Here is a 55,477-nt window from a genome sequence, read left to right as displayed (position 1 = left end):
CCCGGCGCTTGCCTTCCTCGGCCCTTGATCACGAGCTGGCGTCGGCCCCGGTCCGCAGTGATTTCGCATAGTCCTCGAGCTGCGTGGCGACGGTGCCCCAGCCGTCATGGAAGCCCATCTCCTCGTGCCGCTGCCGGGCCTCGGCCGAGCGGTGCCGCGCGGTCGCGGTGTAGCGCGTGCCGCCGTCGGGGTGATCCTCGAACTCGATGATCGCGGTCATGAAGGGGTCGGGGTTGGGCTTCCAGCCCTCGGTATAGGCATCGGTGAAGACGAGGCGCCGGCCCTCGACCACCTCGAGGCAGACGCCGTCATTGCGCATCTCGTGGCCTTCGACGTTGAAGGTGGTGTTGAAGCGGCCGCCCGGGCGCAGGTCGATCTCGCAATCCGTGACCTGGTGCGGTTTCGGCACGAAGAACTGCTTTATGTGCTCGGGCGTGGTCCAGCATTCCCACAGCAGCTCGCGCGGCGCGTCGATCTTGCGGGTGAAGCTGAGATCGGTCGATGGATCGAGGGTCATCTGTTGCGGTCCTTCATCAGGTTGGCGACGTAATCGTCGAAACGGTCGAGCCTGCCGTTCCAGAGCGCGCGCTGTTCGCCGAGCCAGTCCTGCACCGGCGCGAAGGCGTCCGGCGCGAGCTGGCAGTGGCGCACCCGGCCTTCCTTGACCGTGGTGATCAGCCCCGCATCCTCGAGCTTCTTCAGATGCCCCATGAAGGACGGCAGGGCCATGTCATGGGGCGCGGCCAGTTCGCTGACGCTCGCCGGGCCCCGCGCGAGGCGGGACAGTATGGCGCGCCGGGTCGGATCGCCGAGCGCGGCAAAGTGCAGGTCGAGACGTGCATCAAGCTTAGCCATGTGCCTAACTAAACACCGGCGAGGATTCGGCGCAAGCAAAAGTTAGGCGAGTGCATAAGTTTCGTGATTGCTGGCGGTATTCCGGCTTGGGCCTCTCGAACGCCGGAGGCGCGTCTGCAAAGGCCTACGTCGAAAATCTCTTCGGGAGGGTTGGGGTGAGCAGGCGAGCCGAAGCATTCCGGATGAGGTTCGAAGCAGCATCCGTGGACAGCGTGACGCGGGCTGTCACCGGACCCGCCAGCCCTCGCCCATTATGGAAGAGCCGCCGAACTGCCTCATCGCGCCGCGATCACGATTGCGCTGCCTATGGAAACGGATACCCGCCCTGATTGTTTGTCGCGCGAGCAGCCAGATGCCGGACTGGCGTCACGGGCTGCGATCCGAGATCTACAGGAGCGCGACATGAGCGAGCATGAAGACAAGGCCAAGGGCGCGATGAACAAGGCCGCCGGCGCCGCGAAGGATGCCATCGGCGACGCGACCGGCGACAAGGACCTGCAAAACGAAGGCAAGGCCCAGAAGCTCAAGGGTCACGGCCAGGACATCAAGGGCGAGGCCAAGGGTGCGCTCAAGGACAAGGGCTGATCCGGCCCGGAACGAAGGCCGCCCCTTCGGGCGGCCTTCGCATGTGGCGCCCGGCAAATCCCGGGCCGATTGGACGGGCGGCTCAGGGCCGGACCGCCACCACCTCGATCTCCACCAGCCAGGCCGGGTTCGCCAGCCCCGCCACCTCGACCACCGAGCGGGTCGGAAGATTGGGCTGATCCTCGGTGCCGAAGAACTGCGTGTAGCCCGCCATGAAGCCCGCGAAATCCATCGCGCCGCCATCCTCGGTCGCGGTCAGGAACACGGTCATCTTCACCACGTCCGACATGGCGAGGTCGAGCCGTGCGAGATTGGCTTCGATGGTCTGCAGGACCGAGACGGTTTGCGCCTCGGTGTCGCCATAGGAGGCGCGGCTGCCCTGTTCGGCCTCGGGATCGGTGACGCTCGGCACGGTGCCGCTGAGATAGACCAGCTGCGCATCGGCGGGCAGTTCGACCGCCATCGAGATCGGAAAGTCGCTGTCGGGCAGCGGGTGCCGGGTCAGTTCCTGCGCCGCGACGGGTGCGACGCAGATCAGCGCCAGCCCCGAGGCGGCGGCGATGCGGCGCGCGGTCATGGCCGTACCCCCGCGACATCCTCGGGCGTGGCCGCGATGCCCTCCTCGCCCTCGACGTAATCATTGCCGAAATTCGAACGGATGTAGTTGGTGACCTCGGCGACCTGCTCGTCGTCGAGAATGCCGCCGAGCGGCGGCATCGCCTTTTGCCCGTGGACGATGACGTAGATCGGGTATTCGGGGAATTCGAGCATCTCGTTATCGGCCAAGGCCGGATACATGCCCGCGCCCACCGCGCCTTCGCCCTCGGGCATGTGGCAGCCCGAGCAGACGGCGCGATAGATCGCCTCGCCGCCTTGCTGCGTCAGCTTCGCGGTCTCGGCGAAATAGGCCTGCTCCTCGTCCGAGGGCTCGAATGTGCGGAATGCCTCGCGTTGGCCGGATTCCGCGATCTCGCCGGTCTCGGCCCCGGCATCGGGCTGGTCTTGGGTCTGCGAGAGGACCGGCAGTGACGCGCCGAGCGCGAGACCCGAGAGGATCAGCGTAAGGGGAAGCGGTTTCATTGCGTCTCTCCCGCGTTGGAATTGGTCACGTGGTCATGCAGCCTCTGGATCGCGTCGAGCGAGGACAGGATCGCGCCCTCCTGCCAGCCGGGCAGGTAGGAGATGTGCTCGCCGGCCAGAACGATGCGGTTGTCGCGCGTCGCGGCGATCTCGTAATCGGCCTCGCGGTCCTTCCAGATGCCGTAGCAGCCGAGCACCCATGGCACCTTGTGCCATGTCACCGAGACGCCGTTGTCGAACTCCTCGGTGTATTGGGGATGGATCCGGCTGCCATATTCGACCGCCCATTTGGTCCGCTCCTCCGGCTGCATGGCGTTGAACTGGTAGGCGGTCGCGCCCCATGCATAGCCGCCCAGAAGCACCCCGGGCCCGTCGCTCAGATAGTCGTGCGAGGGGTAGGAGATCAGCGCGATCGGCAGGTCGGTATAGCTGATGCCGCCATAGATATGCTCGTCCTGCTCCCAGAAGCGGCGCTTGAATTCGAGACCGAATTTCACCGATCCCGCGTAATACATGGAATCGATGACCGCGGTCTTGTCGCCCGAGAGATTGTGCTCGATCTGCCCGAGGATCGAGAAGGGGATGGTGCAGACGCAGCAATCGCCGGTTCGGGTCACCATCCCGCCGCCATCCGCGAGATCCTCGTACTCCACCGTCACGCCATTCTCGTCCTGGATCATCGAGACGACCTTGGCGTTGTAGGTGATCAGGTCGCCCACCTCGCGCTCGAAGCCTTGGGCGATCATGTCCATGCCGCCGACCGGCTGGAACATCGTCGATTGGTGATGCGTGGTCTCGGCCTCGACCAGCCAGGTCCAGAGTTCCGATTGCAGGATCTGGTCGAGCGAGATCGCCTCGGAGGGCTCGGGCGCGGCGTTCAAACCGCCGCCGGGCCATGTCTGATAGCCGCGATATTCCGAGGTGTGGTCCGATTTCACGTAGCGGTAATTCTCGTCGAGCATCCCGTATTCGACGAGGCTGTCGAGCAGCTTCTGCTTGTCCTCCTCGGTCACCTCCTCGTCGAGCGCGCCTTGGTTGGTCACCTTGGCGAGAAGCTCGGAGATCTGGCCGCGGTAATCGGTTGCGATCTCGCGGAAGCGCTGCGGCGTGCCGTCGAAGGCCTCCGCGCGATGCAGGTAGGCGTTGTGGTTCTTCTGGATGAAGGGTTCGAGCTTCACGCCGAGCCGCTTGCAGTAGTCGAGCACCGCGTGGTGGTGATGCGGGATGCGCCACGGGCCGGGGTTGAGGTAATTGCCCTCGGCGAAGCCCACCTCCTGCGTGGCGCCGCCCAGCTCGGTATAGCTGTCGCCGCCGCGCAGGGTCCAGCAGCGGCCGCCGGCCTTCTCGCGGTATTCGATGATCTCGACCTCGTAGCCCGCGGCGCGCATCTCGAGCGCGGCGGTCATGCCGGCGAGGCCGGCGCCGAGGATCAGCACCTTGGCCCCCTGCGGATCGCCCTCGAGCCGGATCGGGCCCGCATAGCTCGATTCCTGCGCGAAACCGAGCGTGGTCATCGCCTGGTACATGGCGGTGGTCCCGGCGGCGAGGCCGACCATCTGCAGCAAGCTGCGACGTGACATGCTCATCTCTGTCCCTCCGTATGACGCTGGCGCGCAATAACCGCGCCTCCGGGTCGAGTATTGCGCCGCGACTGAAGGGCGTCACCCTTTGGGAAAAAATAAAAAGAAAATCGGGAATTGAGTTTGATGCGATTTGCAATCGGCCTATTTGGAAATTGATGCGCATATCGCGGCGCAAGTCGAATTCAATTCCGGTCCGTTTATGAACGCCGAGCCTTGGCTGCCCGATCTCGCGAGGCGGGGGGCGGGGTTTCGACGGTTGCTTCGACGAAGCATGAACCGGTGTCATCGGCGTCGAAGCGTGGATGCCGCGGCCGCGATTGGTCGCTTCGTGGATCACCCGGCGATACCAGGATGCGCCGTGCCGATCGCATCGGACGGATCGTAGCTGGCGAAACAGCGGACATGAGTGCCCAGTTTCCGTACCGGCGGTGGAGGTGTTGACGTCGTGAGCGACACTGCCTTGTCTCTAAAATCCTAATCTTAACATAGCTTTGAGCGGTCTCGTCGGCGCCTCGGTTCCGCCGCGGCACATGCCTTTCGAAACTTTTCCGAAAGTGGGTTGCCAGGCCGCGACAGGTCTGCCACCAATCCGGCATTGGTTTTGAAATAGGTTGAAGCCGCGGTGACCCCGAGGTCACCGGAACGCGGGAGGCGCGCCATGAACCAGCCGCTCTTGGAGGTCGAGAACCTGCGCTTCCGCTTTCGCGGGCAGGAGCAGGACGTGGTGCAGGACGTGTCGTTCCGGCTTGGCCGCAACGAAACGCTCTGCATCGTTGGCGAGTCCGGTTGCGGCAAGAGCGTGACCGCGCTGGCGCTGATGGGGCTGCTGCCGCAGGACTCGGTGCAATTCGGCGCCGGGCGGATCCGCTTCGACGGCGAGACCTTCGCGCCGGGCGACCACGACCGCATCGCGAAGATGCGCGGCGACCGCATGGCGATGATCTTCCAGGAGCCGATGACCTCGCTCAACCCGGCCTTCCGGATCGGCGACCAGATCGCCGAAGCGGTCGAGCGGCATCGGAACTGCGGCCACGCGGCGGCCCGGGCACGGGCGCTGGAGATGCTCGGCAAGGTCGGCATCCCGGCGCCGGAGCAGCGGTTCGACGCCTATCCGCACCAGCTTTCGGGCGGCATGCGGCAGCGGGTGATGATCGCCATGGCGCTGGCCAACGATCCCGAACTGCTGATCGCGGACGAGCCGACCACCGCGCTCGACGTCACCGTGCAGGCGCAGATCCTCGAGCTGATCGCGGAGTTGCAGGCCGAGACCGGCATGGGGACGATCATGATCACCCACGACCTCGGCGTCGTGGCCGAGATCGCGACCAACGTCGCCGTCATGTATGCGGGGCAGGTGGTCGAATACGGCTCGGCCCGGTCGATCTTCGAGAACCCGCAGCACCCCTATACCATCGGGCTGATGGCCTCGGTCCCGTCCCTGACCGGTCCGCGCCGCAGGCTCTCGACCGTGCCCGGCGTGGTCCCGGCGATCGGCCAGATGCCGGAGGGTTGCCGCTTTTCCTCGCGTTGTCCCTTCGCGGCACCGGTCTGCGCGGCGCGGCCCGATCTCGCGGAGCAGGATCCCGGCCACCGCGTCGCCTGCCACTTCGCCCCCCTCGAACAGACGCTGGAGCGCAGCGCATGACCGACCTGATCCTCAAGGCGGACGGCCTCAAGAAGCATTTCCAGGTCGGCGGCGGCTTCATGGCCGAGACCAAGACGGTGCGCGCCGTGGACGGCGTCTCGATCGAGGTCCGGCGCGGCGAGACCTTCGCCATCGTCGGCGAGAGCGGCTGCGGCAAATCCACCCTCGCGCGGCTGCTTATGCGGCTGCTGGAGCCGACCGAGGGCGCGATCGAATTCGACGGGCGCGACATCGCGGGCATTCGCGGCCGCGACCTGCGCGAGCTGCGCCGCGACATGCAGTTCGTGTTCCAGGACCCGTTCTCCTCGCTCAACCCGCGCATGAGCGTGGGCAAGCTGGTGGGCGAACCGATCGAGACGCATCGCCCCGAGCTCAGCCGCACGCAGCGCCGGCAGGAGGTGGCCCGGCTGCTGCGGACCGTGGGGCTGCGCCCCGAGCATGCCGACCGCTACCCGCACGAATTCTCGGGCGGCCAGCGCCAGCGCATCGGCATCGCCCGCGCGCTCGCCTCGAACCCGCGCCTGGTGATCGGCGACGAGCCGGTCTCGGCGCTCGACGTTTCGGTACAGGCGCAGGTGGTCAACCTGCTGCACGATCTGAAGTCGAAGCTCGACATGACGCTGGTCATCATCGCCCACGACCTCGCGGTGATCCGCCACATGAGCGACCGCGTCGCCGTCATGTATCTCGGCCAGGTGGTCGAGAGCGGGCCGACCGACGAGATCTTCGCGGCACCCCGGCATCCCTACACGCTGGCGCTCCTGTCGGCGATCCCCGAGCCGGTGCATGGCCGCGAGCGGACCCGCATCGCGCTCAGCGGCGAGACGCCGAGCCCGGCCAGCCCGCCTTCGGGCTGCCGCTTTCACACCCGCTGCCCCTTCGCGCGAGAGGATTGCGCGACCCGCGTGCCCGAGCTGCGCGTGGCGGCGAACGAGACCCGTGTCGCCTGCCATTACTGGGAGGAGATCGCGGCCACGCGGCCAAAGGCGGGCCTAACCCCCGCCGCCGCGCGCAGCGAAGGCGCGCAACGACGCTTCGCCCTCTACGAGGCGGCCACGCTGCGACAGACAGACCGACCCGAAACGGCGAGCAACGCCGGGGCAACCACCTGACCGACAGACAGAGGTAAACGCATGACCTTCCGCAAGACCACGCTGCTCGCGGCGCTGCTGAGCGCCACCGCGCTCTCGGCGCAGGCGGCCGATTTCCGTTTCGCGCTCGAAAGCGATCCGGACATCCTCGACCCCGACCAGTCGCGCACCTTCGTGGGCCGCATCGTCTATACCGCGCTGTGCGACAAGCTCGTCGACATCACGCCCGATCTGGAAATCGTGCCGCAGCTCGCGACCGAGTGGAGCTGGAACGACGAGGGCACCGCGCTCACCATGACGCTGCGCGAGGGCGTGACCTTCCATGATGGCACCCCCTTCGACGCCGAGGCCGTGGCCGCCAATATCGAGCGGTCGCAGACCATGGAGGAGAGCCGCCGCAAGTCCGAGGTCGCCTCGATCACCGGCACCGAGGTGCTGGGCCCGCACCAGATCCGCATCGATCTCGCCCAGCCCGACGCGACGCTGCTGGCGCAGCTGGCCGACCGCGCCGGCATGATGGTCTCGCCCACCGCCGCCGCCGAGGCGGGCGCCGATTTCGGTCTCGCCCCGGTCTGCTCGGGCCCCTACAAGTTCGAGGAGCGGGTGGCGCAGGACAAGATCGTGCTGTCGAAATTCGCCGAGTACTGGAACGCCGGCGAGTTCCACTTCGACACCGTGACCTACCTGCCGATCCCCGACAGCACCGTGCGTCTGGCCAACCTGCAGTCGGGCGACGTGGACGCGATCAACCGGCTTGCCGCCACCGACGTGGCGCAGGTCCGCAACGATCCCTCGCTAAAGGTCGAGGAGGCCGTGTCGCTGGGCTATCAGGGCATCACCTTCAACATCGGCAATGGCGAGCGCGGCGACAACCCGTGGGGCAATGACGCGCGGCTGCGCAAGGCGCTGGAGCTGGCGATCGACCGCAACGCCATCAACCAGGTGGTGTTCGAGGGCACCGCGCCCGCGGGCAACCAGGCCTTCCCGCCGAACTCGCCCTGGTACGACACCAGCCTGCCGGTGCCCGAGCGCGACGTCGAGGCCGCCAAGGCGCTCCTAGCCGAGGCGGGCTACGAGAACGGCATCGATCTCGAGGTGCAGGCGCCCAACACGCCGGTCAACCTGCAGCTCATGCAGGTGATCCAGTCGATGGCCGCCGAGGCGGGGATCAACATTTCGATCACCTCCAAGGAATTCGCCACCATGCTGTCGGACCAGACCGCGGGCGACTTCACCGCGAGCCAGGTCGGCTGGTCGGGCCGGGTCGATCCCGATGGCAACATCCACCAGTTCATGACCACCGATGCGGGGCTCAACGACGCCAAGTATTCGAACGAGGAGGTCGACCGCCTGCTCGACGAGGCGCGGGTGACGACCGACATGGCGGCGCGCAAGGAGAGCTACGATGCCGCGGCCAAGATCCTCAACGAGGACAAGCCGATCATCTATCTCTACCACGAGACCTGGATCTGGGCGCTGGACGATGCCATCGAGGGCTTCGTCCCCTATCCCGACGGCATGTTCCGCCTCGCCGGCGTGACCAAGTCTGAGTGACCTGACCGGCCGCGCCGCCTGATCGGGCGGCGCGGCCCCGAACCCACCGGGTGCCCCTGATGCTCAGCTTCGTCGCGCGCCGGATCGTCATCGCGATCCCGACCGTCATCCTGATCTCGATCTTCGTCTTCGGCCTGCAGAAGCTGCTGCCGGGCGATCCGATCCTCGCCATGGCGGGCGAGGAACGCGACCCCGAGACCATCGCCTTCCTGCGCGAGAAATACCGCATGAACGACCCGGTCTGGGTGCAGTACGCGACCTGGATCAAGGGCGTGGTCACCGGCAATCTCGGCATCTCGCTCAGGACCAACCAGCCGGTGACCGAGCTGATCGCGCAGAAGCTCCCGGTGACGATCCAGCTGGCGCTGATGGCGCTGGTCTTCGCTCTGGTGATCGGCATCCCCGCGGGCATCCTCTCGGCGGTGAAGAAAGGCACGATCACCGACTACGTCGCCAACGTCGTGGCGCTGTCGGGCCTGTCGATCCCGAACTTCTGGCTCGGCATCATGCTGATCCTCTTGGTCGCGGTGAAATGGCAGGCGCTGCCCGCCTCGGGCTACGTGCCGCCCGGCGAGGATCTGTGGCTGTCGCTCAAGACCATGCTGATGCCCGCCTTCGTTCTGGGTACCGCACTCGCCGCGACGCTGATGCGCCATACCCGCTCCGCCATGCTCGGCGTGCTGAAATCCGACTACGTGCGCACCGCGCGGGCCAAGGGGCTGGCCGAGCGCCGGGTGATCCTGCGCCACGCCTTTCGCAACGCGCTCACCCCGATCGTCACCCTCACCGCGCTCTTGTTCGGCGAGCTGATCGCGGGCGCGGTGCTGACCGAGCAGATCTTCACCATTCCGGGCTTCGGCAAGCTGGTGGTCGATGCCGTGTTCAACCGGGACTACGCGGTGGTGCAGGGCATCGTGCTGGTCACGGCGATGGGCTTCATCGTCATGAACATCCTCGCCGACGCCGCCTATTTCGTCCTGAATCCGCGCCTGAGGAAGCAATGATGGCCCAGCCCGCGACCCCCGCCACGCTCAAGCCGCAGCTCATGACCGACCCGGTGCTGCAAAAGCGCCCCGAGAACCGCGTCTGGAAGAAGTTCCGCAGCCACCGGTCGGCGATGCTGGGCGGCCTGCTGGTGGGGCTGTTCGTCCTCATGGCGGTCTTCGCGCCGATCCTGCCGATCCCCGACCCGACCGCCACCGATTGGGGCGCGGTGCGGCAGGCGCCGTCGGCGGCGCATTGGCTCGGCACCGACGAGATCGGCCGCGACGTGCTCTCGCGCCTCGTCTGGGGGGCGCAGGCCTCGCTGCTGGCGGGCGTGATTTCGGTCGGCATCGCGGTCGCCTTCGGGGTGCCGATGGGCATCCTCGCGGGGTATTTCGGCGGCTGGACGGATGGCATCATCTCGCGCTGCACCGAGGCGCTGCTCGCTGTCCCCTTCCTGATCCTCGCCATCGCGCTCGCGGCGTTCCTCGGGCCCTCGCTCACCAACGCGATGATCGCCATCGGCCTCTCGGCCACGCCGGTCTTCGTGCGGCTGACGCGCGGCCAGGTGATCTCGGTCAAGGCCGAGGATTTCGTCGAGGGCGCGCATGCGATCGGCCTGTCGACGCCCAAGATCCTGAGCCGCTACATCTTTCCCAACATCCTGCCCCCGGTGCTGGTGCAGGCGACGCTGACCATCGCCACCGCGATCATCGCCGAGGCGTCGCTGTCGTTCCTCGGCCTCGGCCAGCAGCCGCCGGCGCCGAGCTGGGGGTCGATGCTCAACACCGCCAAGAACTTCCTGAGCCAGGCGCCCTGGATGGCGATGTGGCCGGGCATCGCGATCTTCCTCGTGGTGCTGGGCTTCAACCTGCTGGGCGACGGGCTGCGCGACGCGCTCGACCCGCGCGAACACTGAATACCAAGAAAAGAGTTACCAAATGACCGGTTTCACCACCCGCCCCGAGATCCGCGGCACCTTCGGCGCCGTCGCCTCGACCCACTGGATCGCCTCCGCCGTCGGCATGGGCATCCTCGAGCGCGGCGGCAACGCCTTCGATGCCGCCGTCGCCACCGGCCTCGTGCTGCAGGTGGTCGAGCCGCATCTCAACGGCCCGGCGGGCGACCTGCCGGTGATCTTCCGCCCGGCGGCGACCGGCAAGGTGGAGGTGATCTGCGGGCAGGGCCCGGCGCCGGCGGGCGCGACGATCGAGCATTACAAGGCGCAGGGCCTCGACCTGATCCCGGGCACCGGGCTTCTGGCGACGGTCATTCCCGGCGCCTTCGACGGCTGGATGCTGATGCTGCGCGATCACGGCAGCATGGAGATCGCCGACATCATGGCCCCGGCCATCGGCTATGCCCGCGACGGCCACCCGGTGCTGCCGCGCGTGGCGGCGACGATGCAGGGGCTGGTCGAATATTTCGAGGCCGAGTGGCCGACATCCGCCGCGGTCTGGGCGCTGGGCGGCCGGGCGCCGCAGGCGCATGAGCTGTTCCGCAATCCCGACCTCGCCGCCACCTATGAGCGGCTGAGCCAAGCCGAGGGCGCGACCCGCGAGGCGCGGATCGACGCCGCGCGCGAGATGTGGGCCGAGGGCTTCGTGGCCGAGGCGATCGCCGACTACCTGAAGGACGCCGAGGTGCACGACGTCTCGGAGCGCCGCAATCGCGGCGTGCTGACCAAGGATGACATGGCGGGCTGGCGCGCCAGCTACGAGGCGCCGGTCTCGATCGACTACCACGGCTGGACCGTGCACAAGACCGGCCCATGGGGGCAGGGACCGGTGCTGTTGCAGGCCTTGTCGATCCTGAAGAATTTCGACCTCGCCGCGATGGATCCGAACGGGCCGGACTTCGTGCACACCGTCATCGAGGCGATGAAGCTCGCCTATGCCGATCGCGAGGCCTATTACGGCGACCCCCGGCACAGCGACATCCCGCTCGACACGCTTCTCTCGGACCAATTCGGCGCCGAGCGCGCCAAGCTGATCTCGGGCACCGCCTCGACCGAGCAGCGGCCGGGCCGGGTGCCGGGCTTCGAGCATCTCGCCGATGCCGCGATCGAGCGCGCGGGCCGCGATTTCGACCGCAACCCCGACGCCGCGCCGCAGGAACCGACCATGGCGCATCTGTCGGAAAAGCGCGGCGACACGGTGCACCTCGACGTGATCGACCGCTGGGGCAACATGGTTGCCGCGACCCCGTCGGGCGGCTGGCTACAAAGCTCGCCCGTCATCCCCGGACTTGGCTTTCCGCTCAATTCCCGGGCCCAGATGTTCTGGCTCGACGAGGGGCTGCCCACCTCGCTCGCCCCGGGCCGCCGGCCGCGCACCACGCTGACGCCGACGCTCGCGGAGAAGGACGGGCGCGGCCTCGTCTTCGGCACGCCCGGCGGCGATCAGCAGGACCAGTGGCAGCTGGTGTGGTTCCTGCGCTTCGTGCATCACGGTCTCGACCTGCAGGCGGGCATGGACGCGGCCCTGTTCCACTCGATGCATTTCCAGGGCTCGTTCTACCCGCGCGAATGCAAGCCCGGCGAGATGATGATCGAGCCCTCGGTCGGCGAGGACACCATCGCGGAACTGCGCGCGCGGGGCCACAAGGTGACGGTGGCCGAGCCTTGGAGCGTCGGGCGTCTCACGGCGGCGCTGCGCGAGCCAGACGGGTTGCTGCGCGCCGCCGCCACGCCGCGGCTGATGCAGGCCTATGCGGTGGGGCGCTGAGCATGACCTATTCGATCATCGCGCATGACCCCCGGACCGGCGAAATCGGCGTCGCGGTCGCCTCGCGCTTCTTCGCCTGCGGCGCCGCCGTGCCCTATCTCGGCGCGCGCTGCGCCGTCGCCACGCAGGCCTTCGTCAACCCGATCTGGGGCGTCGAGGGGCGCGCGCGGCTCGCGGCTGGCGAGAGCGCCGAGACGGTGCTGGCCGATCTGGTGGCGCGCGACGAGGGCCGCGCGATCCGCCAGTGCCACATGATGGATGCGCAGGGCCGCTTCGCCGCCCATACGGGGGCGGGTTGCGTCGACTGGGCCGGGCATCTGGTCGGGGCGCGGCATTCGGTGGCGGGCAACATGCTGGTCTCGGGCGAGGTGATCGAGGCCTGCTTCTCGGCCTATCTGCGCGCCGAGGGTACCATGGCCGAGCGGCTCCTGGCCGCGATGGAGGCGGGCGAGGCGGCGGGTGGCGACAAGAGAGGCCGGCAAGCGGCCGGGCTCACGGTGCATCGCGGCCAGGACTACCCCTATCTCTCGCTCAGGGTCGATGACGACGCCGACCCGCTCCTTGAGCTGCGCCGCCTGCTCGACGTGGCGGGGGAACGTTATCTGCACGTGGCCGAGGCGATGCCGACCGCCGAGAACTTCTCGGGCCTCTCGGATCGCGCCCCGATCGACCGCGCCATCACCGAGGCCGAGGCGCGCCGCGCCGCCGAGGGCCGCGCCTCGCGGTCCCGCGCGACCGAAACGGGCGCCTGACATGGATCTCGGGACCATCCTCACCCTTCTGGGCGTCGCGGTCGGCGCGGGCGTCGCGGGCGGCATCCTCGCCGGACTTCTGGGCGTCGGCGGCGGCATCGTCATCGTGCCCGCGCTCTACTTCGCGCTGTCGCTGACCGGCATGGAGCCGGGGCTGACCATGCAGCTGGCCGTCGGCACTTCGCTCGCCACCATCGTCTTCACCTCGGTCTCATCGGCTTGGGGGCATCACAAGAAGGGCGCGATCGACGGCGCGCTGCTGCGGCTCTGGGCCCCGTCGATCCTCGTCGGCGTGGTGCTGGGCAGCTTCACCGGCGGGCTGATCGACGGGCGGATCATGATCGCCGTCTTCGCGCTGGTGGCGGCGGCGGTGGCCGCCGACATGGTGCTGCGCGGCCGCAATGGTGAGATCACCCCCAAGGGGTTCTCGAAGCCGGCATGGGCGGGCTTCGGCGTCTTCGCCGGGACCGTGTCCTCGATGATGGGGATCGGCGGTGGCACGGTCTGCGTGCCGCTCCTGAACTTTCTTGGCTACGACATCCGCCGGGCGGTCGGGACCTCGGCCGCGATCGGTTTCGTGATCGGCCTGCCGGGCGCGATCATCTACATGCTCACCGGGCTTGGCACCGAAGGACTGCCACCCTTCTCGGTGGGCTACGTCAACCTCGTCGCGGTGGCGGTGATCATTCCGCTGACCACCAGCTTCGCGGGAGTGGGCGTCAGGCTCGCCCATGCGATCCCGCAGCGCGCGCTGCGGCTCAGCTTCGGCCTGTTCCTGGCCTTGACCTCGGGGCGCATGCTTTGGGATCTTGCGGGGGCGATGGGGGTGGCGTGATGGACCGTAGCGACGAAGACCTTCTCGGGCGGCTGCGCGCCGGGCTCAGCGACGAGAGCCTGCTCTCGAACGGTCGGGTGCTGCCGGAGCGGCAACTCGCCGAGGCGCTGGGGCTGGGGCGGGCGCGCCTGCGCCGGCTGCTCGACGTGCTGGAAGCCGAGGGCACGATCTTCAGGCGACAGGGGCAAGGCACATTCGCGGCGCCGCCACCGGCGGGGGCAAGCCTCGACATGCTGGTGCGGCAGGTGACGCCGCACAACCTCATGGAGGTCCGGCTCGAGATCGAGCCCGCCCTCGCGGCGCTGGCCGCGCAGCGCGCCACCGCCGATGAGCTGGTGGTGCTGGAGCGGCTGATGCGCGCCACGCTCTCGCCCGACGATGCGCGCGGCTACGAGACCGCCGACGACATTTTCCACTTCAAGATCGCCGAGCTGGCGCACAACCCGCTGATCCTCGCGATCCACCAGACGATCCGCTCGGTGCGCCGGCATGCCCAGTGGACCGAGCGCCGCCGCGAGGCGCTGTCGCCCGACCGCATCCTGTTGCTCGGGCAGCAGCACGAGGCGCTGTTCGAGCACATCGCCGCGCGGCGCCCGGCCGAAGCGGCCGCCGAAATGGAGCGCCACCTCGTCACGGTGTCGAGTGCCATGCTGCGGCAGCGCCGCCACGAGGCCGAGCTGCAGGTCGGTTGAGCTGCCGGGCAGTGTGCGTGGCGGGGCAACTGCCCTGCCATCCCGGCTTGGACGGTTTGTGTATGCTAGGAAAGGGAGGCGGACCGCTGCCCCCCTTCCGCTTCGTACCCCCAGCCTCGAAAGTAAGAGAGCCGAACGGATCGTCGATCTGCGATCCGGCGAGCAGCGCATGGTATCGACGCGGCCATGGCGAATTCATGGGTCTTCTTAACCATCAGCGTTGTTGACCGCCGGAAGGAGCCGTCGAACGCGTGCTAGGCGATGGTACCCCCGATCTGCGCGAGCGCTTTTGCCAGCGGCACGGGACTGAGCAGGTCAGTTGCGATTGCCGCGTCCGTGATCGGAGCAACGCCACCGACGTTATGCGCGGCGGAGATCACGCGCTCGATCCCGCATGGGTGGCTTCACTCCAACCGACTGACATCAAGAGAGGAAGCTGGAGGGAGACCGATCAAGGCGATATCGCCCAGATTTGGCCGAGGGCGCATTCCATTTGCTACAAAATGTCAGCAAGCCGCCCGGTTTTCTCTTCAGATTGCCGCATTTCGTCGGCACGTAGTCCCGGTATTCCGAGGTATACGCAAGTGTCAGTAGATTTTTACGATTATGTCGGCGTCGGCGTGTGGGCTTTCCTGTCGATCCCGATCCTCTGGTTGGGGCTGACCCGGGTATGGGACAGGCTCTGGGCCGATCGCGATGCGGGGGCCAATCTCATGGTGCTTGGCCTGGCAATCATCTGCGCGCTGGCCCTGAGCTATTGTCTCTGAGCTTCGGGCAAGGAACTGATCGGCTCTGAAAGCCTTGCTGCGGGCTCCCCCGGGGCCGGTAGCCGGGTCCGTCGCCGAACATCTCGCTCATGTCTGGGCGGTCCCCCGTGCCGGACCGGTGCCCACCGGAAGCTCTCGGCCCGGCGTGAACTGGCGCCAGTGGTCAGAGGGCTTTTCGTCCTGGCAGTCCAGCCAGCCTGGCTGCCGTAGGGGAGGGAATGACCGACGTAGAGTGCATTGCGTTTGCGGGGCCGGCTGCGCTCGGCGGAAGCGACTAGCCGGGACACGGTGAAAGCCGGTGGACGGCGAGCCGCTCAATGTTTAGAAGACGCGTCGTAGCGCCCCATGGGCGATGATTGGGACGCCCCATATGTCGGCTACCATTCGCCCCGCCATAGGGCCTTAGAAATGATGTTGATTTGGTTCGATGCACATTCATGCGCATTTCATCGGACCGGTTATGAAACACTTTGCCTTTATTGCGGGGGAGGCCGAGGCGCTTGCCGTCGGGAATATGTCAGCCGCCGCCTCTCGATCCGCATCGCCACCGATGATCACGAGCCATACGAAAAGGCGTGCTCGAAATTGACGTCTTCGCAGGCGTTACGTGGCTTGCTCATATCGAAATCTCTATCCGCGCCATCCGAAAGGGCCCGAAGATCTCCGGCCCAGACGGGACTCCCGCCGGTGCTCGCCTCCTAGATAAAAACGAAAAATCCTGCCAACCCGCAGTTGAATATATCGGTCCTTGCCTCATCTTCGCGTATTTCAGGCGTGTGAAAATCAACATCACGCCGAGAAAATCTATGGTCCAGCTGCGATTTTGGATGGATAATAACTCTGTCGAAGGCTAACGCCGGAGCAGCAATGCCATGTTTGGAAGACATCAAATGAACGACTTCGACCTGAGCGATCTTGATCTCGACGAGCTGAAGAAGCTTCACAAAGAGACCGCCGCGGCGATTCAGAATTACGAGACGCGCCGTCGGCAGGAAGCGCTTGCGGCTGCGGAAGCCGCGGCCAAATCCGCGGGGTATTCGCTGAAGGATCTCGTCGGAATGTCGGCCGGGAAACCCACCAAGTCGATCAACCCGCCGAAATACCGCAACCCCGATGATCAAGACCAGACCTGGAGCGGGCGCGGACGCCAGCCGCAGTGGGTCAAGGATGCGCTGGCGGCGAACAAGTCTCTCGATGACCTCCTGATCGCTCGGTAAAATATAACCCCGGCGGTGCGCCGTGCGCATCGCCGGATCGCGACGCACCCGGTGATCAGGGCCGCCTGATCATCTGGCCTCGGGGTGCTTGACTGAAATTGCAGAGGTTTTTCTTCTGCAGGCGCCCGATGCTATTTGCAGCGAGTTGATCGAGTTTGTCGGATCGTCGTCTCGGGCGACATGAATCCGATCCTGCCAGCCGTCATCGGCTGGCCATGAACCGCCGCATCTTTTCGCGCCTCGGCCATTTCGCCCGATATCCCTACGATCCCGCATCCCGGAAATTCATGCAGGTCGGCGGCGGCCGGAAAGCGACACTTCTTTTGTCCGAGGCGCGTCGGTCAGGCTTTACCTTCAGGGAAGCCCGGCGCGACGGCATTGTGCCCAAAGTAGCCGGCATGATGCTCGACCGGAAAGCTATGAGCATTCCGACAGCAGATCACCTTCGGCATTAGTCAGCGGCAGACCGAAGTCAATGGAACATTGCAGCCGGTCCGGCAGCGACCGGTAAATGTCGTGCTACTGGACGAGAAATTCTCGCGCGCACTGTCGAGAAGCATGGGGCGTACGTAAGTAGGTCTAGATACGCTGCATCTCGTGTTCGGGCCAAGCCTGAGGCAATTTCGCCCTTCCAAGGGAGGCGGAGCCCTCTCGTGCCAATCGGCGGCGCTTCCGAAGATGCGCCGCCGGAATGGTCATTCGGTCCGATGTCAGCTCAGGCTTTCGTTCGGCGCGAGATCATCCTTGCGGACCATGACCGAGACGGTTTCTCCGTCGATCTCCACCGTAGTCCATTTGAACGAGGAGGCCTCGGCCGAGGCTTGGGCCTCTGCCTTGGTCTTGTCGATCAGAGAGACGACGGCCATCATCGCGCCTGCGAAGGCGAGAAGAGCGATGGCGGGTTTGGAGAAGCTAGAGTTCTTCATAGCAATGGACCGTTTGTTGCAAGTTAGGCCTCCCAACTCCGATCCGTTTGTGGCGGGAATGGGGCAGTTGGGTCGGACCTATTCTCATGCAATGCACCCTACACACCCGTATATGGCTGTTTCCGAATGGGGCGTCCTGCGACTCTTGGTATGCGGGCAGGCCGGGACTGCCTGCGTGTTCGGGGCGCCTCGGAACGCTCGTGCCCGAATGGTCGAATGGCTGTCGGGGACGTGTCGGTCGGCCTATGCGGCCTCCAGAACCGGTCCATCGAGGAGCCGCATCAGCTGCCCGAAATAGCCGTCAGATCGTGCCGGAAGGGTCGGGTCCGACGTGATCGCCACGGCCAGATCCCGGCCCGGTTGGGCCGCGATGATCTGGCCCCCATAGCCGCGGCCGAGCACGTAGCCCGAAGACGAGAGGAACCAGCCATAGCCATAGGACAGCCCTGACCAGGGCGAACGGGCGCGCGGTTCGGTCGAGGCCGCGATCCAGCCCTCGGGGATGACGCGCTTGCCGCCATAGCGCCCTTCGTCACGCAGGAGCATCGCGATCTTCAACATGTCCCGCGGACGAAGCGCCATTTCGTTTCCGCCCAGATAGAAGCCTTGCGGATCGCGGGTCCATGGCGGGATTTCGATGCCGAGGGGCGCTCCGAGCCGATCGCGCGCCTGTCGGAGCAGGGACTGACCGGTCGCCTCGGCGAGGGCGGCACCGAGGATATGTGTCGACCCGGTGGAATACAGCATCCGGGTTCCCGGCGCGGCGACCATCGGACGAGTCATCGCGTCCGCCAGCCAGTTTCGGGAATTGATCCACTCGCCGTAATTCGCGCCCGAGGTGCGTTCCAGCCCGGCGCGCAGCGTCACGAGGTCTTCCATCGTGATATCGGCCACCCCCTCGGTCGCGTCCGGCGGCACGATGCTAGGCGCCACCTGATCGAGAGTCGCGGTCACCGCCGGCACGTCGCCGCGATCGATCGCCACACCGAGCAGCAGCGCGACGATGCTCTTCGAGCAGGACTTGATGTTCGCGAAGGCGTCGAGACCGCCGCCGCGCAGGGCCTCGGCGAAGATAACATCGTCGCCGCGCGCGATCTGCAGCGAGTGGAGCTGTGGCATGCCCTGGATGAGGGATCGCAGTTCGCCTGATTGCGCGCGAACGAGTCGCGGCGCGGCCAGTGCCGCGCTGCCGGCGAGGAGGAATGTTCGGCGGGTTGTCATGCGTTGAATCATCGGGCGCTCCGCGTGGCTGTCTAGCGCCGTTGGCTCACAACACCGTAGGGGTGGCCCTGCGGCGAGCATGCGCCTCGATCATGACCCTCGCCGGCAGCCGGGGGGTTTTGCGCGGTACCGTTCCGACGCGGAACCGCGTTCCCGCTCTGCGGTTCGGCTCGCAGGCCCATGGCGAAGGAGGAGAACCGGTCATGACCTGCAATCGTCCCGATAAGGCGCGCGCCACGGACCGTCCGGGTAACGCGCCCCGATGCGGGGAGCGGCGGCACCGAAAGAGCAGCCCTTTCCGTCGTATGCGCAGGGTCGCGCCAGTTACCTGCCGGGGGATGGCATGAAACGGACGGGTCGTTTCGCGGTCGTCACCGGTGCCTCGTCCGGGATCGGCTTTGAACTGGCGCGGCTGGCGGCGGAGGACGGGCACGACGTGCTGATCGTGGCCGAGGAGGCCGGGATCGAGGCGGCAGGGGCAAAGCTCTCGACCTCCGGAGCCCCGGTCGAGACGCTGTGCGCCGATCTTGCGACCGGGCGCGGGGTGGCGGAGCTGTTCGAGCGGATCGGCACGCGCCGGGTCGACTATTTCATGGCCAATGCCGGTGTCGGCCTCGGCCACGCTTTTCTCGATCAGGAATGGGATGAGATCGCGCGGGTGATCGACCTGAACGTCAAGGGCACCACCGCGACGCTGCACCGGGTGCTGCGGGACATGGTGGCGCGGGGCGAGGGACGGGTGCTGGTCACCGGCTCGATCGCCGGGATGATCCCGGGCAGCTACCAGGCCGTCTACAACGCCACCAAGGCCTATCTCGACAACCTGTCGCTGGGGCTGGGGTCGGAGATCGAGGACAGCGGCGTCACGATCACCTGCCTGCGCCCCGGCCCCGTCGACACGCGCTTTTTCGAACGGGCCCATATGGAGGACACGCCGGTCGGGCAGGACGAGAACAAGGCCGATCCGGCCAAGGTCGCGCGCGACGGCTACGACGCGATGATGAGAGGGGAGTCCGGCCTCACCTCGGGCTTCATGAACAAGGTGCAAGCGGCGCTGACCGGCGTGCTGCCCGAAGCCGTGCTGGCGCAACTGCATCGCCGCATGGCCAAGCCCGAAGGAGAGAAATGATGGCAGGCAAGGGACTGGCGGTCATCACCGGTGGCTCTTCGGGGATCGGCTATCAGCTCGCCCGGATCGCGGTCGAGGAGGGCCATGCCCTCGTCATCTGCGCCCATGGCGAGGAATTGGAGCAGGCCGCCGAGCAGCTGCGCCGTCTTGGCGGAGAGGTAGAGGCGGTGCGCGCCGATCTCTCGACACGCCAAGGGGTGGAGGCGCTTTGGGCGCATTTGGAAGGGCGGGAGATCGAGTTGTTCTTCGCCAATGCCGGGCTGGCGCTTGGCGATCCCTTCGTCGAACAGAGATGGGAGGACATCGCCGAGCGCATCGACCTCAACGTCAAGCAGACCACCTCGATGATCCACAGGGTCGGGCGCGTGATGCGGGTGCAGGGCAGGGGGCGGATCCTCGTCACCGGTTCGATCGCGGGGCAGGTGCCGGGGCCGTACAACGCCGTCTACAACGCGACCAAGGCCTATGTGAACGGGCTGGCCTGGGGGCTGTCGGACGAGTTCAGGGAGACCGGGGTGACGATCACCTGCCTGATGCCGGGGCCGGTCGACACGCCGATCTACGACAAGGGGCTGAAGGGCACATTGCTGCACGACATGCCCAAACGGGACGCGGCCATGGTGGCGCGCGAGGGCTGGGATGCGATGATGGCAGGCAAGGTGGACGTGGTGCCCGGCCCGGAGAGCAAGCTCGTCAGCCTGTTCTCGGGCGTGACCCCCAAGGCGATCACGACCCGGCTGCACGAGCTGGGTGCGAAGCGCCGGGAGTGATGAGCCAAACGGCCGCGACCACCCGCCGTCATTCCTCGGCCCTGAGCAGGAAGAAATACGGGGGTGCCATGCGCGTCTGCATCAGGCCGAGCACGCGGGTCGCGTCGATCCGGCGGAAATGGTCGGTGATCGGCTGGCGGTCATAGATCATCGCCGCGCTGGTGCAGCCGCGAAACCGGATCGGGGCGAGATGCGCCGCCGGGCCATGCGCGCGCAGTGCGGGACGCAGCAGAGAGAAGCCCGCGCGGCTCAACGGGCTTTGCGCGAGCCGGGGCCAGCGTAGTGCCGTCTTCATCGGCAGTCGCGCGGGGTCGAGCCTCACCCCGGGCTCGAAGATCAGCGGATCGACGCGGTCCTCGCTCTCGAAGCGCTTGCCCCGCCAGCCGAGGCGTTCGAGCAGGCCGTCGAGCGGGTGGCCGGTCGGCAGTCCCACGCCCTGCCAGCTGCCGATGAGCTCGCCCGTGTCGATGCTCGGCAGCCCATCGAAACGGATGAGCGCGGCCTCGGTCGAAAGACCGCTTCGCCGCCACCGCCGAACCCAGTTCGGCTCTCCATTCGCCACGGATGCGGGCGGGTTATCAGCATCGGTCGCCGCATCGGGATCGGCCGCGGCGGCGAGTTCGGCGGCGAGCAGCCCCGCGTCTTCGCTGTAGCGGGCCGAGTGGTGAAAGCCGGACACCCTGCGGGCCCCGGCGGCGCGGGCCAGCTCGCCGGCACTGCGGGCGGTCAGGTGCGCCGTGGCCGTGGCGAGGTCGCGGTCGGCTTCGAGAAACGCGGCTTCGATGAAGAGCTGGTCGGCATCGCGGGCCAGCCCGACGATCCGGTCGCGGTTCGCGGCGGTGTCGGCGGCGTCCGTCACATAGGCCACCCGCTGCCCGGCGCCGACCTGCAGGACGCTGCCGCACAGATCGCCGAGCCGCATGGGTCCGTGGCCGGGGATCTCGATGCACCGTTCATCCGGTGCACCGGCGCGAATGGCGGTCTTGGCCGCGTCGATCCAAGGCCCCACCGGCAGGCCGCGCGCGTCGAGCGCGCTGCGCCAGACATTGACGCGCAGCCGCTCCTGCAGGGCGAAACCGAGCGAGGGCACCTTGTGGTCGAGCGCCGTCGACTCGACGGTGAAATCGGTCTCGGCAAGAACGATGCCGGGATCGAGGGCGGGCGGTGGCAAGTCGCGGCGGCGAAACGCCTCGCGCGCGCGGAATTCCGCCGCCGCCGAGATATGGCTGCCGTCGAACTCCTGCACCGTGAGGCGGAAATCGACGGAGCTTTCGTCGAGCAGGTTCCAGGTGAAGGCGCCCAGCCGGTTCTCGGTCTGCCGCAGGAACCCCTCGGGGCCGATGATGGTGAGCGGGCGCGGCCGATGCAGGCGCAGCCGCAGCAGGCGGTCGAAGCCCGCGACATGATCCATATGGGCATGCGAAACGAAGGCGTGGCTGACGCGCAGCAGCTCGCGCGGCGTGAGCGGCGCGAGGTCGCCAAGGTCGAACAGCAGGGCACGGCGGCCGAAGCGGAAATCGAGATAGAGGCCGGGATCGCCCTCGGGCGGGTTCACGAGACGAGGCTGAACGAGCTGGGTCATCGCATCACCGCATTCAGGGAAGTTTCAACTTCCGCGGTTCGATACCGCGCAGTCAAGGCGGCACAGGCTTCCGCTCTTGATCTCTCGGCCCTAAGACAGAAGGATGCCGATCCATATCGGGCCGCCGGTCATTGCCGGTTTTCACGAGCCGGATTGCATGTGCCCCGTGTCACGGGCGTTGGGTTCTTTCCTGGAGGGGAACGAGATCGCATGGCGTCCGCTACCGACACGTCGAACGGCCACGGGGGCCACGGGCATCGCGGCGGATTGCTGCGAATGAGGTCGACCCTGTTTTCCGGCACCCCCGGTGCCGCGAAGCTGGTTCTTTATTACCTTGCCTACATGCTGTCGGCGGCCTTCGGCCGCTGGATGATGGTCATCCCGGACATGCCGATCACCCTCTGGCCGCCGAACGGCGTCGTTCTCGCGATGCTGCTGACGCAGCCGCGACAGAGCTGGGGCTGGTGGATCGGGATCGGCGCCTTGGGCGAGCTGACCGGCAACGCGCTCTGGTACCAGAACCCGCTGATCTGGGCGTTGGGATACATCGTGGCGAACGCGGCGGCGGTCGTCACGGCCGCGCTTTTGCTCGCACCGGAACTGAAGGCGCCGATCCGTCGATTTGCCACGCTGCGACAGGTGCTGTCCTTCCTTGCCATCGGCGTGTTGGCGGCGCCGGTCATCAGCGCGACATTGGGCAGCGCGGTCGGCGCGGCCGCGGGAACCAACCCGTTCACCACGACCTGGCCGGTCTGGTGGCTGGGCGACGCGACCGGCATCCTGATCGCGACCCCGCTGGTCATCTCGGCCGCCAATGCATGGCGCGAAAAGGCGTGGCCGAGGGCAAGGCAGGCCATCGAGGCCGCAGCCATCGCGGTCGTCCTGTCGGGGCTGAGCCTGTGGGTGCTGTCGAACGGCGCCGAGTTCGCCTTTCTCCTGCCGGTCCCGATCCTCTGGGCGGCGTTGCGGTTCGAGTTCCGCGGCGTCGCGCTCGCCGTGCTGCTGCTGACGCTGGCCATCGGCATGTATGCGCAGAACTTCCAGAACGCGCCGCTTTCGGCCTCGGGCATCGCCATGCTGAACGCCAAGCTGCAGGCGCTCATCCTCGTCGCCGCTTCGACCGGGCTCATCGTGGCGGCGATCATCCGGCAGCAGCGGCAGGCGCTTCGCGAACTGGCGCGCGTCAATGACGAGCTCGAAGCCCGTGTGGTGGAGCGGACCCGCGCCATCGAGGCGGCGGAGCGCCGTTTCAAGGCAACGTTCCAGAACGCGGGCGTCGGCATCAGCATCGTCGGCGGGGACGGGACGCTGGTGCGGGTCAATGACAGCCTGGCCCGGATGCTCGGTCATGAGGTGGGGGAGATGGAGGGTCATCCGCTCGACGAATTCACCCACCCGGCCGATCGGGCCAAGGGCGAAGCGGCCCGGAGCCAGCTCGCGGCCGGAAAGGCCGAGGAATACGAGATGGAGAAGCGCTATCTCCACAAGGACAGCCAGCCCGTCTGGGGGCACACCACGGTCAGCTGCGTGCGCGATGCCGATGGTCGGATCGATTACCTGATCAAGGTCATCCAGGACATCACCGAGCGCAAGCGCTCCGAGGCGCTGCGGCACATGCTCATGCGCGAGGTGAACCACCGCAGCAAGAACCTGCTCTCGATCGTCCAGGTGATCGCGCGGCAGACCGCGTCGCGTTCCCCGCGCGATTTCGTCGAGACCTTCCGCGAGCGTCTGCAGGCGCTCGCCGCGAACCAGGATCTCCTCGTGAACAACGAGTGGCGTCGTGTCAGCCTCGCCGATCTTGTGCAGGGGCAGGTGGGGCATTTCGGCGCGCTCGGGCAGCGTGTCGTGCTATCCGGACCTCCCGTCACGGTGCCGCCCGCCGTGGCCCAGGCGCTCGGGATGGCCCTGCACGAGCTGGCCACGAATGCCGCCAAATACGGAAGCCTGAGCAGCGAGGCGGGCCGCGTCGAGATCTCTTGGGACATCGAGGAGGACAGCTTCCGCATGAGCTGGCGGGAGATCGGTGGGCCACCGGTGGTCCCGCCCGAGAGGGTGGGCTTCGGCACCACCGTGCTCGACCAGCTGACCGCATCGTCGATGTCGGGAGAGGTCAGCATCGACTACGCGCGCGAAGGACTCGTCTGGCAACTGCGCTGCCCGCTTTCGGCGGTGCAGGACGGTCCCTGCGACGAGGCCTGCGACTGAGGGCTCGTCTTGTGGCTGGAGCCTCGGGCAAGCCATGGAACGGGGGCCGGAGCGCATGAACGCCTCGCGCGGCAGCTCAGGGTCGAGTGGGTGTGCCGCGTTTCCGGGCGGCTCCTTCTGGCGCTGTCGCAGTTTCCCACCGAGGGTTGCGATGCAGCGTCCCCTAGACGAGGCCGGCTTGGCCCGATCGGGGTAATCAGACATCGGTCCATCTACACGGTGCGGCCAGATAGCGGGACATGCGACCCCCTCGCGCCATCGGGAGCATGCTCGCACATTCATCGCGCCGTGACAGGTGGTCATGTCTACGATCCGGTCGAAATTGCCATCTGGCAATTCCGGTCTCAGGCCGAAGAACGGATTGCGGGGACGCTGTCGCGTGCCCGTTCGGAGACCGAGAGGAATTGCAGGACAGGGCCGAGCGCCGCCGTCCTGTCGAAGCTTGCCGCCAAGCCCCCGTAGGCAGTCGAAATTCGACTGGCGTGGGCGCGGACGGGCCGGTGTCTCATCTGACAGGCCAGCCCCCCTGCTGGGCTAGATCGGCGGCGAAGGAGGTTCGGATCGCCCGGCCACCCTCGCGGATTTTCCGGGTGAGTCCTACGCGCCTCCACTCGCTCTCGCCGGATATAGCGCCATGTAGCTGTATCGAGCACGGAGGCCGCAGGCCCACATCGTAACGATGAATTCGTGGTGGCGGTCGGGAACGTCGTTTCGTCCCCGACCGCGCGTGGATCAGCCGAACACCGTCCGGCGGCGTTCGAAGTAGTCGTTCGTCACCCGCACCACGACCGGCGACAGCAGCAGAAGCGAGACGAGGTTCGGGAACGCCATGAAGGCGTTTAGCGTGTCGGCCACCAGCCAGACGAAGTCGAGCTGCGTCACCGCGCCGATCAGGACGAAGCCGGTCCAGAGCATCCGGTAGGGGATCTGCACCTTGGTCCCGGCGAGGTACTCCCAGCACTTCTCACCGAAATAGGCCCAGCCCAGGATCGTCGTGAAGGCGAACACGGCCAGAGCGATCGCGAGGAAGTACTGGCCGAAGCCCGGCAGCGCCGCGTCGAAGGCCAGCGAGGTCAGCGCCGCACCGGAATCGCCGCTGTCCCACAGGCCGGTCACGATGATGATCAGGCCCGTCATGGTGCAGACGACCAGCGTGTCGATGAAGGTGCCCATCATGCCGATCAGGCCGGCCTGCGCCGCGTCCTTCGACTGGCCTGCCGCCTGCGCGATGCCGGCGGTGCCGAGGCCCGCCTCGTTGGAGAAGATGCCGCGCGCCACGCCGTAGCGCATCGCCAGCATGATCGTCGCGCCGGCAAAACCGCCCGAGGCCGCGACCGGGTTGAAGGCGTGGTCGATGATCAGCGCGAAGGCCGCGGGAACATCGCTCGCGTGGATCACCAGAACAATCGCCGCGACCGCCATGTAGGCGATGCACATGGTCGGCACGAGCTTCTGCGCCACCGCGCCGATGCGCCTGATGCCGCCCAGCAGCACGAGGCCGGTCAGCAGGGCCAGGATCACGCCCGACACCCAGGCCGGGACGCCGAAGCTCTCGGTCATCACCTGCGAGATGCTGTTGGACTGGACCATGTTGCCGATGCCGAAGCCCGCGAGCCCGCCGAACAGCGCGAAGGCCGCGCCGAGCCAGCGCCAGCGCGGGCCGAGCCCGTTCTTGATCGCGAACATGGGGCCGCCGACATGCTCGCCCTTGTCGTCGACCTCGCGGAAATGCACCGAGAGCAGCACTTCGGCGTATTTGGTGGCCATGCCGACCAGCGCCGTCATCCACATCCAGAACAGAGCGCCCGGCCCGCCAAGCGCGATGGCGGTGGCGACGCCGGCGATGTTGCCGGTGCCCACCGTGGCGGCAAGCGCGGTCATCAACGCGGCATAGGGGCTGATCTCGCCCTTGGCATCCGCATCGGGCGTGCGGCCAGCCCAGACCATGCGGAAGCCGGTCGGCACCCGCCGGATCGGCATCAGCTTCAGGCGGATTTGCAAGAAGAGACCGGAGCCGAGGATCAGCACCAGCATCGGCGGTCCCCAGACGAACCCGTTCACGGCGGACAGAAACGCCGTCAGCATTTCCATGTTGTATTCCTCCCAGAATGATCGCGGCGTCGCCGCCGCCTTGTCCTCCTCGCCGGCCTCTCCCAAGACCGGCATTCCGGCGAGCGCGCCATGCGCGCCCGACTCGCTGGCCCATTAAGGCGGCGAAAAGCCGGGGTCCAGCAGCCGGTCGAGGGGGGCGGAGCGCTGGCTTTAGGGGCTTAGCGTCCCTTCGACGGCCGGTGGCAATCTTGATGTATTCCGAAATGCGGCAGTGCTCGTGCCGCTGCGCGGTCGCGCATGCGCGCGCAATTTTCGAAAAGCTCCGCGACCTGAAGATTTTTGGCAATTTTTGGCCCAAATCGACATGGAGCGACCTGTGCGCCCTAACGAAGTGTGAAAAGTGGCGTCCCTAAACGCGTAGGGCGAAGCGCAAGCCTCCGCTCGGTCTACCTTGGCTAAGGGGGCCGATTGCGGCGACGCGCCTCGGCAGGCTGCCCGTTCTCGAGTCGTGCAGCCTCCGGCGGGTCAGATCACCGGGGCTCCTGTCGTCGCCCCGGTCGGAGCCTTGGACGGGCAGCCTGTCCGGCGCGCGCTTTGGCCTTCAGACGAGGGCTTCGACGAGCCGTTCATGGCGGCGCATCTCGTCGATCAGCGCCCCGAGTGTTGTGAGGCCGCGGCCCTCGCAGATGGCGAGCAGGCGGACCAAGACCTCGGCCGTCGCGCGCGCATCTCCGAGCGCGGTGTGGCGCTCGGCCTCGGACAGCGCGACGCCGAGCCTATCGACGAGCGCGTCGAGCGTATGCGTCTCGTGGCCGCCATAGACGACGGCCGAGATCAGCACCGTGTCGAGGATGGGCGGCGCGGGCGCGGCACCGGCGCGACGCAGCATGGCCATGTCGAAAGGCGCGTTATGCGCCACCGGGATCGAGCCTCGGGCAAAGCGGCGGAAGGCTTCGGCCGCACTGGCCGGGTCGGGCGCGCCTGCGACCGCCTCGGTGGTGATGCGATGGACGCGGGCGGCGGCGGCGGGGATCGGCCGTCCGGGATCGACCAGCGTCTCGAAGACCTCGCCCGGGACGATCCGACCGCCCAGGACGCGCACGGCGCCGATCTGCACGATCGCGTCCGAGGCGGGGTCGAGGCCGGTCGTCTCGGTGTCGAAGACCACGAAGCTCAGCTCGCGCAGCGGGGTGTCGCGGGCGGCGGCGGCCCGGCCCGCCAGCAGGGCGAAATCGTATGTGAGCGGGCGCTCGGCCTCGGGGTCCAGCGGCTCGAGCATGAGCATGTAGCCCGCCTCCTCGCCCATCAGCCGGATATGGCCGGCGCAGACCCGGCCTGACAGCGTTTCGGCCACGAGGGGGGCGCGACGGGCGCTTCGGCGGTGGAGTTCGTCGAGCGCGGCTTCGATCGGGCCGGGGCGGAGATACTCGAAGATCGAGGCGTTGAGCCGCACCGGCCCCTCCTGTCCGAGGAGATCGGCGGACTGCCCGTCATAGAGGACGAGCTTGTGCCCGGGCTCCATGATGCTGACGGCGACCGGCATGCCGGTGAGCACGGCGGCGAGACGGTCCTTCTCGGCGGCAAGCTCGGCGGTGCGTTCGGCCAGCGCCTCGGCGGCGTCGAGGGTGGAGCGGCCGAGCTTGTCGGCGACGGCGGCGGCGGCGGGGACGAGGTCGTCCAGCCAGCGGGCGCTCTCGAGGTCGAGCGATATCTCCGCGCCGCCATGGGCATGGGCCCGCAGCCGGGCGGCGAGAGCGATGACCGGCTTGGCCACGTTCTCGTCGAACAGCAGCCAGATCCCGGCGGTGATCGCGACGAGGCCGAACCCGGCCACCACGCCGGCGGTGACGAACGGCGCGATGTCGGTCGGCGCGGCCTGCCGGTAGCCGAGGGCGAGGCCCGCGGCGATCGCGGCGAGCCCCCCCGCGGCGACCAGCGCGAAGAAGAACGCGACGCGCTGGCGCAGGCCCCGCCGCTTCATCTCAGGTTCCGGCGCAGGCGGCGGCGAGCAGCGGATCGCCGGGCGATGCCTGCGTCCAGTCTGCGCCCTCGATGCGGCCGTCGGCGGCGATGCCGGCCCCCTCGACCAGCGCGGCGCGGCGGCCCTGCGTGCAGTCGAAGGCAACCGGCACCTGCCGCAGCGGCGCCCACCTGCCGAAGAAGTAGATATTGGCGATGCGTTCGCCAGGGCGGTCGGGATTGGTCTGAAGGCTCGTGCGGTCGATGGCGACGAAGCGGTCGGTGTAGGGCACCAGATAGGTCCAGGGGCGGTAGACCGCGCGCTCTTCGACCGTGTCCGCGACCACAAGACCTTCGGGAAGCGCGGCGGCGGTCCGATCGTACCAGCTGTATTCGAGGCTGATCGTGGCGCCGATCATCGCCAGTCCCGCCACGGCGGGCATCAGCCAGCGCGGCAACCGTCCGCCCGTCGCGCGGTTCGCGGCGTAGACGACGAGAGCGCCGGTCACGCCCGCGAAGATCACGCCGAGAAGTTCCAGAAACATCGCATTCCTCCCTTGTCCGCGCCGGGTGGCGCGGGGCTATCCCAATAGACGCCGCCCCTGCATCATCGCGGCCTGCATCGTCTTCACGACCACAAAGGCGTCGCGCAGGTGGGAGCGTTCGAAATCCGAAAGCTCCCTTGGCTGCATGAAGTTGTCGGGTGCCTCTCCGCGCCGGATCTGGCGGGTCTGATGCTCGATCCGGGTCTGGGCGATCACGTCGTAGGCGTTGAGCAGATCGCGCGCGCCATGAAGGCTGATGACGCCGGCCTCGCCCGCCGCCTCGATCCGGGCGCGGGTGTTCGCGGGCAGCAGCCGGCCCTCGAGGGCGTACATCCGGGCGAGGTCCACGACCGGCACGACGCCGTTCAGCTTGAGGTCGATATGGTTGCGGTGCTCCCCCGAGCGCAGCGTCGCGAAGCCGCGCAGCAGGCCCAGCGGCGGCACGTGGCCGAGGGCGTTCGAGGCCATGTGGGCGGTGAAGATCGAGTTTCCGCTCGCCGCGCGCAGCGTGTCATGGTGGAGCGGCGCGAAGAGACCCTCTTCGCCCGCGATCACCCGCAGGTCGAACATGACCGAAGCGAGCATCTGCGCCTCTTTCGATGGCTGGGCGATCCAGTCGCGGAAATAGCCCGCCCAGACCGAGGCGCGCTGCCGCCAGCGCGGATTGGTCGCCATCATGTCGCCGGGGCAGAAGAAATAGCCGGCGGCGTCGAGCCCGTCCGAGACGAAGCGGGCGAGACCGGCGAACCATTCCATGTCCTCATCCGTGGCCGCGTCAGAGATGATCAGCGCGTTGTCCTGATCCGAGATGCCGGTCTGTTCCTGCCGCCCCTGACTGCCGCAGGCGACCCAGGCGAAGGGGACGGGCGCCGCGCCCTGCGCCTTCTCGTAGAGGCGGATCAGCCGACGCGTCGCGCCGTCGGCCATGTCGGTGACGAGCCGGGTGACGACCTCGTGGCGGTTGCCGGCGGCGGTGAGCTGAACGAGCAGTTCGGGGATCCGGGCGGTGACGCGGGCCAGTTCTTCCGGCGAGCCGGCGCGGGCCATGTCGCCCACGAGACCGGCGGAGGTCGAGGCGAGGAACCGGGTGAGGTCGGTCTGGGTGACCATGCCCACCAGCCTCCCGTCATCGACGATCGGCAGATGGCCGAGATGGCGCTCCATCATCCGGTGCAGCACGTCGGAGCCGATGGCCGCCGAGGGCAGGGTGATCGGCGCTTCGGTCATCACCCGTGCCACCGGGGTGTCGGGCGGCAGTGGCGCGGCCATCGCCTTGTTCACCATGTCGCGCAGCGTGAGGATGCCACGCAGGCGGCCATCCTCGGTCACGCAAAGAGAGGATATGCGGTGATCGCGCATCAGGCGGGCGGCATCGAGGAGGCTCGCGCCGGGGGCGCAGGTTACCGGATCGGTCGCCATGAGATCGGCGACGCGGGTGGAGGTGAGCTCTTCGGCGCGGGTGCGGGGGCGATCGCCGAGCGGGTTGGAGCGGTCGAAGAAGCGGCGCACGAGGTCGTGCTCGCGCATCAATTCGGCGAAGAGGTCGGGGGACAGCAGCAGCAGCTCGCTGTCGGTATCGGCGCGGGCGGTGACCAGCGCGGTGCCGCCGCGCTGCAGCGCGCGTTCGCCGAAGCTGTTGCCGGGGCCCAGACGCGAGACGATGGCGCCGCGCGCATCGGTCGTGGTGACGGCGCCGGCGCGGATCACGAAAAGGCCGGGCTGCGGCGTACCGACCTGCGTGAGGATCTGGCCATCGGCGGCTTCGATCGGTTGGGCGGCGACGGCGATCCGGTGGCGCGTCGCGTCGGGCAGCCGGTCCCAAGGGGGCTGGCGCGCGAAGAAATCGTCGAGGGGCTGGGACATCGGAAGCTCCGATCGGTGTCGTCCCGCGCCATGGTGGGCGCGGGACGCAGGGGTCGCAAGGGGCGGCGGATGGCGCCGCCTCTTGCCGAGGCTCAGTGGGCGGTGGCCGCCCCGGCGCCGCGCGGGATGCGGACGCTTTCGACGAGCTCCTGGATCTCCTGCGGCGGCTCCTGCGTCGCGCGGCTGACCAGGATGGCCGTGGCGAAGTTCAGGACCGCACCCACCGCGCCGAAGGAGGTCGACTTCACGGTGAACAGGAGCGGGTCCGAATCGTCGAAGGAGTTGGTGCCCGGGACGAAGAACCAGCCCTTGTGCAGGAAGATGTAGACCACCGTCACGCCGAGGCCCACGAGCATCCCCGCCACGGCGCCGGTGTTGTTCACCCGCTTGGAGAAGATGCCCATCATCAGCGCCGGGAAGATCGACGCGGCGGCGAGGCCGAAGGCGAGCGCCACGGTCTGCGCGGCAAAGCCCGGCGGGTTGATCCCGAGATAGGTCGCCACGGCGATGGCGGCGGCCATCGCGATCCGCGCCGACAGCAGTTCGCCCTTCTCGGAGATGTTCGGCGCGATGCGGCCCTTCACCAGGTCGTGGCTGACCGCCGAAGAGATGGCGAGCAGCAGGCCGGCGGCCGTCGACAGCGCGGCGGCGAGACCGCCGGCGGCGACGAGGCCGATCACCCAACCCGGCAGGTTGGCGATCTCGGGGTTGGCGAGGACGAGGATGTCGTTGTTGAAGTTGACGAGCTCGTTGCCTTCCCAGCCGGCAGCGGCGGCGCGCTCCTGCATCTCGGGCGCGGCGTCGTTGTAGTACTGGATCCGGCCGTCGCCGTTCTTGTCCTCCCAGCCCAGAAGGCCGGTCTGCTGCCAGGTCGCCATCCAGTCGTAGGCCGGGTCGCTCTCAATCGTCTCGACCGAGACGGCTTCGGCGTTCGTGCCCTGCGGCCAGAACTGCTGGGTGATGTTGAGCCGCGCCATCGCGCCCACGGCGGGGGCCGTGAGATAGAGCAGCGCGATGAAGACCAGCGTCCAGCCGGCCGACCAGCGCGCATCGGAAACCTTGGGCACGGTGAAGAAGCGCATGATCACGTGCGGCAGGCCGGCGGTGCCGATCATCAGGCTGAGCGTGAAGAGCAGCATGTTGAAGGTGTCGCCGTGATGCTCGGTATAGGCCTTGAAGCCGAGATCGGTGACGATCTGGTCGAGGGTCTGCAGCAGCGGCTCGCCGGAGCCGGTTTCGGCAAAGAGGCCGAACGCCGGGATCGGGTTACCGGTGAGCTGCAGCGAGATGAAGACCGCCGGGATCGTGTAGGCGGCGATCAGCACGCAGTACTGCGCGACCTGGGTGTAGGTGACGCCCTTCATGCCGCCGAACACCGCATAGGCGAAGACGACGACGGCGCCGATCAGCAGGCCGGTGGTGTTGTCGACCTCGAGGAAGCGGCCGAAGGCCACGCCGACGCCGGTCATCTGGCCGATCACGTAGGTGAGCGAGGCCACCAGCAGGCTGATCACGGCCACGAGCCGCGCGGTCGGGCTGTAGAACCGGTCACCGATGAATTCGGGCACGGTGAACTTGCCGAACTTGCGGAGGTAGGGGGCGAGCAGCAGCGCCAGCAGCACGTAGCCGCCGGTCCAGCCCATCAGGTAAGTGGAGTTGTCGTAGCCGGTGAAGGCGATCAGGCCCGCCATCGAGATGAAGGAGGCCGCCGACATCCAGTCGGCCGCGGTGGCCATGCCGTTGGTCACGGGATGGACGCCACGCCCGGCGGCGTAGAACTCCGAGGTCGATCCGGCGCGGGCCCAGATCGCGATGCCGATATAGAGCGCGAATGAGGCGCCGACGAAAATCAGGTTGAGGGTGAACTGGTCCATGGCGCTTATTCCTCCTCGACGCCGTATTGCCGGTCGAGCCGGTTCATCCGCCAGGCATAAAAGAAGATCAGCGCCAGGAAGACGAGGATCGACCCCTGCTGCGCGAACCAGAAGCCCAGATCGGTGCCGCCGACGCCGATCCAGCTGATCAGCGGCCGCAGGATGATGCCGAAGCCGAATGAAACGGTGGCCCAGATGACGAGGCAGATGGTGATGATCCGCACATTCGCGGACCAATAGGCCTTGTCATCCTTGGTCATCGTCGTTGGTGGATGTGTCGTATGATCCGACATGCGGGCTCCTCCCGTCGTTGCGTGGATGGCGGCCCTCACGCGTTCCTCCGGCCGCCGGTCTTGGTCGTCGCTCAGGCCGTCTCGTGTCGCCGGACGATCTCCGACAGGGCCTGTGCGACGTCGTCAATCGCGCCCATCGCGGGCACGCGTTCCAGCGTGCCGCGGGCGCGGTAATGGTCGATCAGCGGCGCGGTCTCGGCGTGGTAGGCGGCGAGTCGCGAGGCCACCGTCTCGGCGGTGTCGTCGGCGCGGCGCTTGAACTCGGTGCCGCCGCAGGCGTCGCAGATGCCAGGGGTGGCCGGGCGCTTGAAGCTGTCGTGCCAGCCTTCGCCGCAGGTGGCGCAGGTGTAGCGGCCCGAGATCCGCTCGACCATCGCCGCGTCATCGACCTCGAGGCTGATCACCGCCGAGACCGACTGCCCCCGGCGGGCGAGCAGCCCGTCGAGCGCCGCGGCCTGCGTCGTGGTGCGCGGAAAACCGTCGAGGATGACACCCTGGGCCGTGTCGGGACGATCAAGCCGGTCGTCGAGGATGGCGATGACGATTTCGTCCGAGACGAGCCCGCCCGCGTCCATCACCTCTTTCGCCCGTGCCCCGGCCTCGCTGCCCGCGGCCACGGCGGCGCGCAGCAGGTCGCCGGTGGAAAGCTGGACGAGGCCGAAGCGCTCTTCGAGCCTACGCGCCTGCGTGCCCTTCCCGGCGCCCGGGGGGCCGAGAAGGATGAAGGCGGGGGCTTTCAAAGGGGTGTTCCTGCCATCCATCGGCCTCACCCCCGGTTCATGCGGTTGTCGATCAGCTCGTCCACCACGGAGGGGTCGGCCAGCGTCGAGGTGTCGCCGAGGCTGCCATAGTCGTTCTCGGCGATCTTGCGCAGGATGCGGCGCATGATCTTGCCCGAGCGGGTCTTGGGCAGGCCGGGCGCCCACTGGATCAGGTCGGGGCTGGCGATCGGGCCGATCTCCTGCCGGACCCACTGGCGAAGCTCCTTGCGAAGCTCCTCCGAAGGCTCGACCCCGTTCATCAGCGTGACATAGCAGTAAATGCCTTGCCCCTTGATCTCGTGCGGGTATCCGACGACCGCCGCCTCGGCGACCTTGGCATGGGCCACCAGCGCGCTCTCGACCTCGGCCGTGCCCATGCGGTGACCCGAGACGTTGATCACGTCGTCGACGCGGCCGGTAATCCAGTAGTCGCCATCGGCGTCGCGGCGGCAGCCGTCGCCGGAGAAGTAGTAGCCCGGGTACTGCGAGAAATAGGTCTGCTCGAACCGCTCGTGATCGCCCCAGATGGTGCGCATCTGACCGGGCCAGCTGTCGGCGATGGCGAGCACGCCCTCGGCCTCGGTTTCCTCGATCACGGCGCCCGATTGCGGGTCGAGCACCACCGGCTGCACACCGAAGAACGGCTTGGTGGCCGATCCGGGCTTCAGCGCGGTCGCGCCGGGCAGCGGCGTGATGAGGTGCCCGCCGGTCTCGGTCTGCCACCAGGTGTCGACGATCGGGCAGCGACCCTTGCCCACCACCTCGTTGTACCAGTTCCAGGCCTCGGGGTTGATCGGCTCGCCCACCGTGCCCAGAAGGCGCAGCGCGCTCAGATCATGCTTTTCGACCGGGGTCGCCCCGTGCCCCATCAGGGCCCGGATCGCGGTGGGGGCGGTGTAGAACTGGTTGACCTTGTGCTTCTCGCAGACCTCCCAGAAGCGCGAGGCATCCGGCCAGGTCGGCACGCCTTCGAACATCACCGTGGTCGCCCCGTTGGCCAGGGGCCCGTAGACGATGTAGCTGTGTCCGGTGACCCAGCCGACATCGGCGCTGCACCAGAATACGTCGCCGTCATGGTAGTCGAAGGTGATCTGGTGGGTCATCGCCGCGTAGACGAGGTAGCCGCCGGAGCTGTGCACCACCCCCTTGGGCTGGCCGGTGGAGCCCGAGGTGTAGAGGATAAAGAGCGGGTCCTCCGCGTTCATCTCGGCGGGCTCGGAATGGTCCTCGGCCTCGGCCATCAGCGCGCCGTAGTCGAAGTCGCGGCCCTCGACCCAGGTGGTCTGGGCGCCGGTGCGACGCACCATCAGGCATTTCACGCCTTCGTTGCAGTGCAACAGCGCCTGATCGGTGTTGGTCTTGAGCGCCGTCTTGCGGCCCCCGCGCGGCGCCTCGTCGGCGGTGATCACGAGCTTGGCGTCGCAGCCGTTGATCCGCGCCCCCAGCGCATCGGGGGAGAAGCCCGCGAAGACGACGGAGTGGATCGCGCCGATCCGGGCGCAGGCGAGCATCGCATAGGCCGCCTCGGGGATCATCGGCAGATAGATGACGACCCGGTCGCCCCTGCTGACGCCGAGGCTTTCGAGCACGTTGGCGAGCCGGCTGACCTCGCGGTGCAGATCGCGGTAGGTGATGTGCTTGGCCGGATCGGCCGGATCATCGGGCTCCCAGATGATCGCGGTCTGCTCGGCGCGGGTCGCGAGGTGCCGGTCGATGCAGTTCTGCGCGACGTTCAGTGTTCCGTCCCGGAACCACTCGATCGAGACCTTGCCGAGGGTGAAATCCGTGTTCTTGACCGCCTCAAAGGGCTTGATCCAGTCAAGGCGCTTGCCTTGCTCGCCCCAGAAACCATCGCAGTCCGTGATGCTTTCGCGATACATCCGCTCATAGGTCTCGGCGTCGATATGCGCGCGGGCCGCCATGTCTTGTGCAGGCGCATGGGGCGCACGGCCGGGCTTGGCTTCGATATTCATCACGAGCTTTTTCCTCCGGTTCGGGTGCGCTGCGGGTCTCCTCCAAGACCGGCTGGCTCATTGGCCAAAACGTCCCAGCGCACATCTCCTCATCTCTGGAATACGGATTTCCGGTGAGAAGTCACACAACCTGGAGAGAAGTCGCGGGATTTAGTAAAAGATTTTACTCACCCTTTCAAGCCTAGTAAATTTCGTTGACAGCGTATGGAGACAGGACCGGGCAAACGACCGGTTGAGCTGATATTTCGTGGAACAGTTGAACGAGGCCGCGATGTGCGGGAGCCTTGCTTTCGAGCTTCCAAGGCCACGGAAGGACGACGTCACCAACGGTTTCTCCGATGTCGGGTTTGCAAAAAATGTCGCCGGCGGGGCCAGCGCCTGCTTGAACGAGGGAGTGTCCGGGCAGTGTCCTGCCCCGAGGACGAGACCGCCGCTGCGATCCGGCATCGTCTCGGCCCGACCTCCCCAAATCGGTCTTGCTCGGCGTCATGGCCTGTCGCATGCTTTGCATATGGGAGGCGCTCTCAACAGCGTCGCCTTCGAGACCCCGGGAAACGGGGCCGAGCAGTGATGAGGAACCATGAACACAGTAAGCCCGCCCGCGGGCCGCGTCACACGGCGCAAGCTTGTCTGCGCTCTTGGGGCGGGCCTTGCCACGCCGCTCCTGTCAGGCTGTGCCGCCCGCGGCTATGAGAAGCTCCCCCCGCCCACGCGTTCCGGCTCCCGGCTGGATTTCGTGTTTCCCAAAGGGGACAGTTACCTCGACATCTCGAATGCGCATACCGGGGAGCGGACGGCCCTGCGGTTCATGAAGAACGGCCGCACCGATCGGCGCGCCCTGCAGCGGCTGGACTGGCTGTTCCGGGACTGGCGCGACGGGGAGGCCCCGAGCATCGACCCGAGGATCTACTGGGGGCTGGCAGCGCTCTCGGATGCGGTGCGGCGGCAGGGGCATTCGGGCCAGATCACCCTGCTCTCGGGTTTCCGCACGCCGCAAACCACGCGGCTTCTGCAAAGCCGGGGGGGCGGCGCCGCATCCAACAGCTATCACATGAGGCGGCGGGCCGCAGACATCCAGTTTGCGGGCATTCCGACGGAAGAGGTGGCGAACATCGCGGAATGGCTGCAGGTCGGTGGCGTGGGGCGCTACCACGGCTCGGATTTCACCCATATCGACTCGGGGCCCATCCGGACCTGGCGCGGCTGAATTCGCGGTCGTTCCGCGCTATTATAGTTGAAAACAAGAGGTAAACGGCCGCAGCGTCGATGTCGATGCGGGCCGTGGTGAGGAGGCATTTCGAAAGCTGAACGGGTGTTTCTCGTACCCGGCCCTCGGGCGTAAGGGATTGCCGTCGCCAATGCCGATCCGAAGCCTGCTGCGGCCTGCAACTGGTCGGTGACCGCCACCCTCGTCGCATCCAAGTCCACGGACCACCCTTTGCTGATGGCTTCGCGCCGCATTAGCCAAAGCCTCCGACAGGCCGGCGCTACCGGACCCCGACTGACGTCATTCGGGAAAAGCCGATCGAGGCGGTGCAGTCAGGCGAATAGAGGGAGCCATCCAAAATTGCGCTTCGGCATCAGCACACAGAAGGAGGTGGCAGTTCTGGCGCGAAAGCTGGGGTCGAAGCGCTGGTACTAGATGCAAAGCGCTCTAGAGCCGGTGTGCCATGTTGTTTCGGAAATCAGGTTCTCCGACCTGTTTCCCGCGTTGCTTAACGCTGCGGTCAGCCCTGTCCCATGGGCGAAATGGCGTTCGCGGTTTCGAGCAGAACCGGCAGCACCTTCTCGCGGAGCATGTCCTCGTCCCAGCGATAGGAGGAGACTGAGCATTGCACTGCTGCCCGCGCTCGGCCGTCCGGGCCCCAGATCGGCGCGGCGAGGCCGATTTCGTTGAGGATCATCTGGTTGCATGAAATGGCGTAGCCATCCTGCGCGATGCGCGCGATGCTGTCGGCGATCTCGTCGCGGTCCAGCGTGGTGCGCGGGGTGAAGGATTTGAGCGGCCAGTCCGCCACCGCCGCGCGCCATTCCGCCTCGGGCCATGTCGACAGGATCGCACGACCCGCCGAGGTCGAGAGCGCCGGCAGCTTGCGGCCAATGATCGTGGCGGCGAAGTAGCTGCGCTTGGTCGGCAGGCGGGAGACGTAGATGATGTGCTCGCCGGACAGCTCGGCCATGTTGATGGTCTCGCCGATCTGCTGCGACAGTTCGATCAGCTTGGGCATCGCCTGCGGGACCAGCGGGTCCGACCAGTAATAGGCATAGGCCAGTTCGAGCCATGCATGCGAGGGCCGAAACCGCCTCGTACCGGAGTCCTTCTCGAGAAACCCCTCGAGATGCAGCGTGTTGGCGAGCCGCTGCACCGCGCTCTTGTCGAGACCGGTGCGCGCTGCAATCTGGCTCAGCGACATCTCGCTGTTCGCTTCGTCGAAGGCGCGCAGCACCTGCAGCCCCTTGGCGAGCGCGTTCACGTAGAGCGTGTCCGTCTTTCTAGTCATTCCGTCCCCGAGGTTACGCCGGCCTGGCCACAAGGGGCTTGACGGGCCATCCGAGCATTTGGTTATCTAAATCATAATAAGATAAAAAGTATCACAATGTAATACTTATAAGCGGCCGTGCGCAAGCGCAAACGCCGCGTCACAGGGAGACACTGATGAATCGCTATCTTCTCGGGACCGCCGTCGCGGCGCTGACGCTTTCCGCCGGAGGCGCCTTCGCCGACAAGTCCGACGACACGCTGCGGGTCGCCTTCACCAAGGAACTCGAAAGCGTCGACAGCTACTACAACTCGGCTCGCGAGGGCGTGGTGCTGCAACGCGCAATCTGGGACGGACTGATCTACCGCGACCCGGTCACCAACGAGTATGTTGGTAACCTCGCCACCTCGTGGGAATGGATCGACGACACCACGCTCGAGCTGAAGCTGCGCGAAGGCGTGAGCTTCCACAATGGCGAGCCCTTCAACGCCGACGACGTGGTCTACACGGTGAACTTCGTTGCCGACGAGGCCAACGGTGCCGTCACCCAGAACAACGTCAACTGGATGGAGAGCGCCGAGAAGATCGACGACTATACTGTCCGCATCCACACCAAGGCGCCCTATCCGGCGGCGATCGAGTATCTCTCGGGCCCGGTATCGATGTACCCGAACGAGTATTATGCCGAGGTCGGGCCGACCGGCATGGGCACCGCGCCAATCGGCACCGGCCCCTACAAGGTGGTCAGCGTCGATCCGGGCAAGCATTTCGTGCTTGAGGCGAATACCGAGTATCACGACGGACCCAAGGGTCAGCCCGAGATCGGCCGGATCGACATCCGCACGATCCCCGAGGTGAACACCCAGCTTGCCGAGCTGTTCAACGGCACGCTCGACCTGATCTGGCAGGTGCCGTCCGACCAGGCCGAGCGGATCGAGCAGATGGGCGATTTCGTGGTCTCCAACGAGAGCACGATGCGGGTCGGCTACTTGGCGATGGACGCGGCCGGTCGCTCCGGCGCCGACAATCCCTTTACCGATCTCAAGGTGCGCCAGGCGGTCAATCACGCGCTCGACCGCGAGACGCTGGTCGACGCGCTGCTCAAGGGCAAGTCGACGCCGATTCACACCGCCTGCTTCCCGTCGCAATTCGGCTGCGCGCAGGACGTGACCGAATACGAGTACGACCCCGAGAAGGCCAAGGCGCTGCTGGCCGAGGCGGGCTATCCCGACGGCTTCAAGACCGAGTTCTACGCCTATCGCGACCGCGAATTCGCCGAGGCGATCGCGAGCTACCTCAACGCCGTGGGCATCGAGACCGACTTCAAGATGCTGCAATACTCGGCGCTGCGCGATCTCAACATGAAGGGCGAGGTGCCGATCTCGTTCCAGACCTGGGGGTCGTTCTCGGTCAACGACGCCTCGGCGATGGTGAGCCAGTTCTTCAAGCATGGCGAGCTCGACGACGCCCGTGACGACGAGGTGCTGGCCGATCTCGACATCGCCGACAGCTCGACCGACCCGGCGGTACGCAAGGAGCATTACGCGCTGGCGCTGCAGCGGATTGCCGATCAGGCCTACTGGGCACCGATGTTCTCCTACAACACCAACTATGTCTTCACCGACGAGGTGAGCTACGCGCCCACCGCCGACGAGGTGCTGCGCTTCCACGAGATGAGCTGGAAGTAACCTCTCCCGCGCGGCCGGACCCCAGTCCGGTCGCGCCCGCATATCCGAAAGGTGCCCCCCTGTGCTCCGCTTCATCCTGCGAAGGCTCGGCCTGGCGGTGCTCGTCGCGCTGACCGTCTCCTTCATCAGCTTCAGCCTGCTGTTCCTGTCGGGCGATCCCGCGATCGCCATCGCCGGGGAAGGCGCGAACGAGAACGACATCGCCGCGATCCGCAAGCTCTACGGCTTCGATCGGCCGATGCTCCTGCAATACTGGGACTGGCTGTCCTCGGCGCTGCGCTTCGATTTCGGTGAAAGCTACTACTTCCGCCTGCCGGTGGCCGACCTGATCGCCGACCGCCTGTCGGTGACGATGATCCTCGGGGTCTGCGGCATCAGCTTCGCGCTGCTGCTGGCGGTGCCGCTCGGCGTGCTCGCCGCGATCCGCCCCAACTCGATCATCGACCGGGTCGCGCTGTTCCTGTCGGTGGCGGGGCAGGCGATGCCGAGCTTCTGGTTCGGACTGATCCTGATCGTCGTCTTTTCGATCAACCTGCGCTGGCTGCCCGCCTCGGGCGCCGAGAGCTGGCGTCACTTCATCCTGCCAACGATCGTGTTGGGCTACTACGCGATGCCCGCGATCATGCGGCTGACCCGCGCCGGGATGCTCGAGGTGCTCTCCGCCGATTACGTGCGCACCGCGCGGGCCAAGGGCGCGCCAGAGGGGCTGGTGCTGTTCAAGCACGCGCTCAGGAACGCGATCATCCCGGTGGTCAGCCTCGCGGCGGTGCAGATGGGCTTCATGCTGGGCGGCTCGATCGTGGTCGAGAGCATCTTCGCGCTGCACGGCGCGGGCTATCTCGCCTGGGAATCGATCGGCCGAAACGACCTGCCGACGGTGCAGGCGCTGATCCTGGTCTTCTCGCTTTTCTACATCGTCTTCACCTTTCTGGCCGACGTGCTGAACGCCTGGCTCGATCCCCGCATGAGGAGCAGCTGATGAGCGCCGCAATGCCCCGCGCCACCGCGACCGCAGCCGCCCCGCGCGACCCGCTGCTCGAGGAGATCACCGGCCCGACGCCGGGACAGATGCTGCGTCGTCGGATCTTCGGTCATCAAGGCTTCCTGATCGGCACCATCACGCTGCTGGTGTTGCTCGCCATCGCGCTCGTCGCGCCGCTGATCGCGCCCCATGATCCCTATGCGCAGGACCTGATGTCCCGCATGGAGCGTCCGGTCTTCATGGGCGGCGATTGGGACCATGTACTCGGCACCGACCATCTGGGCCGGGACTACCTGTCGCGGCTGATCTACGGCGCCCGCGTCTCGCTGCTGATCGGCGGTGTGGCGGCGTTGATTTCCGGGCTGATCGGCACCGCCATGGGCGTCGCCGCCGGCTATTTTGGCGGCCGGGTCGACATGGTCGTGACCTTCCTGATCAACGTCCGGCTCGCCATGCCGGTGACGCTGGTGGCGCTCGCCGTGGTCGCGGTGCTGGGCGGGTCGCTCGAAGTGGTGATCGGTGTACTCGGGCTGCTGCTGTGGGACCGTTTCGCGGTGGTGATGCGCGCCTCGACGCTGCAGGTCCGGGGGCGCGAATACGTCGCCGCCGCCCGGGCCATCGGCTGTTCCACTCCGCGCATCTTGCTGACCGAGATCCTGCCCAACATCCTCAACGCGCTGATCGTCGTCGTCACGCTGGAGATGGCGCATGCGATTTTGCTGGAAGCGGCGCTGTCCTTCCTCGGCCTCGGCGTGCAGCCGCCCACCCCCTCCTGGGGCCTGATGGTGAGCGAGGGCAAGAACATGATGCTGTTCGAGCCATGGCTGGTGCTCATTCCCGGCGCGGTGCTGTTCGTGCTGGTGCTGGCGATCAACCTGATGGGCGACGGGCTGCGCGACGTCACCGCCCCCGAAAACCGGAGCTGACCGATGACGGACAAACCCCTGCTGTCGGTGCGCGGCCTGACCATCGACATCCCCGTCGCCTCGGGCACGCTGCACGCGGTGCGCGGCATCGATTTCGAGCTGATGAAGGGCGAGACGCTCTGCATCGTGGGCGAGAGCGGCTCGGGCAAGTCGTTGACCTCGCTGGCGCTGATGGGACTTCTGGGCGGGCGGATCAGCCGGCGCGCCAGCCGCGCCGATTTCGACGGTACCGACCTGATCGCCGCCTCGAACCGGCAGATGCGGCGGCTGCGCGGCGCCCGCATGGCGATGATCTTTCAAGAGCCGATGACCTCGCTCAACCCCGCCTACACGATTGGCGACCAGCTGATCGAGGCGCTGCTGCTGCACAAGAAGGTCGGCCGCGCCGCCGCCCGCGACCGTGCGGTGGCGCTGCTGGAAAAGGTCGGCATCACCTCGGCGGCAAGCCGTCTGGGTCAGTATCCGCATCAGCTCTCGGGCGGGCTGCGCCAGCGGGTGATGATCGCGATGGCGCTGATGTGCGAGCCGGACCTGCTGATCGCCGACGAGCCGACCACCGCGCTCGACGTCACCATCCAGGCCCAGATCCTGCGGCTGCTGGTCGATCTGCAGCGCGAGATGAACATGGCGATGATCCTGATCACCCATGATCTCGGCGTGGTCGCCCGCATCGCCGACAAGGTGGCGGTGATGTATGCCGGCGAGTTGGTCGAGACCGGTCCCGCCGCCGACATCTTCAACGCGCCGACCCATCCCTATACGCGCGGGCTGATTAACTGCATCCCGGTCCCCGGCAAGACCGCGCGCGGCGCGAAGCTGGGCACGATCCCCGGCATCGTGCCCAGCCTCGTCGGCGAGGTCACGGGCTGCCCGTTCCGCACCCGCTGCTCCGAGGCGGTCCCCGCCTGCCGCGGCGAGATCCCGGTGCGGACCCGGCATGCCGGGCGGCAGCGCATTCTCTGTGTTCACGAAGACGGCCAGCGCGCCGCAAGCGAGGTTCCCGCATGAGCGACGCCCCCGTTCTCGAACTGCGCAACGTCACCAAGACCTACACGGTCAAGCAGGGGATGTTCGGCGAGCCGAAGCCGCTCACCGCGATCAACGACGTGTCGCTCAAGCTCGGCCGGGGCGAGGTGCTCGGGCTGGTGGGCGAGAGCGGCTGCGGCAAGTCGACCCTCGCCAAGGTGCTGCTCGGTCTGGAGGCGCCCAGCTCCGGCGAGGTGCTGGTCGATGGCGAGCGTCTCGACGGGCAGGACCGCCGCAAACTCGCCCGCCGGATCCAGCCGATCTTTCAGGATCCTTATTCATCGCTCAACCCGCGCAAGAGCATCGCCGACATCGTCTCGCTGCCGTTACGGGTACACAAGGTGGGTGATGCCGCCAGCCGGGACCGGGCGGTACGCGAGATCCTCGACATCGTCGGCCTGCCGGCGCGGGTGATGAACACCTATCCCAGCCAGATGTCGGGCGGCCAGCGCCAGCGCGTCGCCATCGCGCGGGCGCTGATCATGAAGCCCGAGATCGTAATCTGCGACGAGCCGACCTCGGCACTCGACGTCTCGGTGCAGAGCCAGATCCTCAACCTTCTCGGCGATCTGCGGCAGGAGTTCGGCCTGACCTACCTGTTCATCAGCCACAACCTCGCGGTGGTCGAGCACCTCGCGACCCGCGTGGCGGTGATGTATCTCGGCCGGATCGTCGAGGAGGCGAGCGTCGGCGAGCTGTTCGATACGCCGCGCCACCCCTATTCTGTGGCGTTGCTCTCCTCGGTGCTGACGCCCGAGCCGGGGCGCGGAGTGCCCGACACCCAGCTTGGCGCGGTATTCCCCAACCCGATCGACCCTCCCTCCGGCTGTCATTTCCACCCGCGCTGCGCCCGCGCCATGCCGCATTGCGCGCAGGTCGCGCCGCGCCCACTGCCGACGCCCGAGGGGCATGTCGAATGCCACCTCTACGACGACTCGCGGGGGAGGGCGGTGGCATGATCTCCAGCCTCTCGTGGAGCCAGCTGGTTCGAAAACCGGTGGTCGAGACCGAGCATGGCGTGGTGGCGGCCCAGAACCGCCGCGCCGCGCAGATCGGGGCCGAGGTGCTGGCCGCCGGCGGCGACGCGGTCGACGCGGCCACAGCCGTCTCCTTCGCGATCGGCGTGCTCGAGCCATGGATGAGCGGTCCGGCGGGCGGTGGCGCGATGATGATCTGGCGCGCCGATGAGGGCCGGGCGCAAGCGCTGACCTACGGGATGAGGTCCCCGATGGGCCTCGACCCCGCCGACTACCCGCTCGCCGGAACCGGCAAGGCGGGGGACCTGTTTCCTTGGGATGCCGTGATCGCGGACCGCAACGTCGAGGGCGCGACCGCGATCGCCGTACCCGGCGTGGTCGACGGGGTGGGGCAGGCGCATGCCCGCTTCGGCCGTATACCGTGGCGCGATTTGGTGACGCCGGCGGTGGAAGTCGCCCGCGAGGGTCTGCCGGTCGACTGGTACGCTGCGCTGATGATCGCCTCCTCTACGCGGTCGTTGGCCCGCGACCCGGACGCGGCTGCACTGTTCCTCGAGGACGGCCAATGGCCGACCATCGCCGGCTGGACCAGCCTGTCGGACAAGCGGTTGTCGCTCGACGCCATGGCCACCACCCTCGCCGAGATCGCCGAGAAAGGCCCGCGCGAGCTCTATGACGGCGAAGTCGGCGCGGCGATGGCGCGCGACGTGGCCGAAAAGGGCGGCTGCCTGCGCCATGACGACCTGCGCGCCTACCGTGCCGAATTCGCCGATCCGCTGGTCTTCGAGCGTGGCGGCGCTTGCTTTCACGTAACGCCGCGCCTGACCGCCGGGCCGACCTTCCGCGACGCGCTGGCGCTGTTGCCGATGCCGCAGGAGACGCGCCCGGGCCCCGAGGCTTTCGGCGCCTATGCGCGCGCGCTGAAGGCGGCCTATGCCAAGCGGCTCGACACCATGGGCGACGAAGGCGAGAGCCCCGATGCGCCAGCCTGCACCACGCATTTCTCGGTGGTCGATCGTCATGGCAACATGGTCGCGATGACACAGACTCTGCTGTCGATCTTTGGCAGCCGCGTCGTGTCGCCCTCGACCGGGCTGTTGATGAACAACGGGCTGATGTGGTTCGACCCGGTGCAAGGCCGCCCCAATTCGCTCGGCCCCGACAAGAGCTGCTTGATGAATGTCTGCCCGGTGATCGGCGAGGCCGGGCGTCGCCGCTTCGCCTTCGGCGCCTCTGGCGGACGCAAGATCGTCGGCGCGGTGGCACAGCTTTCGGCCTTCGTCACCGATCACGACATGTCGCTAGAAGAGGCCTTCCATCACCCACGCATCGACGTCTCGGGCGGCGAAACGGTGGTCGCCGACGACAGCCTGCCGCCCAAAGTGATCGCCGCGCTGGAGACAGAGCAGCCGGTCGTCACGACGCGGCGCACCGTGTTCCCCTATGCCTTCGCCTGCCCGGCCGGGGTGATGCGCGAGGGCGACCGCAATTCGGGCTGCACCGAGATCATGTCGCCCTGGGGCGACGCAGTCGCCGAGACAAGGAGAGACGCATGACCCGCGACGCCGCGATCGCCCACATCGAAGAGTATTTCGACGGAGGCCGGTTTCAGGCCGACCTCGCCGAACTCGTGGCTTACGAGACCGAGAGCCAGAACCCCGAGCAGGCGCCGGAACTGCGCCGCTATCTCGAGGAGGCGATGCGCCCGCGCCTCGAAGCGACGGGCTTCGCCTGCAATATCTTTGACAATCCCGAACCGCGCGGCGGCCCGCTGCTGGTGGGAGAGCGGATCGAGGACCCGGCTTTCGAAACGGTGCTGACCTATGGCCATGGCGACGTGATCCGCGCTCAGACCGACCAATGGCGCGAGGGGCTGCAGCCGTTCCGGCTCGTCGAGGAGGGCGACCGGCTCTATGGGCGCGGCACCGCCGACAACAAGGTGCAGCACCTGATCAACATCGCCGCACTTGAGGCACTCATCGCAACCAAGGGCGCGCTTGGCTTCAACGCCAAGATTGTGATCGAGATGAGCGAAGAGACCGGCTCGGCCGGGCTGCCCGAGTTCTTCGCGGCGCATAAGGAGCGGTTGAGGGCCGACGTGCTGATTGCTTCCGACGGTCCGCGTCTGCAGGCCGACACCGCGACGCTGTTCATGGGCTCGCGCGGCGGGGTGAGCTTCGACCTTTCGTTGGACCTGCGCGACGGCGCGCATCACTCCGGCAACTGGGGAGGGCTGCTAGCCGATCCGGCGATGATCCTGTCGCATGCGCTGGCAACGATCTGCGACCGTCGCGGTCAGATCCAGATCCCCGAATGGCGACCCGACAGCTTGACCGACCGAGTGCGTGCCGCGCTTAACGGTCTGCCGGTCGAGGTGGAGGCTGGTCCGGCGATCGACGCGGAGTGGGGCGAGGAGGGCCTGACCCCGGCGGAGCGTGCCTATGGCTGGAACAGCTTCGCGGTGCTCGCCATGACTTCGGGCGTGCCCGAGGCACCGGTGAACGCGATCTCGGCCCGGGCGCGGGCCACATGCCAGCTACGCTACGTCGTTGGCACCGACCCCGAGGACATTCTGCCAGCGCTGCGACGCCATCTCGACCGGCACGGCTTCGAGGCGGTGACGATCACGACGCATGACCGGGGCTTCTTTCGGGCCACGCGGCTCGATCCGGATCATCCCTGGGTGCGATTTGCCGCCGCCTCGCTGGAGCGGACCGCCGGCAAGCCACCGCATATTCTGCCGAACCTTGCAGGCTCGTTGCCGAACGACAGCTTCTCCGAGATCCTTGACCTGCCGACCGTCTGGGTGCCGCATTCCTATCGCGGGTGTTCGCAGCACGCACCCGACGAGCACGTGCTCAAGCCGGTCTGCCGCGATGCGCTGCGGCTCATGACGGGGCTTTTCTGGGACGTGGGCGCACGTCGGATCAAGAGCGATCATGTTAAAAGGGCGGCGATGGAGGCCTAGCTCGAAGAAGACGCCATGCCTGGGAGGCTTAACCGAACTTGACAGGATGTCGACCCGAAGCATCCAGATACCACTGTCTCAGTCACGGTCGCCGATGTCTTCGTCCATCAGCCCCGCCTGTCGGGCCCGTTCCAGCAGATGCGCGACCGAGGACGTTGCCCACTTGGAACGCCCCCGCGGCGTCGGCTCACGCATCGTCTCGAGCCGCGCTGCGATCTCCTTCAGCGTGATCTCGGGCGCCGAGCTCTTGATGCCGGCGATAATCGCGAGGATCCGGTCATCTTTCTGTGCGGGCGGGGCGCGGTCGAGCACGGCCCTGTCCAGCAGCCCGTCCTTCACGAAGCGCCTCGCCGCGCGCCGCAGCCGCTCGACTGTCCAAGGCTTCGCGCCCGGATGCCGGCTGTTGATGATCCGCACGACGTCTTCCCAGGGCAGGCGTGGCCGGAACTGCCGAACGGCAGGCAGCCAGTGCTGCGCCTCGCCATTGAGCTTGTCGAAGTAGCTGCGGTCCCGCGCGCGGCGCACCTTGGCAATCGCCTCGGGGTCGCGGTCGCGCAGGCCGGGGTTGCCGCCAATGCGGCCCTCCTCGCGCGCCGAGGCCAGCCCCGCCAGCGTCCGCTCGCGGATCAGCGCGCGTTCGAACTCCGCCGTGGCGCCGAGGATCTGCAGCGTGAACTTGCCCTGCGGGCTGGTGGTGTCGATCGGGTCGCCGAGGGATCGGAAATGCGCGCCCTTGGCCTCCAGCGTCTCGATGACCTCCAAGAGATGCGACAGCGAGCGCGCCAAGCGGTCGATGCGCACGACGACCAGCACGTCACCGCGCCCGAGGCTGGCCACGAGTTTCGCGAGGACCGGGCGGGCGCGGGCGGCGCCCGAGGCGAACTCCTCGTGGATCTCGGTGCAGCCGGCGGCTCTCAGCTCACGTCGTTGCCCGGCGGTGTCCTGGCTGTCGGTCGAGACACGGGCATAGCCCACAAGCGCCATGGTACGCCCCTATTACAAATAGATCAGGCTTTGGAATACGGTCGTTTGAAAGCGCCTGCAATGGGTGAGCGGCTCTTGCCAAGGCGGTAGGGGAGGGGAGGCAACAGACGACAGCCCTTTTGTTCTTAAGGGCGCGGAGGGGAGGTGGGGCCTCCATTCCACTTTTGGTGCGACATCGGATTGGATGGGTTACCGTTCCGGAATCTCTCCAGAGAGGGTCTGATGAAACACGTCAGCTATCCATCGAGGCAAATGAAAATGGAGCTATTCATCATCAAGTAGGCTAAAAACTATACGGTAGAGCAGGGGTTTGGGCGATAGCCTTCAGCCATGCCGAAAGAGTGTGACGCGCTGTCTCGACCTTCATGCGAGCCGAGGTTCTGGCCGTGCGACTGGAAGCCATGGCACGGCCCGAACCGGAAGTTGGCAACCTCTGGCGCTTGGAGATCGCGCTGGCAGAGGCCGTTGCGAGCGCAGGTTTCGAGGGCGTCCGGATCTCCGAGGGCAACCTGCCGCCACGCATCGCGCAGAATGGAAGCCAGGACGCGGATCCGCCCGGCGCGGAGCTGGTGCTGAGCCAACGGCGTTTCCAGCCTTGGTCGCCGGGTAGCGAGACGGGGCGCAGCCGCAGCCGGGATCAGAGACAGGCCTCGGTGCGGGCGACGGAGCAAGCCTTCGCTGATCTTCAGACGTCCCTTGGAAAGGCGAGCGCGCTGCTGATCGGCGCGCCACGCCGGCGATGACCATGCCGAGCGTCCTGATGAACCAAGCTGGCTGTGGCGAGTTATGCGCGCAGATTCATCATGGAGGTTCCGATGATCAAGGCCTTTGCAAGCGCTGCCGCCCTCTCCGCCCTTATGGCCGGGGGAGCCCTGGCGCAGGATGACGAAACGATGATCGTGGTCACCGATGACGCGATGATGCAGATGTCGATGGTGGACGGACAGACCACCGTGACCTTCCCGCTCATCACCGCGCTGCAGGACGGCTACATCGTCGTGCATGCCGTCGCTGCCGATGGCACGGCCGGTGAAGCACTGGGGCATGCCTCGGTAACTGCTGGCGAAAATGCCGATGTGGCGGTGACCATTCCGGAGGCGCTGCCTGCCGGAACTCAGTTGATGGCCATGTTGCATGTCGAAAGCAACGACAACGGCACCTTCGATTTCGGACCGGAGATGACCGATGTGGATGCCCCGGTGATGCGCGACGGGACGCCGGTGATGGTGATGTTCGCCGTGCCCGAGGGCGTGGCTGACGGTGTAGTGGTCATCGAACCCATTCCCTCGCCCGATGTGGCCGATCCCGAGTCCCGTTCGGCCTCGGAGGACGATGAGGAGCGGGACGCGGTCGAGGAGGACGAACCCGCAATCGATCCGAATGATACGGAAACCGAAGGCTTCATCGAGGAAGGCGAGGATTCCGAAGGAGAAGGCAACGAAGAGGAAGGCGAGCTTCTCGAAGAAGGCGCTGGCGACGAAGAGACTCAAGAAACTGACCTGGAGCAAGACACGGGTCTGGATACTGAAGGTCAGGAAGACGAGTCTGCCGATACCGATACCAATGTCGATGCCGATGCTAACGGCGATGCCGACGCTGACGTCGACGCTGACGGCGAGGCGAATGCCCAGTAATCTGGATTTCCTCTGAGCTGTTCATGGGGGCTAGCCGAGCAATATTCGGCTGGCCCTGCCCTTCGAGGGAACGGCATGTGGCGAGAGAGTCCTGCCCCCGCTGAAATTCTCCGCCCACCTCGATAGACTCATCTCTTCGGGCGGCATTTGCCGCTGCCTCTTGATAATTGCATCCACGCCCTGCAGCTGGCGGGATCGAACGCCTGAAGTTCGAAGTCGCTGCGGCACGCCCCTCCAGCTTCTCCCAATCGAAACTTTCTCGTGTTGGGAGGTTAGCGGCGGGTATCGCGTATCGCTGTTTGGAGATGCCGGTCAGGGCAAAACGCTTTCTTATAGGCCCCCTTCGAGCTCGGCAGGACGATTGCCTTGGCAGTAATGTGGACCTCGTAGAGCGAACCCGGCACGAGCCCCCTTCGCAGTTCCTCCGCTCCGAGGAACTCGACCCCGTCCTCTTGGCCGAAGATGGCATGCTTGGCATGCCGCACCTCCTTGCATGGCATCCAGGTGGGATCGGCCTCGCGAGCGTAGGCGACATGACGGCCATAGGCGCGGAGCGCCTCCATTTCCGCGGAGACCGCGTTCGTCATGAAATAGATACCTTCGTCACCAGCGAGCATCAGCCCCGGAGGAATTCTGGTGCAGTCGAGGTCGTCGATGGTCAGGTTTGGACATTCATCCGTGCGAAGCCCCTCTACCGCTGCAGCGCGCCCCGTGGCCTCCATGTCGGCGCGCCAGAGGGTGGGATCAAAAAGTTGAGCATAGGTCGGTCGGCGTGTCCTCGCGGTTTCCGAAAGGGCCAGGAGTTCGAGCAGATGGTCCGCGTCGAACGTCGCCCTCATCGTCGAAGCCTCCTTTCTGGTGGGACCGCAGTTCGCGATCGAAGAAATTGGCGAGGGCCTCGACAGCCCAAGTTGCCCTTCCTGCCCTTCACTAGGCCCGGGCTATTCTTCTTTGCTGCAGCGCTGGGGTCGACAATGAATCCACTCTCCTGACCGTTCGAGAGAGGAACCTACACCGAAGCGGTGCTCCCTTCGGTCAGGTGCCATCCGGATCGGAAGTGATCCGTCCTCGCTCATTACCCCTGCCTGCATCTCGACGAGCGCACCGCCCTCGGCTGATATCAACTACGAGACGTTGACCGTGCCCCACTCGCTCCTGTTCGGTGCGAACTTGTCAGGGGAGACATGGATGGGGGCCGTCGCCCGCGATCACTCGGCGCAGTTCTCTTCGAGCCAGTCGAGCGCGCCGGTCGTGATGCGGTGGATGCGGGTCGAGAAGATTGCGGGCTCTTCGTAGCTGTGCAGCTCGGTGATGGCCGCGACCACCTCGTTCCAGCGCGCCTCGACCGTCTTGATATCCAGCCGCCATTCGAGATGGTCGTGGATCTCGCCCTCCCAGCGGTAGAGCGTGTCGATCTTGCGGATATGAACGGCGGCGGCGAGGCGGCGTTCGAGGAGCGCCCGCGCGATCTTGCGCGCCTCCTTCTCGCTGTCGCAGCCGGTGTGGATCAACGTGGGCATAATCGAAGCGTCTCAAAAATCGTCGGGCAGGTCGAGATTGAAACCCGCATCCAAGGCGGCCTGGTGCAGCTTCACCCGCTCGGTCCGGTCTAGATCGAGCGCTCCGACAAGCTCGTCGACGGTCGCGACCAAGGCGGATTTCCGGTCCACCCGCACCGCCGGGACATAGGCGCGAGAGTAGCCGAGCGGCTATCGTTACCTAGCACCTCGCCGCGTGGCCGGTTTTCATCCCGCCGTCGACAGTTCAATGCGCGGCCTGCCGGGCATTGAGCGCGTAGACTTGCGCGGCGGTCGCACGCGATGCTGCCTCGACCCGGCCCAGGCTGGAGATAATCTGGGGGCCGCCCCATGCCCACTCGGCGCCATGCACCGCGTCAGGTGCCTCCACTTTCCGCCTTGTTCCCTGCGACCCCGCCTCCTCTGCCCTGAGCCGTCGTGTCGCGTCGGCGCGCAGCTGCTCAAGCCGTTCTTCGCGCAGTCGTTCGACCCGCTCTTGGTTCAACAGTTGGCGAAGCTCGATCAGCTGCATGTAGAAGCTCTGGCGACCGGAAACGGGTGCGATCATTAGACGGAAACCTCGGGTGCGAACACCTTCGTTCCAAGCGCCGGAATGGGGCCAGAATGGGGCGCCGCCGCAGTATCGCCTTATATGTGGCGATCTCGCCACGCACGGAACTGGCCCCGTGAGGCCCGGTTATCCCGCCACAAGAGGACGGAGGCCGCGCATGCCATCGAGGCACTGGATCGGATACGGAAGTCTGCTCGGGCTGGCGTTGGGGGGCTTCTTCGATGGCATCCTGTTGCACCAGATCCTGCAATGGCATCACCTGCTAAGCCTCGTGCCGGGCATCGACGACATGCGCCTGCAGATCCTCTGGGATGGCTATTTCCATCTCCTGATGTATGTGCTCGCCGCCGTGGCGCTCTGGGGCCTCTGGCGGGCCCACGGGCGTGGAAGCGGCGTTCCCGGCGCCCAACTGGTCGGCGCGATGCTCCTCGGCTTCGGTGGCTGGCATGTGCTCGACAGCGTGCTTTCGCACTGGGTGCTGGGCATCCATCGTATCAAGCTCGACAGTCCGAACCCGATGCTCTGGGACCTGATGTGGTTCTTCGTTTTCGGCTTGGCGCCCATGGCGGCGGGCTGGGTCGTGATGAAGCGGGGCGGTCCGGGCAGCGGACGCTCGGTGGCGGCCATGCTCGCCCTGACCGCTACGACGGCCGGCGCCGGCGTCTGGTCGATGCGGCCGTCGCCGGACCAGCCGCTGACGGCCGTCGTCTTTCGACCCGGCGTGGAGGCGCTCTCCGTGCGCAACGCGATCGACGAGTTGGATGCAAAGCTGGTCTGGGCCGATCCGGCGATGGGCGTGGTGATCCTCGACGTCGCGCCGGAGAACCGCTGGGGGTTCTACCGGCGCGGTGCGATGCTGGTCAGCGGCTCTGGCGTGCCTGCGGGATGCTTCAGCTGGAGCACGGCTTGAGGGGCTATTCCTTGCCTGCCTTCGATGCCTGAGGTGGGCGCCTGGCCGGAGCGGTCATGCTCCCTCCCGCGTCGGTCTTGCGAGGGCGCCCGCGTTTCTTCGGTGCCACGCCAGCCGACGCGTCGTCGGCATGCGCGGATCCTCGGTCGGACTTGTCGCCCTCGACGGCCTGCGCCTTGGCCGCTTTGCGCTTGCGTGCAGGGGCGCTCTTCGGGCTCTTTTCAGCACGTTCCTCCGCGTCGATCTGTTCGACAGCTTCGTGCCAGTAATCCTGATCGCGGCCGTGTTGGGCGCCGTCGCGCTCCCAGAGTTCGTAGGCGCGTTGGCGGATCTTCTCGTCGCGGTTGCTCGGCATAATTCGTTCCCGACTTCGTTTGTGGCTGGATTCTCGAGATGGTGCGCCATGTCAGCTTGGAAAGGGGAACGGGATAATGGTGAGGAGGCTTCACGCGGCGCCAAGACCTCGCCCGGCTCTGCAAGTTCGCGCTGAAGCGCAATTTCCACGGCACATCCTTGGCGCCTGACTGCATCGCCTCCATCAGGTTCGTTGGAAGACTTTGGCCGATGTTCGGCTGCCCCGGCATTTCCGGGGCGTGGCGTTGAGGCGCTCGCAGATCGGTGCCGGATATCAATCTGGGGTTGCTTCGGGCGCGGCTTTGCTGGCGCTCTGCACTGCACCTGTGGCTGTCGATAAGCCCGGTATTTGAAGGGGGGAGGGCATAGCGAACCGAGTCGACCCCGGTGGTCGAGAACCGGAACGACATCGCCGTTGCTCACAGAAAGGCTTCGCATCGTCGAGGCCCCGGCGGATGTGTATCGCGATACCAAGATCTTCGAGGCGCGGACGGCGGCGGAGGCCGAAGAAAAGGCGCGGGACGGCAAAGTTGGGCGCGTGGCGCGGCTCAAACGCATTATGCATCGCCGAGGCTGATGCGCGACCATCTGAATTTCAGCAGGCAGGCGGGATCGAAACGCGCTCTCGGCGGTTGGTTTTTCGATGCCGGGCATCGGAATGACCCAGCGCTCGGCAACCGCCCGAGAGGCGGCTGGAGACCGAGATGATCCATTGGAGTCCGGCGGCGGCACCGGAGAACCGCCACGACATCGACGACCTGAAAGCCAAGCTCGCGATTGCGGAAGCCGCGGTGGCCGATCTCCGACGAGAGGTCGAGATCTACGAAGCGAGGGAGCGTATGCTGGCCGAAGAGCGCGAGAGCGACGCAGGCATGGTCGGGCGCTTGAGACGGGTTCTCTACCGCCCGAAGGATGGCCTTCGCGGAGGGAGTTGACCCCCCAGCCTTCGTTGTCGAAGGGAGACGCTCTGCCCGATGATCCATGGGGGAGTTTGGCGCGCTGGTAGCGGCTTGAGCGCCGAGCCTGGCGTTCAAGCCGTTAAACCTATCTCCTTGGACCGACGGCGCATCAGTTCAAAGCTTGGCCCAAGGGGCATCCATCAGGAACGCGGCTCTGTCCCGTGGTCGCGACCTGATTGTCGTGTCCACGAGATCGGCAGCAGCGCAACGAAGTTCATCAGAGTCCAGCGGAGCCGATGTGAAATGGCCCGTCGCGGGGGCTTCCCGCGCCGGGCCATTTCACATCGGCTAAGGCCTCACAGCTTTTCGGCAAGCTCCGATAGGGCGTCGAACAGGTCCGCGACGAGGCCGCAATCGACATCTTGCAAGCGACAGTGCCATCGATGTTGGGACTGTCCTTCCGTCTTTTCGCGAGCTCTAGCGACCTCACTTGCTACCCGAACCCGTCAAGACACCAGCGGCAAAGACAACCCATTGACTGTCTAATTCGAAGCATCCAACGGACACTAAGTGATTGTCGCGGGATGTTCATGAAAACGGAAACCAACACCTCTTCTACAGCCAACTTTATCGGCTGTGTCTGGATGGTCGCCGCCATGGCGGCGTTCGCCGTAGAAGATTCATTCGTGAAGTCCGCGTCCGAAGTCCTGCCGGTCGGTGAGATCCTGATCATTTTCGGATCGGGCGGCGCAATCTTGTTTGCCTGTCTCGCGCTTTTGAACGGCGAGCCGTTGTTCACGCCGGACGCCATTTCGCGGCCGATGCGCATCCGTATCTGCTTCGAGATTGCCGGCCGCCTGTTCTACGTCCTGGCTATTTCCCTGATCCCGCTTTCCGCGGCGACCGTGATCCTGCAGGCCACCCCGGTCGTCGTGGTCGCCGGAGCAGCACTCATCTTCGGCGAGAAGGTCGGCTGGCGCAGGTGGGCCGCCATCACGATCGGCCTGATCGGTGTCGTTGTCATCGTCCAGCCGGGGACCGAGGGATTCTCCCTGCTCTCGATCTTGGCCGTCATCGGCATGATCGGCTTCGCAGGTCGTGATTTGGCCAGCCGAGCGGCGCCGGCATCGCTCAGCACGTCGATCCTCGGCCTGTACGGGTTCCTATCGGTCGTGGTGGCCGGCGCGATGTACTCGATTTGGGAGGCTGCGCCCTTCGCCTTGCCCGGCGTTGCGGTGTCGCTTTCGTTGACGGGGGCGCTACTGTCTGGTGTGGCGGCCTACGCGTTTCTCATGAAGGCGATGCGGACGGGAGAGGTCTCTGCCGTCACGCCGTTCCGATACACGCGGCTGCTTTTCGGCGTGGCATTGGGAATGGCAGTCTTCGGCGAGGAATTGAGCCTCTCGATACTCGTTGGATCTGGCCTGATTGTTCTGTCGGGTGCCTTCATCTTGTGGCGGGGCAGGCAGGTGGTCGCGCAGGAGTGACGCTTCCGAATGGCATTGCACGGATAGCCGCGGAAATTCAGGAGCGACGGCTCCGATTGGCTAAACGGCCCTTTAAGCGCGATGGCACGTGCAACTGCAATTCGAGCTGTGCGAGTGCTACCTTGGGTTTTCGCAGCGCTTGGAAAACTCTGAGCGGGTCCATGATCCGAGAGCCGTCGTCGGCGGCCAGGACGAATTTCAGGAAGGCCAGCGGATCCGACGTCGACCAACCGCTATCAAGATGGGCACCCGAGAGCGGCCGTCATCAGCACCTTCTTGCGGCTCTACCGTTAGCCCTTTGGACCGCCTTGTTCGTCCTCGCCCCGCCATACGCCCCCGGCCGCTCTTCCGGCCGGGGGCGCATGCATGGGCTCACAGTGTGAGCGCGCTTCCGTCGTCGAGCACGAGGACCAACTCTGGCGCGCCGCCGCTGTCGAAGCTGCTCGCCACCCGGCTGCCGCTGCCCGCGACGATGAAGGCCAGGGCGGCGTTCGTGGCCCCGTCGGCGCCGATCACCGTTTCGATCAGCCCGCTGATGTCGGGCGTCCGGTA

53 protein-coding genes are annotated in these 55,477 nt (G+C 66.6%); 29 read left to right on the top strand and 24 right to left on the bottom strand.

Annotated features, from left to right (window positions below; genetic code table 11):
• Window positions 1–28 precede the first annotated feature (28 nt).
• Together LOS8367_RS09925 and LOS8367_RS09920 are read right to left on the bottom strand one after the other, a co-directional pair.
• On the bottom strand, window positions 29–517 hold the full coding sequence (locus tag LOS8367_RS09925; RefSeq protein WP_085896345.1) for an SRPBCC family protein: 489 nt from the start codon (window positions 515–517) through the stop codon (window positions 29–31).
• Window positions 514–855, bottom strand: coding sequence for an ArsR/SmtB family transcription factor (locus LOS8367_RS09920; protein WP_085896344.1), 342 nt, complete (start codon window positions 853–855; stop codon window positions 514–516). Before LOS8367_RS09920 ends, LOS8367_RS09925 begins: the two co-directional genes overlap by 4 nt.
• A gap of 306 nt (window positions 856–1,161) precedes the next feature.
• Here LOS8367_RS09920 and LOS8367_RS09915 point away from each other — a divergent pair, with 306 nt between their 5' ends.
• The gene (locus LOS8367_RS09915; RefSeq protein ID WP_242665554.1) at window positions 1,162–1,440 is read left to right on the top strand and encodes a CsbD family protein; all 279 of its coding nucleotides are present in this window, start codon (window positions 1,162–1,164) and stop codon (window positions 1,438–1,440) included.
• A gap of 82 nt (window positions 1,441–1,522) precedes the next feature.
• On the opposite strand, the gene LOS8367_RS09910 is transcribed toward LOS8367_RS09915, so the two are convergent.
• From LOS8367_RS09910 to LOS8367_RS09900, 3 genes are read right to left on the bottom strand one after another with little or no spacing between them, the layout of a single operon-like run.
• A complete protein-coding gene (locus tag LOS8367_RS09910) occupies window positions 1,523–2,017 on the bottom strand; it encodes a RidA family protein (protein WP_085896342.1) in 495 nt (164 codons plus the stop codon).
• The gene (locus LOS8367_RS09905; protein ID WP_085896341.1) at window positions 2,014–2,520 is read right to left on the bottom strand and encodes a c-type cytochrome; all 507 of its coding nucleotides are present in this window, start codon (window positions 2,518–2,520) and stop codon (window positions 2,014–2,016) included. The genes LOS8367_RS09910 and LOS8367_RS09905 overlap by 4 nt, the downstream gene beginning before the upstream one ends.
• On the bottom strand, window positions 2,517–4,106 hold the full coding sequence (locus LOS8367_RS09900; protein ID WP_242665553.1) for a flavin monoamine oxidase family protein: 1,590 nt from the start codon (window positions 4,104–4,106) through the stop codon (window positions 2,517–2,519). The genes LOS8367_RS09905 and LOS8367_RS09900 overlap by 4 nt, the downstream gene beginning before the upstream one ends.
• Window positions 4,107–4,761: 655 nt before the next feature.
• Between LOS8367_RS09900 and LOS8367_RS09895 the strand changes: the two genes are divergently transcribed.
• The 12 genes from LOS8367_RS09895 to LOS8367_RS18805 all read left to right on the top strand — a co-directional run bounded on the left by LOS8367_RS09895 (window position 4,762) and on the right by LOS8367_RS18805 (window position 16,821).
• Window positions 4,762–5,748, top strand: a complete 987-nt coding sequence (locus tag LOS8367_RS09895) for an ABC transporter ATP-binding protein (protein ID WP_085896340.1) — start codon at window positions 4,762–4,764, stop codon at window positions 5,746–5,748.
• Window positions 5,745–6,860 (top strand): ABC transporter ATP-binding protein, encoded by a 1,116-nt coding sequence (locus tag LOS8367_RS09890; RefSeq protein WP_085896339.1) that lies wholly within the window; start codon window positions 5,745–5,747, stop codon window positions 6,858–6,860. The genes LOS8367_RS09895 and LOS8367_RS09890 overlap by 4 nt, the downstream gene beginning before the upstream one ends.
• A gap of 21 nt (window positions 6,861–6,881) precedes the next feature.
• On the top strand, window positions 6,882–8,393 hold the full coding sequence (locus tag LOS8367_RS09885) for an ABC transporter substrate-binding protein (RefSeq protein WP_085896338.1): 1,512 nt from the start codon (window positions 6,882–6,884) through the stop codon (window positions 8,391–8,393).
• Window positions 8,394–8,452: 59 nt separating this feature from the next.
• The gene (locus LOS8367_RS09880) at window positions 8,453–9,397 is read left to right on the top strand and encodes an ABC transporter permease (protein ID WP_085896337.1); all 945 of its coding nucleotides are present in this window, start codon (window positions 8,453–8,455) and stop codon (window positions 9,395–9,397) included.
• Window positions 9,397–10,296, top strand: coding sequence for an ABC transporter permease (locus tag LOS8367_RS09875; RefSeq protein WP_207569248.1), 900 nt, complete (start codon window positions 9,397–9,399; stop codon window positions 10,294–10,296). Before LOS8367_RS09880 ends, LOS8367_RS09875 begins: the two co-directional genes overlap by 1 nt.
• Window positions 10,297–10,318: 22 nt before the next feature.
• Window positions 10,319–12,103 (top strand): gamma-glutamyltransferase family protein, encoded by a 1,785-nt coding sequence (locus LOS8367_RS09870; RefSeq protein ID WP_085896335.1) that lies wholly within the window; start codon window positions 10,319–10,321, stop codon window positions 12,101–12,103.
• Between the two features lie 2 nt (window positions 12,104–12,105).
• Window positions 12,106–12,855: a DUF1028 domain-containing protein gene (locus LOS8367_RS09865; RefSeq protein ID WP_085896334.1), complete on the top strand. Its 750-nt coding sequence runs from the start codon at window positions 12,106–12,108 to the stop codon at window positions 12,853–12,855.
• Between the two features lies 1 nt (window position 12,856).
• Complete coding sequence (locus LOS8367_RS09860; RefSeq protein WP_085896333.1) at window positions 12,857–13,690, top strand: sulfite exporter TauE/SafE family protein; 834 nt, start codon at window positions 12,857–12,859, stop codon at window positions 13,688–13,690.
• Window positions 13,690–14,382 (top strand): FadR/GntR family transcriptional regulator, encoded by a 693-nt coding sequence (locus LOS8367_RS09855; protein ID WP_242665552.1) that lies wholly within the window; start codon window positions 13,690–13,692, stop codon window positions 14,380–14,382. Before LOS8367_RS09860 ends, LOS8367_RS09855 begins: the two co-directional genes overlap by 1 nt.
• Window positions 14,383–14,966: 584 nt before the next feature.
• Entirely contained in the window at window positions 14,967–15,149 is a 183-nt protein-coding gene (locus LOS8367_RS09850; protein ID WP_085896331.1) for a hypothetical protein, read from the top strand.
• A gap of 890 nt (window positions 15,150–16,039) precedes the next feature.
• Window positions 16,040–16,366, top strand: a complete 327-nt coding sequence (locus LOS8367_RS09845; RefSeq protein WP_085896330.1) for an H-NS histone family protein — start codon at window positions 16,040–16,042, stop codon at window positions 16,364–16,366.
• A 215-nt stretch (window positions 16,367–16,581) separates the two neighbouring features.
• The gene (locus tag LOS8367_RS18805) at window positions 16,582–16,821 is read left to right on the top strand and encodes a hypothetical protein (RefSeq protein ID WP_133056310.1); all 240 of its coding nucleotides are present in this window, start codon (window positions 16,582–16,584) and stop codon (window positions 16,819–16,821) included.
• A gap of 255 nt (window positions 16,822–17,076) precedes the next feature.
• On the opposite strand, the gene LOS8367_RS09840 is transcribed toward LOS8367_RS18805, so the two are convergent.
• Together LOS8367_RS09840 and LOS8367_RS09835 are read right to left on the bottom strand one after the other, a co-directional pair.
• Complete coding sequence (locus LOS8367_RS09840; RefSeq protein ID WP_085896329.1) at window positions 17,077–17,292, bottom strand: hypothetical protein; 216 nt, start codon at window positions 17,290–17,292, stop codon at window positions 17,077–17,079.
• A gap of 243 nt (window positions 17,293–17,535) precedes the next feature.
• A complete protein-coding gene (locus LOS8367_RS09835) occupies window positions 17,536–18,513 on the bottom strand; it encodes a serine hydrolase domain-containing protein (RefSeq protein ID WP_085896328.1) in 978 nt (325 codons plus the stop codon).
• Window positions 18,514–18,856: 343 nt separating this feature from the next.
• On the opposite strand from LOS8367_RS09835, the gene LOS8367_RS09830 reads away from it, so the two are divergent.
• On the top strand, window positions 18,857–19,642 hold the full coding sequence (locus LOS8367_RS09830) for an SDR family NAD(P)-dependent oxidoreductase (protein WP_085896327.1): 786 nt from the start codon (window positions 18,857–18,859) through the stop codon (window positions 19,640–19,642).
• Complete coding sequence (locus LOS8367_RS09825; RefSeq protein WP_085896326.1) at window positions 19,642–20,412, top strand: SDR family NAD(P)-dependent oxidoreductase; 771 nt, start codon at window positions 19,642–19,644, stop codon at window positions 20,410–20,412. The genes LOS8367_RS09830 and LOS8367_RS09825 overlap by 1 nt, the downstream gene beginning before the upstream one ends.
• 28 nt (window positions 20,413–20,440) lie before the next feature.
• On the opposite strand, the gene LOS8367_RS19185 is transcribed toward LOS8367_RS09825, so the two are convergent.
• On the bottom strand, window positions 20,441–21,994 hold the full coding sequence (locus LOS8367_RS19185) for a DUF4334 domain-containing protein (RefSeq protein WP_207569247.1): 1,554 nt from the start codon (window positions 21,992–21,994) through the stop codon (window positions 20,441–20,443).
• Between the two features lie 276 nt (window positions 21,995–22,270).
• Between LOS8367_RS19185 and LOS8367_RS09810 the strand changes: the two genes are divergently transcribed.
• A complete protein-coding gene (locus tag LOS8367_RS09810; RefSeq protein ID WP_165761436.1) occupies window positions 22,271–24,202 on the top strand; it encodes an MASE1 domain-containing protein in 1,932 nt (643 codons plus the stop codon).
• Window positions 24,203–24,934: 732 nt separating this feature from the next.
• Here the strand turns inward: LOS8367_RS09810 and LOS8367_RS09805 are convergent.
• The 8 genes from LOS8367_RS09805 to acs all read right to left on the bottom strand — a co-directional run bounded on the left by LOS8367_RS09805 (window position 24,935) and on the right by acs (window position 35,522).
• Entirely contained in the window at window positions 24,935–26,368 is a 1,434-nt protein-coding gene (locus tag LOS8367_RS09805) for an alanine/glycine:cation symporter family protein (RefSeq protein ID WP_306456258.1), read from the bottom strand.
• Between the two features lie 487 nt (window positions 26,369–26,855).
• On the bottom strand, window positions 26,856–28,235 hold the full coding sequence (locus LOS8367_RS09800; RefSeq protein WP_085896324.1) for a 3'-5' exonuclease: 1,380 nt from the start codon (window positions 28,233–28,235) through the stop codon (window positions 26,856–26,858).
• Window position 28,236: 1 nt separating this feature from the next.
• The gene (locus LOS8367_RS09795) at window positions 28,237–28,758 is read right to left on the bottom strand and encodes a hypothetical protein (RefSeq protein WP_085896323.1); all 522 of its coding nucleotides are present in this window, start codon (window positions 28,756–28,758) and stop codon (window positions 28,237–28,239) included.
• A gap of 36 nt (window positions 28,759–28,794) precedes the next feature.
• Window positions 28,795–30,621 carry a DUF294 nucleotidyltransferase-like domain-containing protein gene (locus tag LOS8367_RS09790; RefSeq protein ID WP_085896322.1) on the bottom strand — a complete coding sequence of 609 codons (1,827 nt, stop codon included), beginning with the start codon at window positions 30,619–30,621 and terminating at the stop codon, window positions 28,795–28,797.
• A 92-nt stretch (window positions 30,622–30,713) separates the two neighbouring features.
• Window positions 30,714–32,495, bottom strand: coding sequence for a sodium:solute symporter family protein (locus LOS8367_RS09785; RefSeq protein ID WP_085896321.1), 1,782 nt, complete (start codon window positions 32,493–32,495; stop codon window positions 30,714–30,716).
• A gap of 5 nt (window positions 32,496–32,500) precedes the next feature.
• Window positions 32,501–32,788, bottom strand: a complete 288-nt coding sequence (locus LOS8367_RS09780) for a DUF4212 domain-containing protein (protein ID WP_085896320.1) — start codon at window positions 32,786–32,788, stop codon at window positions 32,501–32,503.
• A gap of 71 nt (window positions 32,789–32,859) precedes the next feature.
• The gene (locus LOS8367_RS09775) at window positions 32,860–33,549 is read right to left on the bottom strand and encodes an adenylate kinase (protein WP_085896319.1); all 690 of its coding nucleotides are present in this window, start codon (window positions 33,547–33,549) and stop codon (window positions 32,860–32,862) included.
• Between the two features lie 5 nt (window positions 33,550–33,554).
• A complete protein-coding gene (gene acs, locus LOS8367_RS09770) occupies window positions 33,555–35,522 on the bottom strand; it encodes an acetate--CoA ligase (RefSeq protein WP_085896318.1) in 1,968 nt (655 codons plus the stop codon).
• A 580-nt stretch (window positions 35,523–36,102) separates the two neighbouring features.
• On the opposite strand from acs, the gene LOS8367_RS19375 reads away from it, so the two are divergent.
• Window positions 36,103–36,729, top strand: coding sequence for a YcbK family protein (locus LOS8367_RS19375; RefSeq protein ID WP_085896317.1), 627 nt, complete (start codon window positions 36,103–36,105; stop codon window positions 36,727–36,729).
• A gap of 520 nt (window positions 36,730–37,249) precedes the next feature.
• On the opposite strand, the gene LOS8367_RS09760 is transcribed toward LOS8367_RS19375, so the two are convergent.
• The gene (locus LOS8367_RS09760) at window positions 37,250–38,023 is read right to left on the bottom strand and encodes an IclR family transcriptional regulator (protein WP_085896316.1); all 774 of its coding nucleotides are present in this window, start codon (window positions 38,021–38,023) and stop codon (window positions 37,250–37,252) included.
• 155 nt (window positions 38,024–38,178) lie between these two features.
• Here LOS8367_RS09760 and LOS8367_RS09755 point away from each other — a divergent pair, with 155 nt between their 5' ends.
• The 7 genes from LOS8367_RS09755 to LOS8367_RS09725 all read left to right on the top strand — a co-directional run bounded on the left by LOS8367_RS09755 (window position 38,179) and on the right by LOS8367_RS09725 (window position 46,569).
• Window positions 38,179–39,690: an ABC transporter substrate-binding protein gene (locus LOS8367_RS09755; RefSeq protein WP_085896315.1), complete on the top strand. Its 1,512-nt coding sequence runs from the start codon at window positions 38,179–38,181 to the stop codon at window positions 39,688–39,690.
• A 61-nt stretch (window positions 39,691–39,751) separates the two neighbouring features.
• Window positions 39,752–40,669 carry an ABC transporter permease gene (locus LOS8367_RS09750; protein ID WP_085896314.1) on the top strand — a complete coding sequence of 306 codons (918 nt, stop codon included), beginning with the start codon at window positions 39,752–39,754 and terminating at the stop codon, window positions 40,667–40,669.
• Complete coding sequence (locus LOS8367_RS09745) at window positions 40,669–41,598, top strand: ABC transporter permease (protein WP_242665550.1); 930 nt, start codon at window positions 40,669–40,671, stop codon at window positions 41,596–41,598. Before LOS8367_RS09750 ends, LOS8367_RS09745 begins: the two co-directional genes overlap by 1 nt.
• A gap of 3 nt (window positions 41,599–41,601) precedes the next feature.
• Window positions 41,602–42,606 carry an ABC transporter ATP-binding protein gene (locus tag LOS8367_RS09740; RefSeq protein WP_085896313.1) on the top strand — a complete coding sequence of 335 codons (1,005 nt, stop codon included), beginning with the start codon at window positions 41,602–41,604 and terminating at the stop codon, window positions 42,604–42,606.
• Window positions 42,603–43,583 (top strand): ABC transporter ATP-binding protein, encoded by a 981-nt coding sequence (locus tag LOS8367_RS09735; protein ID WP_085896312.1) that lies wholly within the window; start codon window positions 42,603–42,605, stop codon window positions 43,581–43,583. Before LOS8367_RS09740 ends, LOS8367_RS09735 begins: the two co-directional genes overlap by 4 nt.
• Window positions 43,580–45,157: a gamma-glutamyltransferase gene (locus LOS8367_RS09730; protein ID WP_242665549.1), complete on the top strand. Its 1,578-nt coding sequence runs from the start codon at window positions 43,580–43,582 to the stop codon at window positions 45,155–45,157. Before LOS8367_RS09735 ends, LOS8367_RS09730 begins: the two co-directional genes overlap by 4 nt.
• A complete protein-coding gene (locus LOS8367_RS09725) occupies window positions 45,154–46,569 on the top strand; it encodes a M20 family metallopeptidase (protein WP_085896311.1) in 1,416 nt (471 codons plus the stop codon). Before LOS8367_RS09730 ends, LOS8367_RS09725 begins: the two co-directional genes overlap by 4 nt.
• A 78-nt stretch (window positions 46,570–46,647) precedes the next feature.
• Here LOS8367_RS09725 and LOS8367_RS09720 read toward each other — a convergent pair whose 3' ends face one another.
• Window positions 46,648–47,553, bottom strand: a complete 906-nt coding sequence (locus tag LOS8367_RS09720; protein ID WP_085896310.1) for a recombinase family protein — start codon at window positions 47,551–47,553, stop codon at window positions 46,648–46,650.
• Between the two features lie 365 nt (window positions 47,554–47,918).
• Between LOS8367_RS09720 and LOS8367_RS09715 the strand changes: the two genes are divergently transcribed.
• Both LOS8367_RS09715 and LOS8367_RS09710 read left to right on the top strand, forming a co-directional pair.
• Window positions 47,919–48,296, top strand: a complete 378-nt coding sequence (locus tag LOS8367_RS09715) for a hypothetical protein (RefSeq protein WP_085896309.1) — start codon at window positions 47,919–47,921, stop codon at window positions 48,294–48,296.
• 72 nt (window positions 48,297–48,368) lie between these two features.
• Entirely contained in the window at window positions 48,369–49,187 is an 819-nt protein-coding gene (locus LOS8367_RS09710; RefSeq protein WP_133056309.1) for a DUF7282 domain-containing protein, read from the top strand.
• A gap of 272 nt (window positions 49,188–49,459) precedes the next feature.
• On the opposite strand, the gene LOS8367_RS09705 is transcribed toward LOS8367_RS09710, so the two are convergent.
• The 4 genes from LOS8367_RS09705 to LOS8367_RS09695 form a co-directional block, all read right to left on the bottom strand.
• Window positions 49,460–50,026 (bottom strand): DUF3085 domain-containing protein, encoded by a 567-nt coding sequence (locus LOS8367_RS09705; protein WP_085896307.1) that lies wholly within the window; start codon window positions 50,024–50,026, stop codon window positions 49,460–49,462.
• A gap of 369 nt (window positions 50,027–50,395) precedes the next feature.
• Window positions 50,396–50,707 (bottom strand): divalent-cation tolerance protein CutA, encoded by a 312-nt coding sequence (gene cutA / locus LOS8367_RS09700; RefSeq protein WP_085896306.1) that lies wholly within the window; start codon window positions 50,705–50,707, stop codon window positions 50,396–50,398.
• Window positions 50,708–50,719: 12 nt separating this feature from the next.
• Window positions 50,720–50,863 carry a hypothetical protein gene (locus tag LOS8367_RS19045; protein ID WP_165761435.1) on the bottom strand — a complete coding sequence of 48 codons (144 nt, stop codon included), beginning with the start codon at window positions 50,861–50,863 and terminating at the stop codon, window positions 50,720–50,722.
• Between the two features lie 88 nt (window positions 50,864–50,951).
• Window positions 50,952–51,272, bottom strand: coding sequence for a hypothetical protein (locus tag LOS8367_RS09695; protein ID WP_085896305.1), 321 nt, complete (start codon window positions 51,270–51,272; stop codon window positions 50,952–50,954).
• A gap of 160 nt (window positions 51,273–51,432) precedes the next feature.
• Between LOS8367_RS09695 and LOS8367_RS09690 the strand changes: the two genes are divergently transcribed.
• Window positions 51,433–52,185: a DUF2243 domain-containing protein gene (locus tag LOS8367_RS09690; RefSeq protein ID WP_085896304.1), complete on the top strand. Its 753-nt coding sequence runs from the start codon at window positions 51,433–51,435 to the stop codon at window positions 52,183–52,185.
• Window positions 52,186–52,189: 4 nt separating this feature from the next.
• Here LOS8367_RS09690 and LOS8367_RS09685 read toward each other — a convergent pair whose 3' ends face one another.
• Window positions 52,190–52,540, bottom strand: a complete 351-nt coding sequence (locus tag LOS8367_RS09685) for a DUF2934 domain-containing protein (RefSeq protein WP_085896303.1) — start codon at window positions 52,538–52,540, stop codon at window positions 52,190–52,192.
• A gap of 703 nt (window positions 52,541–53,243) precedes the next feature.
• Between LOS8367_RS09685 and LOS8367_RS09680 the strand changes: the two genes are divergently transcribed.
• Complete coding sequence (locus tag LOS8367_RS09680; RefSeq protein ID WP_085896302.1) at window positions 53,244–53,474, top strand: hypothetical protein; 231 nt, start codon at window positions 53,244–53,246, stop codon at window positions 53,472–53,474.
• 554 nt (window positions 53,475–54,028) lie between these two features.
• Window positions 54,029–54,925, top strand: a complete 897-nt coding sequence (locus tag LOS8367_RS09675) for a DMT family transporter (RefSeq protein ID WP_085896509.1) — start codon at window positions 54,029–54,031, stop codon at window positions 54,923–54,925.
• A 372-nt stretch (window positions 54,926–55,297) separates the two neighbouring features.
• Here the strand turns inward: LOS8367_RS09675 and LOS8367_RS19040 are convergent.
• Window positions 55,298–55,477: hypothetical protein (locus LOS8367_RS19040; RefSeq protein WP_165761434.1), on the bottom strand; the 180-nt coding region annotated here is incomplete at its 5' end.

This window comes from Limimaricola soesokkakensis (assembly GCF_900172345.1).
Lineage (GTDB): Bacteria > Pseudomonadota > Alphaproteobacteria > Rhodobacterales > Rhodobacteraceae > Limimaricola > Limimaricola soesokkakensis.
Note: the sequence above shows the minus strand (reverse complement) of the source record. Positions and strands in the feature narration are given on the sequence as shown.

Bases quoted from the DNA above. Each gene is read 5' to 3' on its own strand.
- LOS8367_RS09925 (WP_085896345.1), bottom strand. From the start codon at position 517: ATGACCCTCGATCCATCGACCGATCTCAGCTTCACCCGCAAGATCGAC.
- LOS8367_RS09920 (WP_085896344.1), bottom strand. From the start codon at position 855: ATGGCTAAGCTTGATGCACGTCTCGACCTGCACTTTGCCGCGCTCGGC.
- LOS8367_RS09915 (WP_242665554.1), top strand. From the start codon at position 1,162: ATGGAAACGGATACCCGCCCTGATTGTTTGTCGCGCGAGCAGCCAGAT.
- LOS8367_RS09910 (WP_085896342.1), bottom strand. From the start codon at position 2,017: ATGACCGCGCGCCGCATCGCCGCCGCCTCGGGGCTGGCGCTGATCTGC.
- LOS8367_RS09905 (WP_085896341.1), bottom strand. From the start codon at position 2,520: ATGAAACCGCTTCCCCTTACGCTGATCCTCTCGGGTCTCGCGCTCGGC.
- LOS8367_RS09900 (WP_242665553.1), bottom strand. From the start codon at position 4,106: ATGAGCATGTCACGTCGCAGCTTGCTGCAGATGGTCGGCCTCGCCGCC.
- LOS8367_RS09895 (WP_085896340.1), top strand. From the start codon at position 4,762: ATGAACCAGCCGCTCTTGGAGGTCGAGAACCTGCGCTTCCGCTTTCGC.
- LOS8367_RS09890 (WP_085896339.1), top strand. From the start codon at position 5,745: ATGACCGACCTGATCCTCAAGGCGGACGGCCTCAAGAAGCATTTCCAG.
- LOS8367_RS09885 (WP_085896338.1), top strand. From the start codon at position 6,882: ATGACCTTCCGCAAGACCACGCTGCTCGCGGCGCTGCTGAGCGCCACC.
- LOS8367_RS09880 (WP_085896337.1), top strand. From the start codon at position 8,453: ATGCTCAGCTTCGTCGCGCGCCGGATCGTCATCGCGATCCCGACCGTC.
- LOS8367_RS09875 (WP_207569248.1), top strand. From the start codon at position 9,397: ATGGCCCAGCCCGCGACCCCCGCCACGCTCAAGCCGCAGCTCATGACC.
- LOS8367_RS09870 (WP_085896335.1), top strand. From the start codon at position 10,319: ATGACCGGTTTCACCACCCGCCCCGAGATCCGCGGCACCTTCGGCGCC.
- LOS8367_RS09865 (WP_085896334.1), top strand. From the start codon at position 12,106: ATGACCTATTCGATCATCGCGCATGACCCCCGGACCGGCGAAATCGGC.
- LOS8367_RS09860 (WP_085896333.1), top strand. From the start codon at position 12,857: ATGGATCTCGGGACCATCCTCACCCTTCTGGGCGTCGCGGTCGGCGCG.
- LOS8367_RS09855 (WP_242665552.1), top strand. From the start codon at position 13,690: ATGGACCGTAGCGACGAAGACCTTCTCGGGCGGCTGCGCGCCGGGCTC.
- LOS8367_RS09845 (WP_085896330.1), top strand. From the start codon at position 16,040: ATGAACGACTTCGACCTGAGCGATCTTGATCTCGACGAGCTGAAGAAG.
- LOS8367_RS18805 (WP_133056310.1), top strand. From the start codon at position 16,582: ATGAACCGCCGCATCTTTTCGCGCCTCGGCCATTTCGCCCGATATCCC.
- LOS8367_RS09840 (WP_085896329.1), bottom strand. From the start codon at position 17,292: ATGAAGAACTCTAGCTTCTCCAAACCCGCCATCGCTCTTCTCGCCTTC.
- LOS8367_RS09835 (WP_085896328.1), bottom strand. From the start codon at position 18,513: ATGACAACCCGCCGAACATTCCTCCTCGCCGGCAGCGCGGCACTGGCC.
- LOS8367_RS09830 (WP_085896327.1), top strand. From the start codon at position 18,857: ATGAAACGGACGGGTCGTTTCGCGGTCGTCACCGGTGCCTCGTCCGGG.
- LOS8367_RS09825 (WP_085896326.1), top strand. From the start codon at position 19,642: ATGGCAGGCAAGGGACTGGCGGTCATCACCGGTGGCTCTTCGGGGATC.
- LOS8367_RS19185 (WP_207569247.1), bottom strand. From the start codon at position 21,994: ATGACCCAGCTCGTTCAGCCTCGTCTCGTGAACCCGCCCGAGGGCGAT.
- LOS8367_RS09810 (WP_165761436.1), top strand. From the start codon at position 22,271: ATGAGGTCGACCCTGTTTTCCGGCACCCCCGGTGCCGCGAAGCTGGTT.
- LOS8367_RS09805 (WP_306456258.1), bottom strand. From the start codon at position 26,368: ATGCCGGTCTTGGGAGAGGCCGGCGAGGAGGACAAGGCGGCGGCGACG.
- LOS8367_RS09800 (WP_085896324.1), bottom strand. From the start codon at position 28,235: ATGAAGCGGCGGGGCCTGCGCCAGCGCGTCGCGTTCTTCTTCGCGCTG.
- LOS8367_RS09795 (WP_085896323.1), bottom strand. From the start codon at position 28,758: ATGTTTCTGGAACTTCTCGGCGTGATCTTCGCGGGCGTGACCGGCGCT.
- LOS8367_RS09790 (WP_085896322.1), bottom strand. From the start codon at position 30,621: ATGTCCCAGCCCCTCGACGATTTCTTCGCGCGCCAGCCCCCTTGGGAC.
- LOS8367_RS09785 (WP_085896321.1), bottom strand. From the start codon at position 32,495: ATGGACCAGTTCACCCTCAACCTGATTTTCGTCGGCGCCTCATTCGCG.
- LOS8367_RS09780 (WP_085896320.1), bottom strand. From the start codon at position 32,788: ATGTCGGATCATACGACACATCCACCAACGACGATGACCAAGGATGAC.
- LOS8367_RS09775 (WP_085896319.1), bottom strand. From the start codon at position 33,549: ATGGATGGCAGGAACACCCCTTTGAAAGCCCCCGCCTTCATCCTTCTC.
- acs (WP_085896318.1), bottom strand. From the start codon at position 35,522: ATGAATATCGAAGCCAAGCCCGGCCGTGCGCCCCATGCGCCTGCACAA.
- LOS8367_RS19375 (WP_085896317.1), top strand. From the start codon at position 36,103: ATGAACACAGTAAGCCCGCCCGCGGGCCGCGTCACACGGCGCAAGCTT.
- LOS8367_RS09760 (WP_085896316.1), bottom strand. From the start codon at position 38,023: ATGACTAGAAAGACGGACACGCTCTACGTGAACGCGCTCGCCAAGGGG.
- LOS8367_RS09755 (WP_085896315.1), top strand. From the start codon at position 38,179: ATGAATCGCTATCTTCTCGGGACCGCCGTCGCGGCGCTGACGCTTTCC.
- LOS8367_RS09745 (WP_242665550.1), top strand. From the start codon at position 40,669: ATGAGCGCCGCAATGCCCCGCGCCACCGCGACCGCAGCCGCCCCGCGC.
- LOS8367_RS09740 (WP_085896313.1), top strand. From the start codon at position 41,602: ATGACGGACAAACCCCTGCTGTCGGTGCGCGGCCTGACCATCGACATC.
- LOS8367_RS09735 (WP_085896312.1), top strand. From the start codon at position 42,603: ATGAGCGACGCCCCCGTTCTCGAACTGCGCAACGTCACCAAGACCTAC.
- LOS8367_RS09730 (WP_242665549.1), top strand. From the start codon at position 43,580: ATGATCTCCAGCCTCTCGTGGAGCCAGCTGGTTCGAAAACCGGTGGTC.
- LOS8367_RS09725 (WP_085896311.1), top strand. From the start codon at position 45,154: ATGACCCGCGACGCCGCGATCGCCCACATCGAAGAGTATTTCGACGGA.
- LOS8367_RS09720 (WP_085896310.1), bottom strand. From the start codon at position 47,553: ATGGCGCTTGTGGGCTATGCCCGTGTCTCGACCGACAGCCAGGACACC.
- LOS8367_RS09715 (WP_085896309.1), top strand. From the start codon at position 47,919: ATGCGAGCCGAGGTTCTGGCCGTGCGACTGGAAGCCATGGCACGGCCC.
- LOS8367_RS09710 (WP_133056309.1), top strand. From the start codon at position 48,369: ATGATCAAGGCCTTTGCAAGCGCTGCCGCCCTCTCCGCCCTTATGGCC.
- LOS8367_RS09705 (WP_085896307.1), bottom strand. From the start codon at position 50,026: ATGAGGGCGACGTTCGACGCGGACCATCTGCTCGAACTCCTGGCCCTT.
- cutA (WP_085896306.1), bottom strand. From the start codon at position 50,707: ATGCCCACGTTGATCCACACCGGCTGCGACAGCGAGAAGGAGGCGCGC.
- LOS8367_RS09695 (WP_085896305.1), bottom strand. From the start codon at position 51,272: ATGATCGCACCCGTTTCCGGTCGCCAGAGCTTCTACATGCAGCTGATC.
- LOS8367_RS09690 (WP_085896304.1), top strand. From the start codon at position 51,433: ATGCCATCGAGGCACTGGATCGGATACGGAAGTCTGCTCGGGCTGGCG.
- LOS8367_RS09685 (WP_085896303.1), bottom strand. From the start codon at position 52,540: ATGCCGAGCAACCGCGACGAGAAGATCCGCCAACGCGCCTACGAACTC.
- LOS8367_RS09680 (WP_085896302.1), top strand. From the start codon at position 53,244: ATGATCCATTGGAGTCCGGCGGCGGCACCGGAGAACCGCCACGACATC.
- LOS8367_RS09675 (WP_085896509.1), top strand. From the start codon at position 54,029: ATGAAAACGGAAACCAACACCTCTTCTACAGCCAACTTTATCGGCTGT.